This window comes from Dyadobacter sediminis, from assembly GCF_005860765.1.
GTDB classification, from domain to species: Bacteria; Bacteroidota; Bacteroidia; order Cytophagales; family Spirosomataceae; genus Dyadobacter; species Dyadobacter sediminis.
In genome coordinates this window covers 865074-922744 of the sequence record NZ_VCEI01000021.1, presented here as the reverse complement: position 1 = coordinate 922744, position 57671 = coordinate 865074, and the positions used below count along the sequence as shown (strand labels likewise).

The following is a 57671-nucleotide window of genomic DNA, read 5'->3' as shown; positions in this document are numbered from 1 at the left end:
CCAGATGGCAACGCCGATCATCAAGGCATGAATGTTCCCGATTTTACCGGAAAGCCATGCAAAAGCAAACGACCCGGCAATTCCGACAATCTGAATCAGCAAGACCGTTATGATCAGGCTCTGCGAAGGCAGTTTCAATTCTGTGGCTCCGAAAATGGTCGCCACGTACATGACTGTTCTTAATCCCATGGTATAAACAAAGAATGCGCTCAAAAACTTGGACAAGAAAGGCTGATGTTTTACCTGGAAAAATACTTTCTTGAGTTCTTCAAAACCGTTAAATACCGGATTGTCAGCCTTACGATTACCAGCGTTGCCGGAAGGTAAATAACGAAAGGGAATCTGTGCAAAAAGCATCCACCAGAGTCCGACGGTGAAAAAGGAAATTCTTGCAGGGAGCGACTTCTGGGTTATGCCATAGAATTCAGGCGCAAGAACCATGCTCAGATTAAATAAAAGCAGCAAAACACTTCCAAGGTAACCCAATGAAAATCCGCGGGCACTGTAACGGTCAAAATTATCCTCCGTAGCAATTTCCGGAAGGTAGGAATCATAAAATACAATACTTCCGCTCCATCCGACCAGACTAAGTCCAAACAGGAAAACAGACGGAATCAGTGTTTCCTTTGTAAAAAAATACAAAAGCATGCAGCTGACCGCGCCCAGATAGCAGAAAAACTGCATAAACCGCTTCTTCTTACCGGTATAATCTGCAATGCCGGTGCATAAAGGAATCAAAAGTGCCGTTATCAGAAATGCAGCGGAAACGGTATAGGAAAAAAGCACTGAACTTTTGATCTGGGCTCCGAAAAAACTGATGTTAGCCGTTCCGGATGCGCTTAATGCTGTAGCGCTGAAATAAACAGGAAAAATACTGGAGACAATAACAAGTGCATGAACCGAATTGGCCCAGTCGTACATACACCAGGCATTTATTATCAAGGGATCGTTTTTCTTCATCAGTGTAAATTTCCTACAAAATAAGAAAAGCGGCAGATTTAATCCGCCGCTTGCTAAACAATTTGCAGAAACACCGTTTCCTCTATTTTATTACCGGTGCAAAAACCATGATCGTTTCTTGATCTACACCATTGACCGGCATTACACTTTTCAGTCTTAGTCTGCTGTTTGTCAGCTCTTCGACCCCGAACGTTCCCGAAAAACCGGATATCTTGATATCCAGCGTTTTATTGTCATTGATCAGATACCATGTTCCCCCGTTAATCACCTGTTTTGAACCCTGATCAATGGCTTTTGTGACGTTATTCTGCAGAAACTGAATGTCCATTACTTCCTTAATTGCTCTTGTCTGCGTATTCAGCTGGTTAATTGAAATGTCATTTCCGGTAAGATCTGTAACCGTTTGCATTCGCCATGGATAATTGATGAGTATTTTATCCTTTTCTGTAAGATCAGGCGTTTCATTCTTCTCGTTATCTTTACTGCATCCCAGCAAAAACATGGTTAAAAATAGTGGTGTAAAAAGCAGCAATCGTCTCATATCTGTTTAATTTATGTTTCAATGCAATTTTATTCAGTTTACCGGCATCCATGTATTCCGGAAATTCAAGTTCTCAGGAAATCCGGTAAAGCATGTTGCAAAGTAACGAATTTGTCCGGTCAATTCTTATGATCCCATTTATGATGATGCGTGTCAGCACTTTTGCAGCTGTTTTTATAATGTTGATAAAATATCCATATGCATTGTTTGCGCAGGATTGTGAACCCGGATATGTACTAACACCGGTTGGCAGCAACAACACTATTGAGTGGTCAAAATTTCCGGAGTTTTCACTTCCGTTCAAAATCATTTACAACGCTCCAAGGTTTGGCGACACGCAGTCACAACCGCTAAAGCATGGTTTCAGCCATCTTGCCACATTCAGCGGAAATGAACCCGGATCTTTAAATCCTGCGAATCGTGCAATCATATGGTACGGCGTGGCTACTTCCAGCGGGAACCAGCCGTGGGCCGATAATATGCTGCGAAGTCCCTGGGGAAATGATACGGCCGCTTACCGGAATTACTGGGATCAGTATGCCGCAACGGTTCCGGATGCGGATATTGTATGCCTGGATATCGAGCGCATGCAGCGGGAAGACCGGGACATTCTGGCACTGAAAACCAATAACCAGATTCCTCAGCAATACCGTAGCCTTTCCGACGCCGATTTTCTTTTTGCCTACAAAAAAGACATGCGATGGTGGTATTCGGAAGCCATAAAGCGGCTGAAAATGAAGTATCCGAATGTGCAGGTTTCCAGTTACAGCGATGTGCCAGTCCGGAATACCTGGCTGAATATTACTTCCAACAGCTGGCAGGACTGGACCACCAATCTTGCAAGAACGCATTATCTTGCGCAGGATGATGCCGGGAAAATCGGTGGCAGTTTTTACAATGCGTTGGATTTTCTGACACCTTCGCCTTACTATTATTATGGTTATGACCATCCGATCGGCAAAGATTATCTGTCTTATCTTCTGTTTAACATAGAGGCTAACACCGCATGGAGTGACAAGCCTGTGATTCCTTTTGTATGGATGCGTGTACATGACAGTTACGATCCGGATACACCGTTTATTTCGTCATTCATGGCGGAGGCAACAGCGATCTTTCCATTCTTTTCCGGCGCAAAGGGACTTTGGCTCTGGGAAAATCCGTTTTTTCCGGGAACACGTCAGGAAAACTATGCGCCGTACGAACATTTTATTCATGGGCTTTACAGATTGTCTGAGTTCAAGGATATGTTTGAAGGAGACTATGAACTTGTCATTCCGCAATCGGCACGCGATCATATGGAACTGCAGAATCCGATCTGGCGAGGCGTTGTAAAAGAAAACAATATTCTGATTGCAGCACAGAACCCGTATGCGGCCGACAATGACCAAACGGAAATTACGGTATTTTATAAAAACTGGTATAAAACCATCAGCTTAAAAGGAAAGCAGGTTTTTCTCTGCAAATTTGACCTGAACGATACGGTAAATGGAACCGAAGCGTTTTTGTCGGAAGTTAACGTATTTGCCAATCCTGTTCAGTATGAGCTGAATGTCGTGCTTACCGGAATAAACGGCGTTACTGAAGTTGACTTTTCATTGCTGAATAAAAGCGGGCAAACCGTTTTGCAAAAGAGCCTTAAAGCTGTAAACGGACAAACCAAAGACATTATAAATCTGCCGAAACTTTCCTCTGGCATATATTTTGCCCGCTTCACAAGTCATACCAAAACGATTATCAAAAAGGTAATTGTTCATCAATAGTATTTTCTTGTCAAGCTTATGAATCGTCTCAGCCAGCAAACCAGCCCGTATTTACTTCAGCATGCCCATAATCCAGTAGACTGGTTTCCGTGGGGCGAAGAGGCTTTAACTAAAGCCAGAACCGAAAACAAACCGATTCTGGTCAGTATTGGTTATTCTGCCTGTCACTGGTGCCATGTCATGGAACGCGAATGTTTTGAAAAAGAGGCGATCGCGAATGTAATGAACGAATATTTTATCTGCATTAAAGTAGACCGTGAAGAACGGCCGGATGTGGATGCCGTATATATGGACGCCGTGCAGGCAATGGGTGTACGCGGAGGCTGGCCGCTGAATGTTTTTCTGTTGCCGGACACAAAGCCGTTTTATGGTGTAACTTATCTGCCGCCTCAAAACTGGGTGCAGCTTCTGAAAAGCATTCATGACGCTTTTACAAATCATTACGATGAACTGGCCGAATCAGCCGAAGGATTCGTGCACAACATGGTTGTTTCTGACACGAAAAAATATGGATTGACTGCCGGAAACAAAGGTTACAACCTGGCCGGTGCAGATTCGATGTTTGAACATCTTCAGAGAAATTTTGATATGCAAAGAGGCGGAATGGATCGTGCTCCGAAATTTCCGATGCCTTCCATTTATAAATTTTTGCTCCGTTATTACGATATCAGCCAGAATCCGGAAGCACTTGCCCATATAGAACTGTCGCTGAACAGAATTGCACTCGGCGGAATTTACGACCATGTTGGCGGCGGCTGGGCCCGCTATTCGGTTGATGATAAATGGTTTATTCCGCATTTCGAAAAAATGCTATACGATAACGGGCAATTGTTAAGCATTTATGCTGAGGCTTATTCTCTTACAAAAAATCCGCTCTATGCCGACAGAATGACGCAGACAATCCAGTGGCTGGAAAATGAAATGCGCAGTGACGAAGGCGGGTTTTATTCAGCGCTGGATGCTGACAGCGAAGGCATTGAAGGAAAATTTTACATCTGGACACAAGATGAAATGAGCCATATTCTGGGCGGAGATTTTGAATGGTTTTCAAAAATCTATAACATCTCAGCAAACGGCAACTGGGAAGAAGGACATAATCATCTGCACCTTACACAACCTGCAGAAATTGAGGCCAGAGCTTTGGGAATAAACTTGCTGGATTTCGAAGCCCGTTATAAAGGTGCCCTGAACAAGCTTTTTACCGAGCGTGCCAAAAGAGTAAGGCCCGGTCTGGATGATAAAATTCTTGCTTCATGGAATGGCTTGCTGATCAAAGGCTTGTGTGATTGTTACCGCGCTCTGGGCGACGAACACATTCAAAAGCTGGCATTGTCGGCCGGGCAGTTTATCCTGACCAAAATGACAAAAGAGGGTCAATTACTGCATAGTTATAAAAACGGCAATGCAACCATAACCGGTTTTCTGGAAGATTACGCCGCTATTATCGAAGCATATCTGGCATTGTATCAGATTTCCTTTGATGAAACCTGGATTGAACAGGCTCGGCAACTGGCAAATTACACCATAACCAACTTTTACGATCAGGAAGAAGGATTCTTTCATTTTACAGACGCTTCCGGCGAATCGCTGATCGCAAGAAAAAAGGAATTGTTTGACAATGTCGTTCCAGCTTCCAATTCCATAATGGCGCATAACCTTTATGTGCTCGGAAAAATGCTGGATGACAGTGAATACCTGCAAATAGCCGACACGATGCTGTCCAAAATGGAAAAGATCATGATGTCGGACGTGCAATGGGTTACAAACTGGGCAGCACTTTACTGCATGAGAACTACGCCAACAGCTGAAATAGCTATCGTTGGGGCAAATGCCGAGGCCATTCGCAAGGATTTTGACCGTTTTTTCATTCCCAACAAAATAGTAATGGGTACTGCAAAAACTTCCGGTTTGCCCTTGTTGCAAAGCAGAACCGAGATCAATTCACAGACAGCTATTTATGTTTGCTATGATAAAACCTGCCAGCTGCCGGTGACGAATGTGGAAGATGCACTTAGTCAGCTTACCAGTATTTAAAGCAGAGGAAAGTACCGTTCAGAAATGACATGCATATGATGAACCGGATGGCCGATGATGACAAAACCGAGCGCCAGGGGCGAAATCTCGGTTTTGTTGGCTGTTCCGGAATTTAAAAGCATGGTATCATTCATATTTTTGAAGAGCGTAATTGTCGACTTTCTCACATCGTTGAATTCCTCCATCAGATCATCAACCGAACGCAGCACAGCTGTTGTATTTGCTCCCAACACGGCTTCATCGTAACCCGGCAATTCGGTCTTGTCATTTCTGGAAAAACGCAATGCCCTGTAAGCCATGATTCTTTCATTATCAATTACGTGCTGCAAAATATCCTTTGCAGTCCATTTATCTTCAGCATATACCCGGTTTCCGAGAGCGGTCAGTTTCACTTTATCGGAATAAACTTTGTCCGGTGTATATTTTTCAAATGCTTCAAACAAATCAATATCTTCGACCAGATTGATATAGCGGTCAAAAAAAGCAGGCATCGGATTAATTGCGGATCTTTTCATTTACAAATTCGTTTATGCGGGTAAGTTAATAAAATTCAAATTTCCAGTTCAGAAAAATCAGCAGTCAAACGTATCAAAAGGAAGCTATTTCAGGCTCAGTAACAAGATAAATTTATTTACCGGCGGTGACTTCATTTTGTGCCCAAATGTTGATAAATAGTAATTTACAAGTCACTTGGATTATTGAAACTATTTTTATTAAATTTGGAACAAATCCTCATTCCATTGAAAAAAATAGCACCGATATGTTTATTGGCTCTGCTGCTCTACAATACGTTCGGGCTGACGTTTGCCGTGCTTTTTTTTGAAAAAGACTTTAAAGTTGCTTCCCTTACCGATGGAAAAGAAGATTGGAAAGTGATGAAAATGTATCTTCCGTCTTTGCCTTATTCGGATAATGTAGAGATTTCTGATAACATTGAAGGACTTGTACGACAGGATGGAAATTTTTATAATCCGACGCACATTCTGCATGAAAATGATACGCTTTATGTAACGCTCAAATCCAATCAGGCTGCCCGCGACCATTTCTTTGAACTGGCCAATGCCATGGAAATGCTGAGCAATCCGGAGGCCGACTATCCCAATAATCCTTACAGTAAAGCTGTTAAATTGCTCGGTAACCTGCTGAAAAACTATGTTCCAAGCACATTCGAGTTTGATATTCCTAAAACCTGCTTTTCAGAACAGCTGACAAAATTCAACAGTCTGCCGGTGAAAGCAGTATATGCTTCCATAGACATCCGGCTGCCGACACCTCCTCCCGAATTTTGCTGATTTTTCTTTCGCTGTTTCCTTGAAAACGGCATTCAAGCTTAATCAGATCATTTTGTCGGCCATTTACTCCCATTGGTAATTGCTCATTATCAATCCGGTAAGTATACGCGGACTTTACAATTCCATCTTCAATGCAAAAACATTTACTGAATCTGAAGCAGTTTTCGCTGCTGCTATTCCTGCTTATTCTGTCATTAAAGCAATCCGCATTTGCGCAGATGCCTAACGACGCGATTTATATGTCAAAAAATACAGCTTGCCTGGCTGTATCCTACAACAACAGTTCATGGAACAAGTACTGGGAAAACTCTCTTTTACGTGAAAACCTGAATATCGGCACACATACAACACAAAGTACAATGGCCATGCTGGCTATAGGCGTAACCAAAAACCTGAATGCCATTGTTGCGCTTCCGTACGTATGGACGCAGACGAGTGCCGGAAACCTGCGTTGGCAGCGCGGCTTTCAGGATGCTTCCGGCTGGCTGAAATACCGATTTATCAATAAGTCGGGATTTTCGATGCATGCCATTGCAGGCGCTTCCATTCCGGTCGGAAATTACGTTGCCGAATTCATGCCTATGTCCATCGGAATGCAATGCAAAACAGCAACTGCCAGATTGCTCGCAAGTTACAAGCACAGAAGCGGCATTTACCTGACTGCATCCGAAAGCTACATTTTCCGCAGCAATATCAACATCGACAGGGATTCTTATCAGGCCGACAAACATCTTTACAATGTTCATCAGGTTTCTGTTCCAAACGCTTATGATGCAGCTGTACGGCTGGGCTATATGAAACGCGAAATTCAGGCTGAAACATACGTTGAGCACGGCGCATGTGACGGCGGTGACAACATTCGCCGCAATGACATGCCATTTCCAACCAACAACATGAAATCAACTTCGGTGGGGTTTTATGCCAAATACCAGCCTCATAATATAGGACTAAATGCAAGGGTTGCGCATGTGCTGAGTGGCAGCAATGTTGGCCAGAGTACCTCCTATTCCGTTGGCGTACTTTATCAGTTCCGGTATATAAAGGCTGCTAAAAATTAAAAATTGCTAAATACAATGAAAAATAATATCATATCCTTTCTAAGAAATAGTAAATACCTGATTTTTGTACTGATTACAGCATTTACCCTGTCATGCAGCAAGAATGTCAATGAACCCGTGGCATCCATCAACACACCTTCAGGCCTGGATGAAAATGCAGGGAACTGGAAGCCATTCGTTCTTGCATCATCGGGAGAAATCATGGTTGCCGAACCAAAAGCTGCCACTTCCGATGAATACAAAGCTGAAATTTTAAAGCTCAAAGAAACAACAGCCGCCATTACGCCGCAGCAAAGAGAACTTGTAAATTACTGGGGTGCCGGCGCTGTTTACCGCTGGAATGAAATCGGACGTGAACTTGCTGCCCGTTACAATACGCCTCCTGCTTCCGATAAAGACGGAAAATACCCGCTTCCGGATGCCGCAAATCCACTGGCCGATCCGAAATTTCCGTTTGCCAATCCGCCTTATACGGCGCGTGCACTTGCTTATCTGAGCGTAGCACAGTATGATGCACTGATTACGGCCTGGAATTATAAGTTTAAATTCAACCGGAAAGCGCCTGCCAAAATGGACGAAAGTGTCAAAACATTATTGCCTGTTACCGATTTGCCTTCTTATCCTTCCGAGGACGCAGTTGTAGCTGAAGCTTCATTTCTGATCCTGAAAGCCATGTTTCCGGGCGAAGTACCATTTCTGGAAGAGAAACTGGCGCAGCACAAAAACAGCCGCTTGTGGGCGGGAATGAACGTTGAGAGTGATATTGCCGCCGGTGCGGAACTGGGAAAAGCAGTTGGTGCAAAAATTATGGCAAGAGCCAAAACGGACGGCATGAGCACGGCAAACAATCAGTCAAAAACAGCTGAAATGATCGCCAATGCAAAAAACATCGGAACAACCGAACCGTGGGTAAGCCAGGAACTTCCGGCTCGTCCGCCTATGCTCCCGACGTACGGATTTGTAACGCCCTGGAATTTTGATAAAGCGGCAGTTGCAGAAATGCGTCCTTCGCCCCCGCCTGCAATCGGAAGTGCCGAGTATCAGCAAAACATTGACGAACTGCTGCAAATTGCCAAAAAGCAGACAAGAGAACAAGCCCGGATTGCAAATTTCTGGTCGGATGGCGTTGGAAGCTATACTCCTCCGGGTCACTGGCACCGCCGTGCCGCCGATTTGTGTCATAAGAACAGTTACAGTGAAATAAGAACTGCAAGAACGCTTGCTTTGCTAGGAACTACTTTGCAGGATGCAGGAATCTGCTGCTGGGACGCCAAGTATTATTACTATTATCCGCGCCCGAACCAGATGAACAAGAAGATCAAAACTTCTGTAGGATTGCCTAACTTTCCTTCCTATACTTCTGGCCATTCCACTTTTTCCGGTGCTGCTGCGGAATTGTTGTCATACATTTTTCCGGAAGAAAAGGAAAAGCTCAATCAAATGGCGATGGAAGCATCTGTTTCCCGCATTTACGGACTTATTCATTACCGCTTCGACTGTGAGGCAGGTCTGGAAGCCGGCCACAAAATCGGGCAGACGGCTATTCACCGTGCGCAGCTGGATGATGCTTTATAAACAAGAAAGTATCAAATAAAAAACCCATGTTCCTGAATTGGAACATGGGTTTTTTATTTGATACCTGAAATTCAATTCAGCCAGGAACTTGTCCCGCTCCTGAATCAAAAGCAATCTGGTCCTGATTACCCAAGATTGGCAATATCAAACGGCAGTTTACGCATTCGCTTTCCGGTTGCAGCAAACACTGCATTACCCAGAGCCGGTGCAACCGGCGGCAATCCCGGCTCTCCTACTCCGCCCGGAGCAGATCCGCTGTCCACAATATGAATTTCAATGGCTGGCATTTCATTCAGGCGCATGATGTTATACTGATGGTAATTGCTTTGGTCGCATGCACCATTTGTGAATGTAATGCCATCCTTGATGGCAGCTGTCAGTCCCATGACAATGTTTCCTTCCGTCTGCGCTTTTACGTTATCCGGATTTACATAGTAACCACAGTCAATAACAGAAACCACTTTATCAATTTTGACACCCTGACCCTTTTTCGATACCGTTATACAACAGGCTGAAATACTGTTGAATGATTTGAATACAGCCAGTCCTTTCCCCGTTCCTTCCGCCAGTTTCTCATCCCAGCCTGCTTTTTCGGCCAAAGTTTCAAGTACTTTCCTGAAACGCTCGTCGGGAAGTATTTCGAGACGGGCTTTCAGCGGATCTTTTTTGGCAAGATGCGCCAGTTCGTCAATAAAACATTCTTGTCCCCAGCCGAAATTGGAAGCATAAACCGACCGCCACCATACAATCGGAATATCCGTTTTTACATGCGTCCAGCTTACTTTTGAAGCAGCTGCAAAATTGTATTTGGTATTGCCGGTACTGATTTCTTCCCCGATCCAGGAATCCGCTTCATCTTCTTTCAAGCCTTTGAATACCTGGCCAAGAATGGATTCTCCGATTGCATGGTGATGATACCCTGTTATTTTACCATCCTCCACAAAACCCTGCATATGGCTCAGCATACCCGGGCGATATGGCCCTTGCGTAATATCATCTTCACGCGTCCAGATTACCTTTACAGGTTTCTTGATCTCCTTTGAAATATGACAGGCTTCCAGCACAAAATCGTGGTATGCTTTGCGGCCGAAAGCGCCTCCGAGTAAAGTGACATTCACTTTTACCTGCTCCGGTTTTATTTTCATGTAAGCACAAACGTCGCGGATCGTCCAGTCTGGCCCCTGAACGGGCGCCCAGATTTCAACGGAACCATCTTCTTTCACATGCGCAACGGCATTTTCGGGTTCAATGGGTGCATGCGCCAGGAAAGGTGTTTCGTATTGTGCTTCCAGCTTTTCCTTTGCAGCCGCATATTTTACCGTAAAATCTCCTTTTTCTTCATAATTAATGCCTTCTTTTTTCGCAGCTTCATACGTTTCAGCGAAATAGCCGGCCGTATCCACTGTTTTTTCGTAATTTCCGTTATCCCATTTTACAACGAGTGCTTTCTTGCCCTTAACGGCTGCCCACCAGTTTGTTGCGATGACTGCAACGGCTTCGGAAGTACGGTGCGGCATGGTTCTTTCGGTCTTGATGACCTGTAAAACGCCTTTGATTTTCTTTGCTTCCGAATCGTCAATGGAAACGATTTTACCATGGATTGCAGGCGAATGCACAATGCTTGCATAAACCATTCCGGGCACGTCGATATCAATTCCGTAAACTGCTTTTCCGGTAACCCGATCGGGTACATCGAGCCGTTTGTTGTATTTGCCAATAATTTTGAAATCTTTCGGATCTTTCAGTTTCGGATCGGAAGGGATTTCCAGTTTGGAAGCATCATCGGCCAGTTCGCCGTAGGTGAAGCTTTTGCCGCTTGCTTTATGAAATACCGCGCCATCTTCTGCATGACATTCGGTTACGGGCACATTCCATCTTTTGGCTGCAGTGGTTGTCAGCATTTCGCGGGCAGCAGCACCTGCTTTCCGGATCGGAAGCCACAATTCCCTTACCGAACTGCTGCCTCCGGAAACCTGGCTTCCGTATTTTTCTTTTCCGTCACTCTGAATAATCAGTACTTTCTCCAGACTTACTTCCAGTTCCTCCGCCAGCAAGGAAGGAACGGCTTGCGTAGAGCCTTGTCCCATATCCGGACGCGGATTCACAAGCGTGATATTGCCGGCTGTGTCAATGATAATAAACGGATTGATTTCCAGCTTCAGAACAGCCGGCGTAATCTTTTTAAGGGAAGCATCCTTTGTAAAACCTGAAATCCCCAATGCAAGCCCGAACGTAGTCAGTCCGGACGCTTTCAGAAAATCGCGGCGTGATGTCTGTATATTTTTCAATGTCTTTTGTCGCTAAGGTTCAATGATCACTCCTTTAAACTACATTTTCCCGATTCCTGCTTCTGAAACTTTTATTTCAGCCGCCGCCCGGTGAATTGCCTTGCGAATGCGGTCATAAGTGCCGCAGCGGCAAAGGTTTCCGCTCATGGCCGAGTCAATGTCCGCATCCGTCGGGCTTGGATTTGTTTTAAGCAGCGCAACCGCAGACATTATTTGTCCCGACTGGCAGTAACCGCACTGCGGAACCTGCTCTTCGATCCATGCTTTCTGGATTACACTCAGCTTTCCGTCTCCGATTCCTTCGATCGTTGTAATCTTGTCATTTTTACCAACACTTGAAATCGGCGTCTGACAGGAACGGGCCGGCTGACCGTTGACATGCACGGTACAAGCGCCGCACAATGCCATTCCGCAACCGAATTTGGTGCCTTTTAGTCCTGCAAAATCCCGTACTACCCAAAGTAAAGGCATATCGGGCTCTACGTCAACCTTTACTTTTCTTTCCATTAACGGATAAATTATATACTGCCATCGTTAGCGGTTATGAATGATTAGAAACGACTGAATAACAATATGTAACCCTGCAAAAAGTAGATTTTGCATTTTCGGCAGGCGAATACATGTTATTTGTAAACGAATATAAATAAAAAACAGCGCTAATTTTACCTTGTTTCCGAAACCTTATCCTGAAATAAAATAATGATTACAAACGATGCCGTTGTACTTGGATTACTGATGCTGGTGCTTGCCCTGATTTTTTATACCGCATCGCTTCCGGGAAAGGTCTGGAAACGATTTTACACGCTTGTTCCGCCGCTGCTGCTTTGTTACTTTATTCCCGGCCTGCTCAATTCTTTTGGAATCATCAACGGCAGTACTTCGCAGCTTTATCCTGTCGTTTCAAAGTACTTTCTTCCTGCATGCCTTGTTTTATTTACAATTGGAATGGACTGGCGTTCTTTGGGAAAACTCGGCCCGAAAGCATTGACGGCCATGCTCGTCGGAACGGCAGGAATCATGCTCGGCGGTCCGCTGGCATTATGGATTGTCGGATTGATCAGTCCGGCAACTGTCGCCGGTGAAGGTCCGGATGCGGTATGGCGCGGACTGGCCACGATTGCCGGAAGCTGGATCGGCGGAGGCGCGAATCAGACTGCACTGAGGGAAGTTTTCAAGCCGAGCGACCGGTTGTTTTCACAAATGGTGGCCGTAGACGTGCTGATTGCTGAACTATGGATGGCTTTTTTGATCTACGGAGCCGGAATAGCCGCACGTGTAGACACGTGGCTGGGTGCTGACAGCAGACAAATCGAAGAAGTAAAGCATCATCTTGACGTACAAAACAAGGCAAACGAACAAAATCCGGCCGTTCGCGACTATATATTTCTGGCCGCAGCAGGCTTCGGCGCAACCGGACTTGCACATGCCTTATCCGAAATAATCACTCCTTTTCTGAAAGAAAATTATCCTGCACTGGAGAAATACAGCCTTACTTCCTCTTTTTTCTGGGTAATCACCATTGCTACTTTCATCGGGATTGTGCTTTCGGTTACTCCGGTCCGGAAGCTGGAATATGCAGGTGCTTCAAAGCTGGGATCGGTATTTTTATATGTTCTCATTGCAACGATCGGAATGCAGATGGATCTTGGCGCCGTTGCCGGCAACCCGGGTTTGTTCGCAATTGGTTTGCTTTGGATCTGCATTCATGCGTTTATTCTGATCATTGTCTGCCGGTGGCTGAAAATTCCGTTCTTCTTTCTGGCAGTCGGCAGTCAGGCAAATGTGGGCGGCTCCGCTTCGGCTTCCGTTGTCGCGGCAGCTTTTCATCCGTCGCTGGCAACAGTAGGCGTTTTACTTGCTATATTAGGCTATGCAATCGGAACTTACGGCGGCTATCTTACGGCATTGATGATGCAATGGATCAGTGAAGGCTGAGTCAGCAACAACTTTTCAAATGGCTTGAAAAATGCCGGTTTAAATTATAAATGAATGATTCAATGGAAGAAAACAGCAAACTGGATAAGATTATAGAGGCCAGAATGAAACTGAAAGCACGTTTTCAGGAAAAAATGGCCGCAACACCTTCTGTTTCCGATTCCAGACCCATGGGATCCGGAGAAATAAACCGGCATGGAATGCCCAAGCTGCCGGCGGGACAAACCAGAACCGTCAAATGGCCCGTACTCGATCTTGGTTTTAAACCCGACATTTCACATCAGCAATGGAAACTTGTCGTGGATGGCGAAGTGGAATCACCGGTTACGCTGAACTGGGATGATTTTATGAATCTGCCGCAAACCGAGGACATAAGTGATTTTCACTGCGTTACGACCTGGTCAAGAATGGATGTTCCGTGGATTGGCGTTCGGCTGGCGGATATTGCCGCACTCGTAATGCCGAAATCCACCGCAACGCATGTGCTTTGTCACGGTTATGACCAGTATACAACAAACCTTTCGCTGGAAGAAGCTTTGAAAGAAGATGTGCTGCTTGTTCATACCGCCGACCATAAACCGCTAGAAAAGGATCACGGCGGACCCGTACGCATGATTACGCCGCAGCTTTACGCATGGAAAGGAAGTAAATGGATCAAAAGAATTGAATTTTTATCTTCCAACAAACTGGGATTCTGGGAATTGCGGGGTTACTCCAATACGGCATATCCATGGCGGGATGACCGTTACAGTTAAGAAAAGCGGTGTGGATTCCGCAGGTTAAAGATCCAGAACCAGTCCGTCATAAGCCAGACTTACATTGGGCGGAAGTTCGGTATTGATAACGGCATGCAAACCCAGTCTGTGACTCATATGAACAAGATAAGCCTGCGGAATATCCAGTTTTTCAATCAGTTCAAGCGCCTGCGAAAGGGTAAAATGCGAAATGTGCGGCTCTTTCTGCAGGGTATCCAGCACAAGCACTTTTGAACCTTTGATCTTTTCCTGTTCCTTTTCCGAAATATAATTGGCGTCGGTAATGTAAGTAAAATCACCAATCCGGAATCCGAAAACAGGAAGCATATAATGCATGACTTCGATGGGGATGAACTTTACGCCGCTTACTTCAAAAGGTTCGTTACTAATCGGATGAAGTTCAAAATGTGGAACACCGGGATAACGTGTTTCCGAAAAAGCATAAAAAAACTCACTCCGGATCTGATTCAGAACTTCCTGCCTTCCGTACAGCGGAATATCACTTTGCTGACGATGATTGAAAGCACGGATATCGTCCAGCCCGGCGGTATGATCTTTATGCTGATGAGTGAAAACAGCTGCATCAAGTTCGCGTACATTGGCCCGGAGCATTTGCTGACGGAAATCAGGGCCGGTATCAATGACAAACGATTTGCCCTGGGTTTGTACCCAAACGGAGGTCCTTAAACGCTTGTCATGCGGATCGGAAGAACGGCAAACGACACAGTCGCAGGCAATAACGGGTATTCCCTGCGATGTGCCGGTTCCTAAAAATGTAATCCTCATCCGATTTATTCTGTCAAATGCGCCACTACTTCAACCAGACGGTCAAAGTTTAAAGGTTTCATAAGCGCATCGTCAAATCCTGCTTCTTTGAAATCTTCTTCCGAGTAATTTTTTGCATTGCCCGTTATTGCTACGATCGGTGTTTTGGCCTTGTTCTCGTTAGGCAGCTTGCGGATGCTTCTTGCACACTCCATTCCATCCATCACAGGCATATTGATATCCAGCAAAATAATATCAAAATCTTCTTTTTCAAGGAGTTGCAAAACTTGCTCTCCATTTTTTACGGAAGTAATTTCATAGTGTTGAAATTCCAGAATCTTCCTTGCCAGATTTTGAATAACGGAACTGTCTTCGGCAATGAGTACTCGCTTAGTGTAAGACATATGATGGGTCAAGTATTATGTTTATTTATTTGCCTGGTCAATTTAGGTATATTTAGATCAACAACGCAAACAGGCCGGCTGCGAAGTTTCAAAATTATCATAAAAAAGTAAATAAATATCTTATACTTTTTCAAAGCTGCCTTTCAGGTGTAAGTTTGCAATCCGTTTACAAATAAGACTTTGATATGTTCAAAAATAAAGTAATCCGATACAGCACAATCGCAATGTTTATCGCTGTTCTTGCCTATTTTGTAATTGAGAATTTTACAAAATCCGGAAATGACGACCTGATTGCCGCAAACCCGGAACAGTACAATGCCAAAATCCTGGAAGAACGTGCGGCCAAGGATGAACAGTTTAAAACGGCCGATGATTCTCCGATTGCTGACAAGGAAAGTTTTCACGGGCTACATTACTTCAAGCCAAACCTTAAATACCGCATCAAGGCCAATATTTCTCCGTATACCTCGGAAGACAAGGAACTTGTAATCAAGTATACGGACGGTACTACTGAAAAATACGAGAAATACGGTTATGCCAATTTCACGATCGACGGTCGTGCCCAAAAGCTTCTGCTGCTTAAAAATGAAAGCGTCATTTCCGTACTTTTCAGAGATGAAACCACCGGAAAAGAAACATACGGCGGCGGCCGGTACCTCGATTATCCCGTTTCCGAAATCAAAAACAATGTCATTGTGCTGGATTTCAACAAAGCATATAATCCTTATTGCGTGTATCAGCCGACTTATGCATGTCCGGTTCCTCCGGCTGAAAATACGCTTACAGCTGCCATATACGCGGGCGAAGTGACGGAAACTTCCGCACATGAGTAATTGTTTGCAATAAGTGAAGCTGATGGAAAAGTATACAGTATTGCGTCTTGCAAAGTGCTGTTCAGACTTAAATGATTAATTTTGCAATAAAGGCTGCCGGCAGAATGTCGCAGCCTTTCAACTTATTATTTTAAAGTATCCGCATGAAGATCTCTTATAAGTGGCTTAAGGAACTGATTGATATTACAGAAACGCCGGAAGAAACCGGCAGATTACTCACAGGAACCGGGCTTGAAGTTGAAAGCATAGAAGAAATTGAATCCATAAAAGGCGGCTTGCAGGGCGTTGTGATCGGCGAGGTTCTTACTTGCGAAAAGCATCCGGAAGCAGACCGTCTTAGCAATACAACCGTGGACGTTGGCGAAGAAAACCCGCTTTCGATCGTTTGCGGAGCACCGAATGTTGCGGCAGGACAAAAAGTAATCGTGGCAAAAGTGGGTGCGGTGCTGTATCCGACCGGAAGTGAACAGCCGCTGATTCTGAAAAAATCGAAAATCAGAGGTTCGTTATCTGAAGGAATGATCTGCGCAGAAGACGAACTTGGACTTGGTACCTCGCACGATGGAATTCTGGTTCTGGAAACCGCACTTCCGAACGGCACTCCGGCCAGTGAATATTTCGGCATTTCTTCCGATTATCTGATTGAAATCGGGCTTACGCCCAACCGTGCTGACGCCGCTTCGCACTATGGCGTTGCACGCGACCTGAAAGCCGTTTTGAACCGGCCGGTCAGTTTGTCTTCAGTTGACGGATTTTCAGTTCATAACAAAGATCTTCAGGTACAAGTAGAAGTCAGGAACCAGGAAGCATGCCCGCGATATACCGGCCTGACTATATCCGGAATAAAAGTCGGCGATTCGCCGGAATGGCTGAAACAACGGCTGCAAACGATCGGAATCCGCTCGATCAACAACATTGTGGATATTACGAATTATGTATGCCATGAGCTGGGCCAGCCGATGCATGCGTTTGATGCTGAAAAAATAACAGGCAAAAAAGTAATTGTAACGACGGTTCCCGCCGGAACACCATTCGTAACGCTTGACGGAATAGAAAGAAAAATTTCAGCTTCTGACCTGATGATCTGCAATGAAGGCACGAACGGAAATCCGGAACCGATGTGCATTGCCGGCGTATTCGGCGGCCTTACTTCCGGCGTTTCCGGTGAGACAACTTCTATTTTCCTGGAATCCGCCTATTTTTCACCAATCTGGGTCCGGAAAACTGCGCAGCGCTTTTCTTTGAAAACGGATTCTTCATTCCGTTTTGAACGCGGAACGGACCCGAACATGCCATTATACGCGCTGAAACGAGCCGCATTGCTGATTCAGGAAATAGCGGGAGGAACAATCTCCTCGGAAATCACAGACATTTACCCGGAACCCATACAGGACTTCCGCGTTCAGATGAGTTACCAGCATATTGACCGGCTTATTGGAAAATCGCTGGACAAAAGCCTGATCAAAAGCATTCTGAACAGCCTGGATATAGTAATAGAAAATGAGACTGAAACTTCTTTTACTGCCATTGTACCGCCATACCGCGTTGACGTACAGAGAGAAGCGGATGTAATTGAAGAAATCTTGCGCATTTACGGGTTCGGGCAAGTGGAATTATCCGAATCGCTGAGCTCGGATTACATTTCCGATTTTCCGGTTAATGATCCTGAGAAGCTGAAACTACGTGTTTCTGAACTGCTTGCCGCAAACGGGTTCAATGAAATGATCAATAACTCGCTGACCAAACCGGAATATCAGGCATCGCTTGGTGAAGCTCTTGCCGGAAGTCCGGTGAAAATCCTGAATTATCTGAGTGAGGACCTTTCGGTGATGCGTCAGACGCTGCTTTTTTCCGGGCTGGAAGTCATTGCCTATAACAGCAACCGTCGCCAGCGCGACCTGAAATTGTTTGAATTCGGTAAAACCTATCATTTACTGAATGAAAAGTATGTGGAAAAAGAACGTCTTTCTGTTTTTGTTACCGGAAATATCCAGCAGGAAAGCTGGTTTGAAAAATCACGTGAGACCGTTTTTCATGATCTGGCAGCATTTGTAAACCAGGTTCTTGCCGCGATGAAAATCCGGGAAGTTGAGAAGCAGCATGCGGATACCCGCATTTACAAATACGGCCTTACGCTTCTTTTCAACAAAAAACCGGTTGTAACATTCGGATTGCTGCAGACGGCTGTCGCCAAAAAACTGGATGTGAAAGCAGGCGTCTTCTTTGCAGATTTTGACTGGGAATATATGCTGCGGCAGTACGATGCGGCAGTACAGTACAAGGAAGTTTCCAAATTCCCGGAAGTACGAAGGGACTTGTCCGTTGTGGTGAACAAAAAAATAACGTTTGAAGAACTGCGTCAGATCGCATTCAGAACGGAAAAGCAGTTGCTGCGTTCTGTGAATGCATTTGATGTGTATGAAGGAGCCAATCTGGAAGGCAAGAAATCTTATTCCATCAGCTTTATATTACAGGACGAAACGCAGACTCTGACAGATAAAGTGATCGATAAATCCATGCAGCGCCTGATTGCGGCGTATGAAAGGGAATTTGAGGCGGTAATCAGAAAGTAATTGGTTTGAGTTGGTTTGCGGGAATTTTTTTAAGTGAAAAATGGAAAGAATCGATTCACGTATCATTGAGCATAAATTAGCCGACCTTGAGAAAAAGCTTGAGATCCTGATCAATACTAAAGAAAAACTAAGTTGGTCATTATCAGAATTGCAGCGTGAAAATGCAGACCTCAGAGAATCAAATAACAAACTAAAGGAAGAAGCAAAAGAAATAAAGAAAAAATACACTACTTTGGAAAAAGACTTTAATAAGTCTAAAAGTTTCGCTAAAATTGTCACTAGTAAACTGACGCCAACAAGCGGAATTGCTGAACTGAAAGATTCAGTTGATAAATATATACAAGAGATCGATAAGTGCATTGCACTGCTTGAAGATACCTTATGAAAAAAAGCAACATACTTAATCCCGACGTTTCTGTCTTTATAAAGCTCTTGGACAGAGGTTTCAAACTGAGTGTTCCGGCAGATCAGGAGAAATATTACCGGGATGGCTATGAGGTATTCTTACATCGCGTGGAACAACATAAATTAAAAGGAAAAGTATACGGCGACATCGAAGCAATCGCTCTGACTTCCATTGAATGTCTTGTGGCATTGCAGCGGAATCAGGAGCAGCTGAATGATTTGATCATGGCATTCAGAAGCAGGGTTGAAAAGCTCGATGAAACAATAAGCAGCGCTATAGAAAGCTAATCTCAACAGCGAAAACCTTTAATTTAAACGATTCTTATATTCTTCAACCTTTAACGTTCGGCATTTTAACGCAGGTTTAGTCGGTAAAACCAACTATATAACCATTACTTGAAATGTCAAATTCTCAAATTTTCATCGTTCTCCTGTCCGATATAATTGCTATCGGCGTGGGTATTTTCGCAGGCAAATACATCTTTCAGAAATCTTTTGACCAGAAGGAAAAAGAAGCCCAGGAACGTGCTGCCGAAATCATCAGAAATGCTGAAAGTGCCGCTGAAAACATAAAAAAAGACAGGATTCTGGAAGCAAAAGAAAAATACCTTCGCCTGAAATCGGAATTTGAAGAGGATGCCAATAAAAAACGGGGAATTCTACAGTCGAATGAGCAGAAACTGAAGCAGCGCGAGCAAAGCCTTAACCAGACAATTGAACAAAACAAACGCCGCGAGAACGAACTGGAAGCGCTTAAAACCAATCTGAACCAGCAATTGGAAACGGCCGTAAAACGCCGGGAAGAAGCAGAAAAATCCTTGCAGCAGCAAGTTGCACAACTTGAAAAAATAGCGAACCTGACTGCCGAACAAGCGCGTGACCAGCTGATCGATGCACTGAAAGCAGAGGCTGACACAAGAGCCGGCTCTTACGTGAAAAGTGCTATGGAAGAAGCCCGTCTGACTGCGACCAAAGAAGCCAAGAAAATTGTCATTGAAACCATTCAGCGTACTGCCGCTGAACATGCCATTGAAAACTGCGTTTCGGTATTCAATATTGAAAACGACGATATCAAAGGCAAGATCATCGGAAGGGAAGGAAGAAATATACGGGCGCTGGAAGCAGCAACCGGTGTTGAAATCATTGTGGACGACACGCCCGAGGCCATTGTAATTTCAGGTTTTGATCCGGTCCGCAGGGAAATTGCAAGACTTTCGCTGCACCGCCTTGTACAGGACGGCAGGATTCACCCCGCGCGCATTGAGGAAGTAGTTGCCAAAACCCGCAAAAACATCGACGATGAAATTGTGGAAATCGGTGAGCGTACGGTGATCGAGATGGGAATTCACGGATTGCATCCTGAACTTGTTAAAATGATCGGCCGCATGCGTTTTCGTTCTTCTTACGGACAAAACCTGCTGCAGCACTCGCGTGAAGTTGCAAAACTCTGCGCAACAATGGCATCCGAACTGGGTTTGAATACCAAACTGGCCAAAAGAGCCGGTCTGTTGCACGATATCGGTAAAGTGTGGCCGGAAGAATCCGATCTGCCGCACGCAATTCTGGGAATGGAACTTGCCAAGAAGTACAAGGAAAATCCGGAAGTATGCAATGCAATCGGTGCGCACCATGATGAAATTGAAATGACCAGCATCCTTTCTCCGATCATTCAGGTTTGCGATGCGATTTCGGGCTCACGTCCGGGCGCTCGCCGCGAAATGATGGAATCATATATCCAGCGTCTGCGCGATCTTGAAAACATGGCATTATCTTTTGAAGGTGTAGAGAAATGTTATGCAATCCAGGCCGGAAGAGAGCTGCGCGTCATTATTGATGCCGACAATGTTTCGGATGAAAAAGCAGGAATGCTTTCATTTGATATTTCACAAAAGATTGAAAAAGAAATGCAGTATCCCGGACAAATCAAAATTACCGTAATCCGGGAAATGCGTTCAGTTGCGTACGCGCGTTAATCCAGCCCAAAATACATGAATTACTTACAGCTTACCAGTTCTGAACGATTGGGCATTCATACGCTCGGCGAACTAAAAAGAGCAGGTTATCAGTCCCGTTCCATCAAACAGGAACTTCGCGATAACCTGATTGCAAGAATCAGAAACAAGGAAAATATTTTCCCCGGAATCTGGGGGTATGAAGAAACTGTCATTCCTGACGTGGAACGTGCGATTTTGTCCATGCACAACATCAACTTTCTGGGCCTTCGCGGACAAGCGAAAACCCGGATTGCAAGAATGATGATTAACCTGCTGGATGAATACATTCCGTACATCACGGATTCTGAACTGCATGATGATCCCCTTGAGCCGTTATCCAGAAACTCCAGAGATCTTATCGAGGAATATGGTGACAATACACCCGTTTCCTGGCTTCACCGGGATGAACGCTATACGGAAAAACTGGCAACGCCGGACGTTTCCGTTGCGGATCTGATCGGCGATGTGGACCCGATCAAGGCAGCCACTCTAAAACTGCCTTACTCGGATGAAAGGGTTATTCATTTCGGATTGATACCCCGCTCCCACCGCGGCATTTTCGTAATTAACGAACTTCCCGATCTTCAGGCACGCATTCAGGTTGCGTTATTCAACATTCTTCAGGAAGGTGATATCCAGATACGTGGTTTTAAACTAAGACTTCCGCTTGATATCCAATTTGTGTTTACAGCCAATCCGGAAGATTATACCAACCGGGGAAGCATTGTAACACCTTTGAAAGACCGGATTGAAAGCCAGATCGTAACGCACTATCCGAAAACCATTGAGACAGGTAAAAAAATCACGGAACAGGAAGCGGTGGTTAAGACGGAGCAAAAAGGCCTTGTTGTTGTAAATGAACTTGCCAAAACGCTGATCGAGCAAATAGCTTTTGAAGCGCGTGAAAGCGAGTACGTTGATAGTAAAAGCGGGGTTTCTGCACGTCTGACGATTTCTGCCTATGAAAGTCTTTTAAGTACTGCGGAAAGAAGAGCGCTGATCAATGGTGAAACATCCACTTATGTCCGTATTTCTGATCTTTACGGCGTTGTTTCTGCAATTTGCGGAAAAGTAGAGCTTGTTTATGAAGGCGAAGTCGAGGGCCCGGTCATTGTAGCGCAGAACCTGATCGGTAAAGCAATCCGGACACAGTTTCTGAGCTTTTTCCCCGATCCTGAAAAAAGCAAGAAAAGCAAGATCAATCCGTATGCCAAAGTAATCGAATGGTTCGGATCAGGAAATGAAATGGAAATGCCGGGAGATATGGCCGATCGTGAATACATGGCACGTTTGAAGACCATTGACGGACTGGACGATTTCGTCGATATGCTGAGCGCTTATGCAAGCCAGGAAGAAAAACTGTTTATGATGGAATTTGCGCTGCATGGAATGGCCGAGTTCTCACTGATTGGTAAGCAGTCACTGGATCAGGGGATGAAATTTCAGGATCTGGTCAGCAGTATGTTTTCGGGACCGGGTGACGAAGACTACGATTTCGATGAAGACGATGATGATCAGAAGCCGTTTTGAGTGGCTGTTAGCTTTTAGCTGTTAAAATGGTCACTTGTGACACTGTAGTTACTGAAAAAACCGAGGTTTTAATTAGATTACAAGAAACTGCTTATAAATAAAAATGCCCTGATATACAGGGCATTTTTATTTATAAGCAAGATATTACAGCGGAGATCCTTCGTCAGGAATGTTCGGCTCGCTGGTATCAATCAATGAGTCCGGATCGTTGTTAACTTTTCCGCGGACCTTTGCTTCCAGCTCGTCCATCAATTCAGGATTGTCCTTGATCAGCGCTTTGACTGCGTCACGACCCTGTCCCAGACGGTTTCCATCGTAACTGAACCATGAACCGGATTTCTTAACGATTTCAAGCTCAACAGCCAGGTCAATAATCTCACCAACTTTGGATATGCCTTCGCCGTACATGATATCAAATTCCACTACTTTAAACGGCGGCGCTACTTTGTTCTTCACAACTTTAACGCGCGTACGGTTACCGAGAATGGCATCTGCACTTTCCTTGATCTGTCCTACCCGGCGAATGTCCAGACGAACAGAAGCGTAATATTTAAGCGCATTTCCACCGGTAGTTGTTTCAGGGTTACCGAACATCACACCGATCTTTTCACGAAGCTGGTTGATGAAAATACAGCAGCAGCCTGTTTTGTTGATTACACCGGTCAGCTTACGCAATGCCTGAGACATCAGACGTGCCTGCAGACCCATTTTGCTATCACCCATTTCTCCTTCAAGCTCCGCGCGGGGTACCAGTGCAGCCACGGAGTCAATGACGATAATATCCACAGCACCGCTGCTGATCAGGTGCTCTGCAATTTCAAGTGCCTGTTCGCCGCTGTCAGGTTGGGAAATCAGAAGATTGCTTGTGTCAATGCCCAGTTTTTCAGCGTATGACCGGTCAAAAGCATGCTCCGCATCAATAAATGCTGCAAGGCCGCCTTTTTTTTGTGCTTCGGCAATGCAATGCATTGACAAAGTGGTTTTACCGGATGATTCCGGCCCATAAATCTCAACAACACGTCCGCGCGGTACACCGCCTACACCCAAAGCAAGATCCAGCCCTAATGAACCTGTTGATATTACAGGAATGTCAAGCACTTTGGTGTCGCTAAGACGCATTACTGTGCCTTTTCCATAAGCCTTATCCAGTTTTTCGAGCGTAGTCTGTAACGCTTTTAATTTGTTGTCTTTATCTGTGGTTGCTTGTGCCATAAAAGGTGACAGAAATTTAGTTTGTACATGAAAAAGGCGGCTTTTTCGTCACAAAAACCGCCTGCTAATTGGTCTTTTTACATTGTAAATTTAACAAATTACTCTTAGAAAAACAACGTATTTACCCTCTAAAAATATAATTATTTAAGCACTTTTTTCAGGAGAAATATTCCCCGGCAAAAGTTCGTAAATTGTTAATTATCAAACGGTTATTTCGAATTATCAAACGGCTTAGCCGGAGCCATCTTCAACTCATAAAATGAATCCTTTTTACCCAGGTACTGATCCGCTTCCAGCTGCGTCCACTTGTCTTTCAGTACTTCATAAATATTGGCATACGCATCATACGGAATGGGCTGGAAACCCGTTTTTTCGGGCATGATCCGCTGCGTAACAACGTTGACTTTCATTGATCTTACAAACCTTCCTGCGGCGATCAGACAGCATGATGCAAGCAGTGCGAACAGAGCCATGCTGTAAGCTGATTTCCGGACCATATTCCAGGCATTAACGGCTGGAACAGACGCCAGCGGATAAAATAGGTACATGCCCACAATCAGCAGATAGGGCATCAGACCCCGGAACAGAAAATCATTTACTTTGCCGATCCTGTAAATCGGAAAGATCATGATGAATGCGAGTATCAGGAAAAAAGGAATGGCCGGAAGTGCCCTTTGTCTTTCACTTCTGAAATGTTTGAATGCCAGATAAAAGATCAGCAGATTGAGACCGATGTTAATGCTGTATTCAATAACTCTGCTCGGCATACTGTCCGGGAACTGCCAGATAAAACCGGAAATTGGCGCCTCTTCGTGGGAAAGAAAAAATATCAATACAGGCAGACAAGCCAGAAACGGAAGTATAACCGAGTTGATGACCAATTTCCAGTCCAGCCTGAACCCGGCCAGAAGCCATTTGCGAATGATCAGCAGTCCCGCCAGCAATCCGCTCGTAAATGCAGGAAAAACCGCCCACCAGAATGTTAATGCAACGGGAAAAACGATATTTTCAAGCGGAAGTCTGTTTTTTAGAATATAAACGAACATTCCGCCGATGATCAAAGTCGGAATAACCTGATTCGGAACCCAGAGAAGATTTTCAAAATTGGACCAGGATTCTATTCCGAAATCACCGAACTCGTACAACTCACCGGTCAGTTTGTAAAAAACGGTTTTGACTACATGCGGCGTATCGCCGATGGCCATTGCTAGCAGTACAAAAAGCATTTTCTTGTTAAGAACCATGTAAACCCACGAAATCCCGAGAAAGAAACCAACGAAAGTCCAGAGGAAAATGAATGTCTCGCTGATGCTTCCGGTAAGTTTGGAAAAAATGGCGGGGACAACGTAATAGCCGTAGTAATAGGAAATTACCGGGCCGTCCAGCGGAATGCGGATCGGCCAGTTGTATTTAAAAAGCTCGTAAAATTTGGTATTATGGCACCAGTAATCGAAAGTCTGATAGGAAAGCCCGCTAACGCCCGACATGAAAGTGACAATCAGTGCCACAATCGTCAGCAGAAGCAGATCTTTTGAATTCAGCACCGTTTCTGAAACCGGGCTGCTTTGCATTAAAATGCTGGCAAACAGATACAAAAGCAGAACAATACCGGCAACAGCAATGCCTACATTTGTCCAGAAGTAAAAGAAAATCAGATTGGGTAAAAGTAAATAGCCAAGGCTCAGGCCGCGAAGTGATCGTATATTCATTCAGATTAACTAGCAGGAACGTTGAGAAACTCAAACCCAAAGGTACGACTAAAACGACATGCATGTTGTGCTTTACATGAACAGGAACATTGTTTTCAATTATTTTATCGTTGAAATTGCATTATTTCCGTTGTTATTACTAAAATTCATTCCGTACTGAATCTGTGCTTAAAAAATTATTTTTTGTCCTGCTTGCCATTTTGCTGCTTGCCGCATTCTATTACAAAGACCTGGTCAGTTACGGCTGGATGCAGGCCAGCGGCCAGATCGGAATACTGATGAATGTAGAAGATGTGGAAGATGTAATGAAAAACCCTGCATTTCCGGATTCCCTGAAGGCCCGCATCCGGCTCATTCAGGAGATTAAGCAATTTGGCATTGATTCACTGGGTCTTGAACCTTCCAAAAACTATACAACATTTTACAATCAGCATGGAAAACCGCTGATCTGGCTGATAACGGCTTCGCCCCGCTACAAAATTGAACCTTACAAATGGCACTTTCCGGTAGTGGGTACTTTTCCTTACAAAGGTTTTTTTGATTCTACCCGCGCCGTAGCAGAAGAACAGCAACTGATTCAGCAAGGCCTGGACACGGATATTGGCGAAGTATCTGCGTGGTCTACACTGGGTTATCTCAAAGATCCCATTCTTTCCAGCATGCTGAAAAGGAAAGATGGCAGCATGGCCAACCTGATCCTGCACGAACTGACGCATGGAACACTTTTTGTCAAAAGTGATCTGGAACTGAATGAGAATCTTGCCAGTTTTATCGGAGATCAGGGCGCTATACGGTTTTTAAAATACAAGTACGGCCAGGATTCACCGGAACTGAATCAGTACGAGTACTCTAAAAAATACAATGACGCTTACGCCGGTCACATGCTCCGGGGAATAGCAAAACTGGACAGCCTTTATAAAACCTTTCAAAACCTTTCGCCGGAACCTGTAAAAGACACACTAAAAAAAAGAATGATCATGAATATACTTAGTAACGCCGACACACTTCTTTCCGGCAAGCGTACGTTTAAAAACAAAAATTCTCTTCCGGACAGCAAATTGCCCAATAACGCCTATTTTATAAGTTATCAGACTTATAAATCGAAACAGGATATTTTTCGCAAGGAGTTTGAGAGCAAGTTTGGTGGAGACCTGAAAAAATATCTGGCCTATTTGAAAGTAAAATATCCCTCTATGTAATTAAAAGATCCGCATGAACAGATCACACTTGATATTAGCCATTATAACATTATCCATTTATCTTTCCTTTAAACAATACGAACAGAACCGCGTCATTCCGAATTACAGCTTTTGTACCGGTGAAAAGGTTGAATACAGAGTCCATTATGGTTTTATCAATGCGGCCGAGGCCAAGGTTGAGATTGCCAAATCTGTTTCGGTTGTTAACAACAGGCCCTGCTTCAAGGTGAATGCAACGGGCCGCACAGTCGGCGCATTTGACCTGATTTCACGGGTGCGGGACACGTGGCGCTCCTACATAGATACTTCCGCCATTTTACCGCATATGTTTGAACGTCAGATCCAGGAAAACAAATACCGGAAAGATGAAAAAGTAATATTCAACCATAACAAGGATCAGGCGATTTCCAGCGAAAAGAATGAAACCAAAACCTTCAATGTGCCCAATAACATCCATGACATTATAAGCGGCTACTTTTTTCTGCGCACAATCAATTTTGAAAAAGTTTCCGAAGGCGAAGTCATAGAAGTACCCACTTTTTTTGACGGGGAGATTTACAAGCTCAGAGTCAGATATTCCGGTAAAGATGTAATTAAAACCAAATTCGGAAAAACGCGCGTGCTACGGCTCCATCCGATCATTCCGCGTAACAAGCTTTTTAAAGGAGAATCGCCGATGCGTCTCTGGATTTCAGATGACTCCAACAAGATTCCGCTGAAAGCCGAAGTGGAACTGGTGATCGGATCGCTGGAAATGGATATAAAATCATATAAGGGTTTGCGTAAGGAAATTACCTGGTTTTAAGCATCAGATTTCTCCGCCATTCCTGTATTTGTCTGAAAGGAAAAACCAGCTGGTTTTTCCTGATCATCATATAGGAATTTTCAATACTTCCAAAACTGTTGTAAAAGCTTGCTATGGAACTTACTTCCGGACTTTCAAAATCAAAAATCATCGGTTTGCTGGCATGAACTTTAAAATAGCAATCCAGCAGAAAAGTCCTGGCGTTTCCTGATCTGCCGATTTTATCAGCTGCGTTGAAAAGGTAGATGATTCTGTTGCAGTTCCTGACCAGCAGAATGCCGGCATGAATCCGGCCTTCTTTTACCGCATACCAGATTTCGGCTTTCTCATGCAAGTTCAGTCTTTCAAAAAGCAACTGTAACCTGGCGTAGGCATCCGGATTTACTCCTCCAAAAATTCTGGAAGCATGATTTTCCTTGAATAAATGAATGAGCGGATTTATATCCGTACTCTGTTCCAATGTCCAGTTATACCGCCTGCTACGTTCCACATTCCGTTGCCGGTCTTTGGAATAGTGGTTGTATATTTTGGAATAATCATGGCCAAGCCGGAGATAGTATGTGCTCTGTTCCTGAAATTTCAATTCATTGAACCGAAAACTGCCTATGTTCACCAGTCTGTAATTGTCCGGATTGAAAGAATAAGCGGATATGTAGGAAAAGTGTGAGGACAAAGAGGTTAAAAATGCTTCCACCTGCGGGGAGGTCAGACTGTTCACAGTAAATAAACCGAGATACTGGCAAAACAAGGGTTGATAAACAATCATTTTACCGGCTTTCGTCCTTACCGGCAAAGGCATTACAACCTGATAATCCTCTTCAGACGGCCAGACCAAGGCTTTCCATTCGATGCAGACTGAATCAAGGTAAAAACTGTATGCATAAACAACACTTTGCTGAGAACGCTGGATATGGTTGTTCCAAAGCAAATCAGAAATTTGAGAACGATTAACAAGAATGGGTGTCATTGGCTGAATCAAAGGTTTGATGAAACAATTCATTTTCCCTTTTAGACTCAGTTTTCTACTTGAAGTAACTGCGAAGTTTTTGAAGTGTTTCCTCCACGTCGGGTGTTTCATCCATTAACAGGTTGACACTCTGTATGGAATGGATTACGGTACTGTGATCCCGGCCCCCGAAATGATACCCGATTGATTTCAAAGGAAGGTCTGTGTATTCTTTGGCAAGGTACATGGCAAGCTGTCGGGGATACACAACTTCTTTCTTGCGGCTTTTGCTTTTCAGATCCGCAATCGTAATCTGGAAAAAGTCGGCAATGATTTCCTGAATGGTATCAATCGTCACTTCCTTGTCTTCATTCATTACGATGTTCCGCAATGTATTTTTGGCAAGTTCTACGTCAATTTCCCTTCTGGTCAGCGAAGCCTGCGCCATTAGCGAGACAATAACGCCTTCCAGTTCCCTTACGTTGGAATTGACGCTGTGCGCAATGTATTCGATTACATCATAATCGATGGAAATGCCTTCGGACTGGATTTTTTTCTGAATAATGGCAATACGCGTTTCAAAATCCGGCGTCTGGAGATCTGCCGTAAGCCCCCATTTGAAACGGGACAACAACCGGTCCTGCAAACCCTGCAGTTCACGAGGCGGCCGGTCACTGGTCATAATGATCTGCTTGCCGAGTTGGTGCAAATGGTTGAAGATATGGAAGAAAGTATCCTGCGTTTTTTCTTTTCCCGAAAGAAACTGCACATCATCAATGGCCAGGACATCCACTTTCATGTAAAAGTCGGTAAAGTCCTGAAGCGTATTGTTCCGGATGGAATTGATAAACTGGTTTGTAAATTTTTCCGAAGAAACGTACAGCACGAGTTTATTGTCAAAATGGTTCATGATGTAATTCCCGATGGCCTGCACCAGATGCGTTTTGCCAAGCCCTACCCCGCCGTACATCATCAGCGGGTTGAACGAAGTAAGTCCGGGGCGCTGTGCCACGGCAAATCCGGCCGACCTTGCCAACCGGTTGCAATCGCCTTCTATAAAATTATCGAACGAATAGTTGGGATTGAGATAAGTATCCAGGTTCATCGAATCCTGATCCTTGTCTTTGTCCTTGTTATTTGTGCCAAGGCGCGGGTCCGTTGCGAAATTATCCGGTTTGGTGAAGTTCGGCGATTTCTGTGTGGACACATTCATCGTGAGCGGCTGATGCTTTTCGTTGCCTTTGTCCACAATAATGGAATATTCCAGCAAGCCGTCGCGGCCGATGGCATAGTCCAGCGCTTTTCTCAACAGATTGACATAGTTATCTTCCAGCCATTCGTAAAAGAACTGGCTGGGAACCTGAATAGTGAGCACTTTACCATAAAGTTTCAATGGCCGTATAGGTTCAAACCACGTTTTAAAACTTTGCTCGGGAATGTGCTGCTGAATTACACGCAGGCAGGCATCCCAGATCTGGTCAACTTCTCTATTTTTGGTAACTCTTTCCAATGTGTACTTGCCGAATTCAGAATGTCAAAATGTAAAAGGACGGCAAAGATATAAAAATACCTGATCTCTGCAGATTAAACCAGAATTCAATTTAGTATCAAAGGCTGCGATCTGCAAGCATATAAATAAAAACAATGAAACTAAATGCTGCAATCGGCATAAGATGCTGTCAGGAAGCGGCTGCAATGATAAAATGTAACACCAAATTTGTAGCTTTGTTCAGACAGGAACTGATCATTATCCATGCTGTTTCATGAAAATACAAGCCGGTTTATCGGAACAAAACGGCATTTCCCCGAAAGCGATATGGGAAATACAGGCCAGAAAAGAACTGAAAGGAAATACGGGCAAACTGGACGCATGGAAAATCGGACCCGATCTTCATCTTGAGCCTTATGCAACAAACGAAGACTGCACGGATGAACGGATAAATGAAATTCAGCTTTGCCAGAAACATACGCCCGGCTGGCTTAACATGCCCTGGTTACACGTTAACGAACCGCAATCGGTAAAATATTCAGTTGAAAATGCGTTGAAACAGGGCGCCGACGCAATTCTGCTAAAAATCGATCAGCCGGATTTACTGCAATCAGATCCCTTGCGGCACCTTCTTTCAAATTCCGAAAACACCGTTTTTTTACAAACGCCGGAATACCCGGAATTTTTGCTTCGTGAAATATATAAATCTACATCGTTAAACTGCAAGGGCGGCATCGCCTTTGATCCGGTTGCAAACTGGATGCGAACCGGAACACACTTTTCCGGCTCTGTTCAATCCATAGCATCCCTATTGAAAAATGCCGGCAGCAAAGAGGATTTCCGCCCTGTAATGATTGAAAGTCATGTTTTTCATTACAGCGGCGCAACGCCGGTGCAGGAACTTGCTTTTCTGATTGCTTCTACGGTTACTTATTTGGACTACTTAACAGATGCCGGGATTCCGGCACAGAAAGTGTTTGAAAATCTCTATTTTTCAGTCCCGGCAGGAATGCAATTCCTTACCGAAATTGCCAAATTCCGTGCATTAAGGTATCTTTTTTCAAAAATTGGCCGTGCCTATCATGTTCCGGATCGGCAAGGCAAAGCGTTTGTTCATGCAACGACTTCTTCTTTTTATTACGCTGAAAAATCACCGCACAATAATGTTGTCAGAGCTACTTCAGAGGCCATGAGTGCGGTTGCAGGCGGCTGTAATGCACTTACGGTTTTGCCTTTTAATCATCATTCCGGGCAATTTCATGAACTCCCCGACCGTATTGCACGCAACGTTTCCAATATTCTGGCGCATGAAAGTTTGCTGAATCAGGTTGCAGACCCCGCGTCGGGTTCGTATATGCTGGAAACAATGACGCTCAAACTGGCGGATGCGGCATGGGAATTGTTCCTTGAAACCGAAGAAAAAGGCGGGCTTGAAAGCTGCTTTGAAAAAGGGTTTATACAAAATGAACTGGATAAGTCTTTAAAGATGTGCGCAGAAGCTTTTAGTTCGGATAAAATCCTGGTCGGCGTTAACAAATTTGAAGAACAGGAATCTGACAACAGTTTCCGGAATGAGGAAAAAGCATTTTTTAAGGAAGACAAAAACGGTCTGCGGCTCTTAAAAGATATAAATCTGTCACAATTGATCCGGTCATGAAGCCCGATTTCAAAAATATGCCTGCGAAAAGCCAAACGGATGTTTTCCGGCAAACGGACATGCAGGAAAATAACAGGCTTACCGCAGAAGAAATCAGACTTAAAACGGTATATACAAAAAATGATGTCAGCGGGATCAGTCATTTGCATGACGGAGCCGGAACACCGCCATTCCTCCGCGGGCCGTACGCAAGCATGTACCTCGAACGCCCCTGGACCATACGGCAATATGCAGGATTTTCTACTGCCGAGGACTCCAATGCCTTTTACAAAAAAAACCTTGCCGCCGGACAGAAAGGACTTTCCGTTGCTTTTGACCTCGCTACGCACCGCGGCTACGACTCGGACCATCCGCGCGTAACCGGCGATGTCGGCAAAGCGGGCGTGGCCATTGATTCCGTGGAAGATATGAAGATACTGTTTGATCAGATTCCGCTGAACGAAATGTCTGTTTCCATGACCATGAACGGAGCCGTTATTCCGGTTATGGCGTTTTTTATTGTAGCCGCCGAAGAGCAGGGCGTAAAACCGGAAATGTTGTCGGGCACGATCCAGAACGACATTTTAAAAGAATTTATGGTGCGTAACACGTATATCTATCCACCTGCGGCATCCATGCGCATTGTCGGGGACGTTTTTGCGTATACCTCGCAGTTTATGCCCAAATTTAATTCCATCAGCATCAGCGGTTACCACATGCACGAAGCTGGCGCACCGGCACATATTGAACTGGCCTATACGCTTGCAGACGGGCTGGAATACATCCGTACCGGAATTCAGGCCGGCATTGTAATGGATGATTTTGCGCCGCGACTTTCTTTTTTCTGGGGAATCGGCATGAACCTTTTTATGGAAATTGCAAAAATGCGTGCGGGAAGGTTTTTATGGTCAAAAATTGCAAGTCAGTTTAAGCCGGAAAATGAAAAATCGCTGATGCTCCGAACGCATTGCCAGACAAGCGGTTACAGCCTTACTGAACAGGACCCATCTAACAACATCACGCGGACTACGGTTGAAGCCATGGCCGCCGTTATGGGCCATACGCAGTCACTTCATACCAATTCCATGGACGAAGCCATTGCACTTCCTACCGACCGTTCCGCAAGAATTGCCCGAAATACGCAGTTGATTATTCAGCATGAAACAGATCTTTGCCATGCAGTGGACCCGTGGGGCGGTTCTTATTATGTAGAGTATCTGACCAATCAGCTGATTGAAAAAGCGTGGCAATTGATCGGAGAAATTGAACAGCTCGGCGGCATGACCAAAGCAATTGAAACAGGTTTGCCAAAGATGCGCATAGAAGAAGCCGCAACCAGAAAACAGGCGCGGATTGACGCAGGAAAAGACATCATTGTCGGTATGAATAAATTTAAAACGGAAGAAAAGGAACATTTTGACATCCTTCAGATTGATAACATTGCTGTACGCCAGGTACAAACGGCGCGATTAAATTCAATTAAAAAAGAAAGAAACGATTCAGAAGTAAAAGCTGCGCTGGAAGCGATTACTGCGGCATGCAGGGAAAAAGGCGGAAAAGACATGAGCAGCAATTTGCTTGCGCTTGCCGTTCAGGCGGCCAGGAAAAGAGCAACTTTGGGAGAAATTTCGGATGCAATGGAAAAGGAATTCGGAAGATACAAATCAGCCATACGGGCAGTTTCAGGAATATATCAGCAGGAATCTTCGGATCAGGAAGAATTCCGGAAAGCACTTGCCCTATCGGACGAATTTGCAGAAGCGGAAGGACGCCGGCCAAGAATTCTGATTGCCAAAATGGGCCAGGACGGACACGACCGCGGCGCAAAAGTCATTGCAACCAGTTTTGCAGACCTTGGCTTTGACGTGGACATTGGCCCACTTTTCCAGACCCCGCAGGAAGTGGCACGGCAGGCCGCTGAAAATGATGTGCATGTAGTTGGCGCTTCAAGCCTTGCAGCTGGCCATGTAACCTTAGTTCCTGAGCTGATTGAGGAACTGAAAAAAATCGGGCGGGAAGATATTATGGTGATTGTGGGCGGCGTGATTCCAGCACAGGATTATCCATTGCTTTATGATGCAGGCGTAAAAGGCATTTTCGGATCGGGAACAAATATTCCGGTTGCCGCACAGATGATCCTGAAAGAGTTGATGAGTTGAGGGTTTAGCTGTTAGCCATTAGCTGTTGGCTGCTTTTACATAAGATAATCAGGAAGCCATTCCATGGCTTTTCTGTTTTTATTGATCCTGCCGTTTCTACAAACAGGATGCTATTCCATAGCTTTTTGTTTTACTCCGGAGAGCCTACAAACAGGATACTATTGCATAGCATTTTGTTTCGCTCCGGAGGAGCACCCTGTTTGTAGAAAAAAGGTGCGTGATAAGTTAATCACGCCGGCTCCGGAGGAGCCTCCAAACATGATACGATTCTATGGCATTTCAATTCGCTCCGAAGAAGCATCCTTTTGCTTAAAGCCAATCGCCAGCAGCTAATGGCCAGCTGCGCCAGAAGGAATCATGCGGTCCTTGTATTTTCTTCTGAACTTGCTTTGTTTAAGATCTTCTTCATACCAGACAATATTTTTGCCCATCGTTCCTCTGAAACGCTTGAAAAAATTTTCCTTATCGGACAATTTGACAAAATTTTCCTGTTTACAGTTTTCGGTATTTGTTTTCGGCTCGTAAAGATTCAGGACACTGAGCGTATCAACAATAACCGGCAGCAATCCGACCGGAAGTTCGTACCGTTTGATAAATCTTTGCATGTAAGTGGTTTGTACCGGGTCCGTAGCCAGCGCAATCTTTGAAAAGCCGAGTCCTTTTGCCATTCGGTAAGAGTAATAAACATTTTCGGTACTGTGCTGCGCCTTTTCTTCGGTAAAAATCCTTTCTCTCGGAACGCCAAGTGCATGTGCGTATTCAGCCATTACCTTGCTTTCAATATACGGCGTTGCCACTGCTGCGCCGGAAAAAATGATGTTTTTGGTATACCCTTTTGTATAAAGATAATGCGCCCAGTGAATCCGCATCTGAAGAATCATATCCCATTTATCGCCGTTATAAGGAAACCCCGGAATGATTACCGCATCATAAGGCTGGTTTTTCAAACCATTTTTATAGGCTCTTTCCGAAGCATTGTTCAGCATACCGCCGCATCCGCCGGAAAACAGGATAATCATAGCCGATAAGATCAGGAAGGCAATTCGCACGATTTTTCTGGATATCAGTTAAAAATTAAGCTGTGAAATGTATGCTTTGAAGCTTACATTTCACAGCTTAAACAAATGTAACAGCAGCGAAATTAATATTATTATTCAGACCTAAAGTTTTCTGTCGAGAAATGCAGCAAGCGATTTACCCGCTTTTGCGTACGATTCGGCAATGCGCACACCGGTGTCGTAGTCAAAACCGCCAAACTGCCCGCCGGGCACATTCCTTAAATGGAATTCTGCAACTTTCACCGATTTGTCAGCCGATTCCACCAGGTCAATTTCAAAATCAACATGTGCGTTTTTACGCATAACGCCTACGTTGAATCCCGGCTCTACCGATTTGGTACGGACGATTAATGTATAAGTGGCGTCCGGTCTGGACTGCACGGCTTTTAAGCCGGCATCTTCCATTCCTTTGTTGAACAACTCTTCAAATTTTGGCTCAAACCTGTTTTTGCGGTCATCGACCCACGCTTTTTTCCAGTTATCCCCTCTTCCTGCTTCTTTTTCGTTGTACTCGGCCGATTTCTTGTCAACGTACTCTTTTTCAGTGGCGAATTTACCTACGCTGAAATCCGAATAATCGTATTCAATATTGACCGTTTTTTGTCCAGCAAGTACGCTTACGTCTCCGGATTTCAGTTCTACTCTCTGGGCAAAAGAGCAATTTACGCCCGTTACAACCATCGTAATCATGGATGCATAAAGAAACTTTTTCATGGCTTATATTTTATTTTTATAATGACTAAGGCTTCAAATATAGATCAATTTTTCAGGCTTGCGTTTCTCCTGTCTGTAAATCCGGAGGCTTAATTCTTGAGCGGTAACAAACTGCAGCAAAGGTGTTACGCGAAGCTTTGAACGGAATAACGAATGCAGCATTTCCTGGAAAACCGGCGTTTGCAGCTGCAATGGCAAGAGGATCGTAACCTCATCATTCCCGTACTCGTTTCTGGAAACAACAACCTGATAAAGTTCTATTTCCTTGACCATATCCAGCACATCGAAAATTGCCGGCGGATAAATAGTAGTCCCTTTGAACTTGATCATCTGCTGCTTGCGACCGACTACTGGTCCGAGCCGCGGACTCTGGCGCCCGCATGCACACGGCGCATAATAAACCGGACAAAGATCGCCGGTTTTGTAACGCAGCAGCGGCATTCCTTCAACGCCCAGAGTTGTTATGACTACTTCTCCGGTTTCTCCTTCTTTTACAGCATGGCCATTGTCGTCCACGACTTCCAGTACAAGCAAATCCGGGTTCAGATGCCCGCCTCTGCCTTCGGCACATTCCGTAAATGCAGCGCCCATTTCGGTGGAAGCATACGTGGAATAAAGCTTGACGTTCCATTGTGAAGTAATCCGTTTTCCAAGTTCGTTAAAGCTAAAATCGGCATTGCGGATCGGCTCGCCGATGCAAATAATGGATCGGATGCTTGAAGATAGGTAATCGATGCGGTTGGCTTCGGCATAATCCAGCAGCCGTGGAATAAAGGAAGGAATGGCAATCAGAACGGTCGGTGAAAACCGCTGGATAGATTCCCATTGCAAAAACGGTGCGCCCGGCCCCACGCGGATCATTCCCGCGCCTATTTTTCTGGCTCCCATCCAATACGCAAGTCCCGCCATGAAGCGCCGGTCAATGGTCGTCGTCAGCTGATAAATATCTTCACTGCTTCCGCCCGCACAACGAAAAGATTCCGCTTCATTTACCGCCAGCCGCTCAATATCAGCATCTGTCAGATAAAATGCGACCGGATCGCTTAAAGTGCCGGAAGTTGTTACAAAATCTGCAATCCTGTTTTTTGGAACACAAAGGAAATCGTCGTTGTAACGCGCAAGATCATCTTTGGTTGTGAATGGCAGCTGAACAAGATCCGCAGGCGAGTTAATTGATTTATAACTGACTTCATATTCCGCCATTATTTTTTGATAATAAGGAGAATGAGCCGAAACATATTCCATCAGCTGCTGTAATTTCAGATGCTGCGTTTCAGCTGAAAACTCAAACTTCATGGCGGTTAGAATGTGTTACAATGATGTAGAAAACTGTAAAAACAGGCTATTTTTTCCCGCAATCTTCAATGCGGTCTTTTATGGCTTTTACTTCATTTAGTGAAGCGACTTCATGTTCTAAAGATTGTTGGTAATAAGCAATGGCCTTTGTGTTGTTCCCGTTTTTCCTGAAATAATCGCCCAGAAACAAATAAGTCAGAAAACTTTCCGGATTGTTGTTGATGAATTTTTTTTCTTCCGCAGGCGAAAGTTCAAACGGCATGCCGAGCATCACATAGCGGCTGATTTTCTGTTTTGTTTTCCTGAAATCTTCAAATTTTCTGTAATCGGCTGTTGCCAGAAATGAATCCTTAGGAATGGTTAAAGAATCCACCGTAGCAAACGTTCTTTTTCCAGAAAAAACATCGTTTAAATTGTAGCAGATAAATTCACCCAGCTGGAATGGCGGCGTGGAAATCCATATTTCTTTTTTTTCCGGCTTGAACAAAATTCCGTGATGGGCGATAAGCTGGTTCAAAGAACTGGAATTTCCGTAACCCAGGAATTTGTCATTCAAGCCTTTCTTATCTCTTAAGATACTGGCAGCATCTTTTATATCAACAGGATAAGTCCGTTCAAGCAACTGGTTCATTCTGTCAAACCTTGACTTTGAATCGGTATCGCGAATGTTATGGATATTGACCGAATCTCGGATAAACGAACTGCCCTGATAATGATTGGCGCAGACCAGATAATCTTTTCCGGATTGATAAACGTCCATTTTCTGCGGCGATTTTTCAATTATAACAGCTTTGTCGTCAGCCGCCGAGCCAATCAGCAGTGATTCGGAAACGAAGGTTTCCCTTCTTTCTGCAATCTCCTGCGCTTCCTGGATTGTACCGGCATACTGCAAAATTTCTCTCGCCAGCAATGAAATCGGTTCTTTAGCCGTATATGGAATGTCGGATTTGGAAGCATTGAGCGTTACGGTGATTCCTTTTTCATTCATGCCGGACACAACGCCCGTCAAACCGGCCCACGCGTAAGATGCGAATTTGTAACCTTTGTCCGGATTCATAAAAACAATCAGCTTATCTTCTGCAAATTCATCGCCCATATAAAAATCGAAGTTACGCGCAATGAGCAGTGTGGAATCTTCTGAAAACCTGTGATTAACCGCAAATGACGTGCAGCCGACCATATTCAGGTCGGTAAGCGCGTGACCGATGTCGTGCGCCGCATGATAATTCAGAATGCGGTAATATTTCGGGGCGATGTAATTGAACTTGTCGGAAAAAGACTGGGAAATGCCGTAGATTTCCTGTTGATTTTCTTCCGGGATATACTTGTAAATATCGCGGTTAAACCAGCCGACAAAACCTTTCAGAACCTGCAGAAACAACGCATTCGGAATCATTTCCTTGATCTGGCCAACGAAATGAACTTCCTGTTTTTCCATCAGTTCTTTGGAAAGAATCCCGTAAATAAGTCCTCTTTCATACGGCGATCCTTCCAGGTACATTTCCCAGATTCCGTATTTGTTCTTTTTCAGCCAGCAGTTTTCAACCACATAATGGTCCGGGCCTGCTTTAATGCGTTTATAACTTTCCGTAGTTTTGTTGCTGTCAATCCTGGGCGAAGGAACAATGATGCGCCAGATGAACAGGCCGAAAAAGATTCCGGTGATCAGCAACAGGATGGAAACCGTTTTGAGAATGTTTTTTGCTAATTTATTTTTGGGCCACATACATGAAAAGCACGCGTATCCGGTGCCGGTTCTGAAATGCTGATTGCTGATATTTAACCAAAATTAATAATAAATGGGAATCTGTTACATAAAAGCGCTTTCTGAAAATACGGCTCTGGGATTGTGGAAAATGACTGAACCATGGCAGGAATTGAAAGAACAGTTACAGCTTACTCCCGCTGATGAAAAACTGCTGTTTGAAAAAAAAACCGACGTTCGCCGGCAGGAATGGCTTGCATGCCGTATATTAATCAAAAATATAACGTCCGTCGATCCGGAAATAACGTACGATCACAATCGAAAACCGCATATGGTTGGCAGTAAGCAGCACATTTCCATGTCGCATTCGGGCGAATATGCCTGTGTTTATGTGAGTGAAACCAAAAAAACGGGAATTGATATACAAAAACTCAAACCTTCTATTTCCAAAGGTGCCGACTACTTTCTGCATGAAGCAGAAATGAATTGGGTTGATGTTGAAAATAATTTGTTGCTGCATATCATCTGGTCTGCAAAGGAATCTGCGTTCAAATTTGCCGGAAATCCGGACCTTGATCTGAAAAAACATATCATTACAAACCGGTTTGACGGCAACCAAAAAGGCGAAATTGAGGTTTCTGTTTTAAAACCCGAATTAAATACAGTCCGTATCGCTTACGACACGTTCGGCGATTACGTTCTTTCCTGGACAATCTGAATTTTTTGCCGGCCAAAAACAATGCTATAATTTCCTGACCAATGAATAAATACCTAGCTGCATTCCTGTTCCTGTTTTCATTAAAAGTTTCTGCACAAGTTCCCGCTTTATCTTCCGGCGAAATATTCCTGAACCTTAAAAAACTGAATGTGCTGGGTTCGGTGCTTTACATCGCTGCGCATCCGGACGATGAAAATACGCTGATGCTTTCCTATTTATCAAAAGATCAACTGGTCAGAACGGGTTACTTGTCGCTTACGCGCGGTGACGGCGGACAGAATCTGATCGGGTCCGAACAGGGATATAATATTGGTGTGATCCGGACACAGGAATTACTCGGCGCACGCCGGATTGACGGTGCACAGCAGTTTTTTTCAAGAGCATATGATTTCGGTTTTTCCAAAACACGTGACGAAACGCTGAATTTCTGGGATCAGGACAAAGTACTGGGCGACGTAGTGTGGATGATACGGAAATTTCAGCCGGATGTCATTATTACACGCTTTCCGCCAGATCCGCGCGCAGGCCACGGCCATCATCAGACTTCTGCTTATCTTGCCGAAAAAGGTTTCAGCCTTGCCGCCGATCCAAATGCATATCCTGATCAGTTGAAATTTGTAAAAACCTGGCAGCCAAAACGTTTGGTATGGAATACATATACGCCCGGATTTACAAACAAAAAACCTGAAGAGGAAAAAAAGCCTTTTATATCCATTGAAATCGGCGGGTACAATCCGGTTCTTGGCAAATCTTACACTGAAATTGCCGCATTAAGCCGTAGCCAGCATAAAAGTCAGGGGTTCGGAAGTTCAGCTGCACGCGGAGAAAGAATTGATTATTTTCTGCACAAAGCGGGTGATCCGGCAAAAACAAGCTTGTTTGACGGCGTTGACATTTCCTGGAAAAGAATTAAAAACAGCACCAAAGTACAGGCGCTGATCAATGAATCCATTAAAAGTTTCTCGGTCAATAATCCCTCTGCTTCTATTAATAATCTTCTGAAAATCAATGCAGAACTGAACCGGCTTGATTCTGCTGACATGTATGTAAAGGCAAAGAAGGAAGAAGTCAAAGACCTGATCCTGCAATGTGCCGGACTTTGGTTCGAGACCAACCCAAATGATTTTTCGGGCGTTGCCGGCGATTCAGTAAATATCCGGATTTCAGTTATCAAGCGTACCGATTTTCCGGTCAAACTTGCGTCAGTCGCATGGACGGGCGCAAACAAAGACAGTCTTGTCAATATTTCTTTGGAAAACAATGATTTTAATGCCATTTCAAAAAAAGTCCTGCTTCCTGAAAACCTGAAAATTACACAGCCGTACTGGCTTGAAAAACCCATCAGCCGCGGCTTGTTCCAGATTGACAAACAGCAGGATATCGGTTTTCCTGAAAACAGGCCCGAAACGTTCACACGTTATAATTTTGAAATCGGAGGTCAGACTTTTACGGTTGCAAGGCCATGGATTTACAAATTCACTGATCCTGCGGAAGGGGAAATTTATCAGCCGTTTGAAATCAGGCCGCCGGTTACGACAACCATTACAGAACCGGTTTTTATTTTTCCGTCTGCCGAATCCAAAACGGTTACGGTTCTGGTTCAGGCGCAGCGCAACGGTATGGAAGGAATTGTGAAACCGGAACTTCCCGAAGGCTGGAAATCCGAACCGGCATCACAAAAATTCAGCATTGCCGATAAATATCACGACCAGTATTTTTCATTCCGTATTACGCCGCCTGCCATTAATCAGGAAGTTGTTTTCCGGGCAACGGCAACTGTAAACGGGAAAATTTATGACAAATCCCTGAAAACAATTGCATACCGGCACATTCCGACCCAGACTATTTTTCCTTCTTCGGAGGCCAAACTGGCGCGCATTGATGTAAAAACAACAGTTAAAAATATCGGCTACATCGCCGGCGCCGGTGACGAAGTCCCGACTGCGCTGCGCCAGATGAATTGTCAGGTTACGATGCTGAATGATGCCGCACTTGCGGGCGATCTGAGTGGTTATGAGGCGATTGTTGTGGGCGTAAGAGCTTACAACACGGAAAACCGGCTTTCCAATTATCAGGAAAAACTGATGGAATATGTCAAAAATGGCGGAACAATGCTTGTACAGTACACCATTCCGAATGACCAGAAAGTAAAACAGATCGGGCCATTTCCGATTACGATGGGACGCGACAGAGTGGCCGAAGAAGATGCTGAAATCCGGTTTTTAATGCCGGAACATCCTTTGATGAATTATCCGAACAAAATTACGCAGCAGGATTTTCAGGGCTGGATTCAGGAACGCGGCTTGTATTTTGCACAGGATTGGGATAAAACCCATTATCAGACATTGTTTTCCAGCAATGATCAGGATGAAACGCCGAAAGAAGGAAGTGTACTTTATGCATCCTATGGAAAAGGGCATTTTATTTACACGGGTTTGTCCTTTTTCCGCGAACTTCCGGCCGGTGTTACGGGCGCTTACCGGCTTTTTGCCAATATGATTTCTATTGGCAAAAAGTAGTAATGGCTCGCTTTACTTAACATTTTTTCTGCGGTTGCGCTGGAAGTCTTCCAGTACAAACCCGCCAAGTCCCTGAAGGTTGCTGTAATAAGCACGTCCATTGTTGACTTGTGTGAAATTCTGTACAAACTGTTTCAGGTACGGATCTGTCGCAATCATGAACGTAGTAACCGGAATATCCAGCCTGCGGCATTGCGCTGCAAGCGTAAGCGTTTTGCTGATGATTTTGCGGTCCAGACCGAAACTGTTTTTGTAATATTTGATTCCTTCTTTCAGGCAAGTCGGCTTTCCATCCGTAATCATGAAAATCTGCTTGTTACGCGTCTTTTTACGGCGGAGAATATCCATGGCCAGTTCCAGACCGGCGACCGTATTGGTGTGATACGGCCCTACTTCCAGATATGGAAGATCTTTCAGCTGGATTTGCCAGGCATCATTACCAAATACGATAATGTCAAGTGAATCTTTCGGGTATTTTGTACGGATCAGTTCCGCCAGAGCAAGCGCCACTTTTTTGGCCGGCGTAATGCGATCCTCGCCGTATAAAATCATGGAATGGCTGATATCGATCATTACGACGGTTGCCGTCGTGGTTTTCTGCTCCCGTTCCACTACTTCCAGGTCATTTTCCATCAGCATAAAATCACCGATTCCATGATTTACCTGCGCATTTTTGATGGATTCTGTCATGGAAATCTGGTCCAGCGTATCTCCGAACTGGAACTGGCGTATGTCGCTGCTCAGTTCGTCGCCCGTACCCATGTGCGGCGTATGGTGGTTTCCACCCGATTTGGATCTTTTCAGTTTACCGAAAATTTCATCCAGCGCACTTTTGCGAATGCTTTTTTCCGATTTCGGTGTCATGACAATGCGGCTTTCACCATCCTGCTTTTCTTCGGTGATGTATCCTTTTTTCTTCAGATCATCAAAAAAGTCACCGATGCCATAAGAATCATTGGTCAGAGTATATTGTCTGTCCAGCTCGCTCAGCCACGACATCGCCTCGCTGACGTCACCGGAAGTCATTAGTAGCAACTGCTGAAAAATATCAAACAGCTGATTAAACTTGCTGTTGGCGCCTTGCTCGGGCGGTGTATATTTCAAAAAACGATGTCCGCGCATATCAATTGAATTCAAAAAGGTTATTAAAAAATACGGCTACTCTCAAATTTAATCGAAAGTAGCCGCATTTTAGTATGTTTGACTGAATTATGCCTCTTCCGTGCAGAACTCTTCAAAAGCCATTTGCAAATGTTGAGCGATCATTTCTGCCGAACGGCCTTCAATATGATGACGTTCTACAAAATGGATCAGTTCACCGTCCTTGAACAGCGCAACGGCTGGTGACGACGGAGGATAAGGCAAAGTATATTCGCGCATTTTTGCAGTTGCTTCCACATCTGCACCGGCAAATACAGTTGCCAGATGATCCGGCTTGATTTCACTGCGCGACAATGCCGCTCTTACGCCCGGACGGGCTGCACCTGCTGCACAGCCACATACTGAATTGATTACAACCAAAGCAGTTCCTTTTGTATTCTGCATGAAGTTATCCACTTCCTCGGCACTTGTCAAATCCTGAAAACCGGCATTCACCAATTCGGCTTTCATCGGAGCCACTAATTGCGGTGGGTACATATTTTTAACGTTTAAAGTTTATAATTAAATTTTTTATAAGATCAGAGGCATTTTCGCCTACATAAATCCAAGTTCAAGCTTGGCTTCCTCGGACATCATTTCCGTGCTGTATGGCGGATCAAAAGTCAGTTCCAGGCTTACGTCGTTTACGCCTTCCACTTCCCTGATTTTCTGTTCCACTTCTCCGGGCAATGTTCCGGCCGACGGACACGAAGGCGATGTCAGCGTCATGGAAACATACACATTGTTTACCGGAAATATTTTCAGATCATATATCAGTCCAAGCTCGTAAACGTCTACGGGAATTTCCGGATCATAAACGGTTTTGATCGCCTTAACTACTTCTTCCTTTAATTCTGATTCCGACATTTTACTAAATTTTAATGCGATGGAGAAAAAACTTTAATCTTAACTTTCCGAATTAACTGTTCTTCCCTGATAGGCAAAACCATAGGCTTTCATTTGTTTCAGCATGGACAGCAATCCGTTGGATCTCGTCTGCGCAAGATGCTGGTGCAAACCTATTTTTTCCATAAAATACAGATTCGCACTGGCAATTTCTTCCGGCGTATGCCCTGACAAAACTTTCACCAGCATACTTACCAGACCGCGAACGATAATGGCATCGCTGTCCGCTTCAAACTTCAAAAGATCGCCATCCATATAAGCATTCAGCCAAACTTTTGACTGACAGCCTTTTATTATATTTTCCTCAGTCTTGTACTGTTCCTGAAGCGGTGGAAACTGCTTGCCGAGATCGATGATGTACTCGTATTTGCTTTCCCAATCATCAAACAATTCAAAATCTGAAATTAGTTCGTCCTGTGTCTCGTTTATAGTCATTGTCTGAAAAATATTTTATGCCGTTGCCGAACGCGTTTCCACCCATGTAATAATGGATTCGGCCATATTTAATCCTGAAACTGCTATATCTGCAGCCGGGTTTCCGTCGTAACTCATGGAAAGATGCAAAGTATCATAAGCGGCAACAAAAGTGTAAAGCAGCTTTTTATCCATTGTGCTTAACCGTTCCTTGTACCAGTCCACATCCTTTCTGCCTCTTCTTTTTTTACCGAACAAACCGTCCAGCGCAACAAGCACGCCGGTATAGGCCGCATGTCCGGCCAGTTTTACATAGTTGGTATCTTTATAGAAACCATCTTCTTTCTTTCCTTTTTCGCTTAAAATTTCCTTTGCATTGTTCAAATAGCGCCGGGCTTCTTCTACTGTGTTGCTCATTAATGTGTATATAGTTGTTTAGTTGAAATTCAGTTTTTTACCCGAGCATTTTCTTCACTTTATGCAAGCCCTGAATCAAACGGTCAATTTCAGCTGTCGTATTATAAACAGCAAACGAGGCCCGAGTGGTTCCTGTAATATTGAATCGTCGCATCAAAGGCTGCGTGCAGTGATGTCCCGTCCGGACGGCGATTCCCTGCTGATCGAGCAGCACGCCGGTATCCTGATGATGAATGCCATCAATCACAAACGAAAGCACACTTACTTTCTCTTTTGCCTTTCCGATAATTTTCAACCCTTCTATTTCCATTACGGCTTGTGTCGCATATTCCAGCAGGCTGTTTTCGTATGCGGCAATATTCGGTTTTCCCAGAGTGTCCACATAATCCAGTGCATATTTGGCTGCAATGACATCTGCAATATTGGGCGTTCCGGCTTCAAACTTGTATGGAAGTTCGTTATAAGTGGTTTTTTCAAAAGTAACTTCCTTGATCATTTCTCCGCCGCCACGGTACGGAGGCATGGCATTCAGCAATTCTTTTTTGCCAAACAAAATACCCATACCTGTCGGGCCGTAGATTTTGTGCAGCGAAAGCGAATAAAAATCACAATCCAGATCCTGAACATCAATCGAAAGATGCGAACTGGCCTGCGCGCCGTCAAGTAGCACCTTGGCACCCACTTCATGCGCTTTGCGGATAATTTCCTTTACGGGATTAATCGTTCCCAGGGAATTGGAAACATGCACAACAGACACAAATTTGGTCCGTTCTGTCAGAAGCGCCTCGTATTCGTCCATCAGCAACTCTCCGTCGTCATTGATCGGGATTACTTTCAGAATGCATCCTTTTTCCTCACAGAGCATTTGCCACGGAACGATATTGGAATGATGCTCCATGGCGGAAATAATCACTTCGTCGCCTTCTTTCAGAAACTTGCGCCCGTAAGTCTGCGCCACAAGATTGATCCCGTCGGTAGTTCCGTAAGTAAAAATAATTTCTTCAAAAGAAGGTGCATTCAGAAATTGCTGCAGGCGCTTTCTGGAATCCTCGAATGCGGCAGTTGCTTTTTCGGCCAGCTGATGAATCCCGCGGTGAATATTGGCATTGTAGTGTTCGTAATATCCTGAAATGGCATCCAGAACTACTTTTGGCTTCTGAGTAGTGGCTGCGTTATCAAAATACACGAGCTGTTTACCGTTTACAATTTCCTCCAGAATCGGAAAGTCATTCCGGATTGCGGTTATATCAAGATTATTGCTCATTTGAATTCTGTTTTAGAAAAAAACCCAACCCGGAAAAATCAAAGGTTGGGTTACAATAAAAACCTTCCGGCACGCATTCGCCGGCATATATTATTTTGACGCCAGTTTTTCTGCAATTACACCTTCCAGATATTCCCGGATTGAGTCAATTCTGATTTGAGAAATCACATCCGCGCAAAAGGCAAACATTAAAAGCGCCATGGCTTCCGACTGGGAAATTCCGCGTGAACGCATGTAAAACAATGCTTCTTCGTCGATCTGGCCGGTTGTGGTTCCGTGTGAACATTTTACATCGTCCGCAAATATTTCAAGCTGCGGTTTCGTGTTCATGGTTGCGTCTGTGGAGAGCACGATATTTTTACAGGACTGAAAAGCATTGGTTTTCTGTGCATCCGGACGAACAAAAATCTTTCCGTTAAAAACGCCTTTCGACCGGTCTCTCAGAATTCCTTTATACAATTCATTGCTTTCAGAGTTAGGCTTTCTGTGATCTGCAACCGTATGGTTATCCACATGCTGCGTTCCGTCCGGGAAGTACAAACCGTACATATGCGCTTCGCAGCGTTCTCCGTCCAGAATGATGTTCAGGTTATTGCGGGTAAAACGGCCGTTCAGTGTAACCGTTCCGGAATAAAACTGCGAACGGTCCAGCATTTTCACCTTCGTAGTTCCGATATGATAAGCGTTTTCACTTTCATTCTGAACCTTGTAATATTCAACGCCTGCATCTTCACTGACAAAAATTTCCGTCACCGTATTCGTAAATGAACGTTCGTTTCCAAGTGTTCTGTAAGCTTCCGCTACTTTCACATGTGCATTTCGGCCTACTGCAATAATGTTCCGCGGCTGGCTTCCGACATTCTGAATTCTTGCATCACTGATGAAGCGAAGAATAACCGGATGCTCCACAGTCTGGTTATCAGGAATATGGATAAATACGCCGTCGTGTGCAAAAGCGGTATTCAATGCCGTAAATGCATCCTTTTCGTCTTCTACCAGCTCATTGAAATAAGTATTGACAAGAACAGGATCCTTTTTGTAAGCTTCCTGTAAAGAATCGATAATGATCTGACTGGCGGCAGATACCAGTACGGAAAGATCCGCGTTGTAATGCCCGTTTATGAAATACAGGATATTGGCTTCCTGCGAAGGAATTCTGAGGTCTTCCAGATCGGCCGTCGTAATGGAACTGCCCGCATTGAAGTTGTACAAAACGCTGGTCAGGTCTTTTACATTGCTGTATTTCCATTCTTCGTTTCTGGTGGTCGGGAAACCCAACTGATCGAACTCGGCCAGAGCAGCGCGCTTTTTCTGATGAAATGCGGAAGAAGCTTCGCCGTTCATTACCGATTCACGGGCGTAAAAGTCGGTAACCAGCCTTGTCTTTAAATCTATTGTTTCGTTACTCATTGAGGTAATAATATTTAGTATCAGGAAACCTGTTCACAAAAACCGGTAACATGATTTCTTAACCAACAGCTTCCACTTCGGCCTTGATCCAGTCGTAACCTTTTTCTTCCAGCTCAAACGCCAGTTCCTTTGTTCCCGATTTTACAATTCTTCCTTTGTAAAGAACATGTACATAATCCGGCACAATGTAATCCAGCAGACGCTGATAGTGCGTTACAACGATGGCGGAGCGGTCCGGAGAACGAAGTGAATTCACGCCTTCCGCCACAATCCGAAGCGCATCAATGTCCAGTCCGGAATCGGTTTCATCCAGAATGGCGAGCTTCGGTTCCAGAACCGCCATCTGGAAAATTTCATTTCTTTTTTTCTCTCCGCCTGAAAAACCTTCGTTCAGCGCACGTTTGAGAAGCGAATCGTTCATGCTCACCAGCTTAGCCTTTTCACGGACCATTTTCAGGAACTGTGCAGCATCCAGCGGGCTTTCCCCTTTATATTTACGGATTTCGTTTACGGCCGTTTTCAGAAAATTGATTGTTGTAACACCCGGAATTTCCACAGGATACTGGAATGCAAGAAAAATTCCTTCTGCGGCCCTTTCTTCAGGAGCCATATCCAGAATTTCTTTTCCGTCAAAAACCACCGTTCCTCCTGTTACCTCATATTCCTCTCTTCCCGCAAGAACCGAAGCCAATGTGCTTTTTCCTGAACCGTTGGGGCCCATAATGGCGTGCACTTCACCCGGCTTGATTTCCAGGTTGATGCCTTTTAATATTTCCTTACCTTCTATAGAGGCACGTAATTCATTAATAGAGAGCATAATTAATTTATACTTAAGATATAGTTCGTGGTAATTTACCGCAAAAGTAACACGCTTTGAGCGTAAAAGAAAATGAGCCGTTAAGCCCGGAGCCTATTGCCATCTATATCTTACAACCGATTTGCAGTGCTTGTTGTTCCCGGTTAAAGCATATTTATATAAGTGATTTATACGGGGTTGTACATGCAACCGGACGCTTTCTGCTTATTAAAATATAAAGCATTTACTTTGTAGCCAGGCGACTTACTCCATCTCATTATGCTTACCGATAAATCAACAAACCCAACCATACATGTTTCGTCCGAAACCGGCACTTTGAAAAGGCTTCTAATTCACAGTCCCGACGGCGGCCTCGGGAAAGTAGTGCCCAGCAAGGCTCAGGACTGGCTTTTTGAGGACATTGTGCATCTGGATACCATGCGCAGGAAAGAATACGATTACTATGTCAAAATCCTCCTTTCATTTCTTGATCCCGGAAAAATCAAGGGCAAACTCGCGCAGATTGATCAGGATGCATCGCGTTCCTTTTACATTCCGGGGTCCGAAAATTACTTTAATTCCGACTATGTCATTGATATACAGAAATTACTGGCCGAAATCCTGGAAAATGAAAGTGTAAGGACCAAATTAACGGCTGCAATCTGCGGCATTGAACGGTGTTCGTACCGCGTGCAGGAAGAACTGAACGGATACGATGCGGACGAACTTGCAAAAATATTTATTTCAGGCGCCTATTCCGGTGAAAAAATGCTTTTTGCGCCATTGCCAAACCTGATTTTCATGCGGGATATCGGCATTGTGATCAACAATCATCTTCTGCTCAACAAACCGGCCAAAAATGCGCGTACGCGCGAATCCATTTTGGCTCAGTTTGTCTTTTTTTACCATCCGATGTTTGCGCATATCAGGGAAAATATCATTGAAATTCCTGAAAACGAACACCATTTTCTGTTGCCGGATGAGGAAAAGGCAAGCGATTATCACCGCTGTACGCTGGAAGGCGGAGATGTCATGATGGTTTCACCCGATCATTTGCTCATCGGATGCAGCGAACGGACTTCGGTTTATGCTGCACAGCAAGTCATGAAACTGTTGTTTCAAAAAGATGTTGTAAAAAAAATCACGATCGTGAAAATTCCTAAAAAAAGGGATTACATGCATATCGATACGATTTTTACACAAGTTAAAAAGAATGTCTGGGTGCTGCTGGGTTCGCTTGCAAGGCTTGGCGACGAGGCAAGAAAGAAAGACGTGCTGCATTTTTTCGGTCCGGAAAACACGAACAAGGAACTGCGGATTCTTCAGTTTGTAAAAGGTCAGGAACAAACGCCGATTGAAATAGAAAACCTGGAAGATCTGCTTTCCAGTATCAGTACGGAAGACCTGGGCTCAACGGAAAAAGTGCGTTTTATTTATTCCGGCAACAATGAATTTCCTTACGGCGAACGCGAACAATGGACGGATTCCTGCAACCTGCTTGCCCTGAAAGACGGCGTTGTCATTGGCTACGACCGGAATGATAAAACACTGGAAGCATTCCGCAAAGAAGGGTTCCGGATCATCAGTGCGGAAAATCTTCTGAACGAATTTGAAAATGACCGCTTGTCGCCCGATTCACTGACCGACACTTTTATTACGCTTGCTTCTGCCGAACTTTCCCGGGCAAGAGGCGGCTCGCATTGCATGAGCATGCCGGTTCTGCGGGAATTATAATATTGCAATCGCAATAATTCAGTTGTAAATTGCCATATAACTTTAACTCCTTGCCATGCGCGTAATCACTTCATCTGTCCAGAACCAGCCTCAGTCAACTTCCCGAATGATGATGATCAGGCCGGCGCAGTTTGGCTTTAATCCGGAGACTGCCGACAGCAACGGGTTTCAGCACAAACCATCGGAAAATACTACTTCCAATACGGCTGATGATGAATTTGAACTGATGATCAAACAGCTCCGGATTGCCGGTATCGAGCTTCACGTTTTTGACGACAAGGATGATGCTTACCGTCCGGATGCCGTTTTTTCCAACAACTGGGTTTCTTTTCATCAAAGCGGGAAAGTAGTCCTTTATCCGATGATGGCGGAAAACCGCCGGACGGAACGCAGAATGGACATTATTGATAAACTGGGCAATGATTTCAAGATGGAAGAAATCATTGATCTGACTCATTTTGAAGCGGAAGGAAAATATCTGGAAGGAACCGGAAGTATGGTGCTGGACCGGCGTTATAAAATTGCATATGCCTGTATTTCACCACGCACGCATCCGGAAGTCCTCAGCGCCTTCGCAGAAGCAATGGGTTACGAAATTGTTTCCTTTTCTGCATCCGATGAAAATGACCTGCCGGTTTACCATACCAATGTACTGATGTGCATCGGCGATATTTTTGCGGTCATTTGCCTCGAAGCTATTAAAGATCCGGACGAAAGGCAGCTTGTACGGGCTGCGCTGGAAGAGACCAAAAAATTCATCATTGAAATTTCACTGGAACAAGTCCGTCACTTTGCAGGCAATATGCTGTTTGTAAAAAACAATCGATCCGACAAATTTCTGGTTATGTCCACGCAGGCTTATCATTCTCTTACCAAAAAACAGAAAGAAATACTGAGCGAATATGGTCGGCTGCTGCATACCGATTTATCCTATATTGAAGAAAACGGAGGCGGTTCTGCGCGGTGCATGCTGACAGAAATTCACCTTCCTTTGAAATAGCATTTGCATTCGCCTATCAAACAAAAATGCTCCGGGCAGGATATGCCGGAGCATTTTTGTTTTACAAGTAGCTTGTTAATCTTTTAGATCCGCCTTGGCTCTTGCAATTTTTTCTTTGGTTTCCGCTTTGAAAGCATCCCATTTTTCAGCAGTTTCTGCCTGTGTATTTTCCAGAGAAGCCTTTAGTTCAGCTTTTTCTTCGTTCATTTCTTTTTTGCGTTCCTGCCATTTTGCTTTTTCCTTGTCAGTCGCTTTTTCCATCTTGGCATCGGCATCTTCTATTTTTTTGTCGAGCTTGCTGATTGCTTCGTTAATGTCGGCTTTCAGGGATTCCTTGTCTTCTTTTACTTTTGCTTCAAAATCGTTGCCCGCGTCTTTGATGTCCGCATTTGCTTCGGAAACGTTTTCGTCCATGTCATTTTTGGCTTCTTCCACGGTTTCCTCGGCGGAATCTTTGGTCTTTTCCGAGCAACTGTTCAGTGTCAGCATTCCGGATGCAAGTATTGCAGCCACCATTAGGTTGATTCTTTTCATAGCAGGTAATAGTTATTGTTATTTGGTATAGATGATTTGTTGTTTCCGGTACAAAAATCTTACCAGACCATTATACGTCACGACACTTTTCATTTGTAGAAAATTATGCTCAAAGAATTAAAAATGTTTTTGACATGCATTTATGAAACCAAACTGGCAAACCAACTCGTTATGGATTTTTCCTGTTCCCTTTTTCCTTGATTTTCTGATTTGAAATTATTGATTCCTGTTTTTTATTATGATGCTTAAATTTTACGTTCCTGCCCTTTTTACAGTCTGTTTAAATGTTTTTTGTCCCGAATCAGCAGCTGCGCAAAGTAGTGATACGCTGCAAACGCAAAACCTGAACGAGGTGACGGTCAATGCATTTGAAACTAAGACAAACCTTTTGTCCACAACGGCAACGGTCGGACTGATCTCGTCCAGATCGCTGGAAAGATTTTCACCCGTTACATGGGCCAATGCGGTGAATGCCATTCCGGGTGTAAGAATGGAAGAACGTTCGCCGGGCAGTTACCGCTTTTCCGTTCGCGGAAGCCTGATCCGCTCGCCTTTCGGGGTCAGGAATGTCAAGTTTTACTGGAACGGCATTCCTTTTACGGATGCAAGCGGCAATACGCCTCTGAATTCACTGGATTACAACGCGGTACAGCGGATGGAAATCATCAAAGGTCCGGGAAGCAGCCTGTACGGAGCGGGAACTGGCGGAGTCGTACTCATGCAAAGCCATCCGGACAATGAAGCCATGAACCGTTTTGAACAAAGCGTCAGTTTCGGCAAGTATGGTTTCCAGAATCGTAATTCCACGATGCAGATCGGCGATATTTCCATTCAGTACGGGCATAGCGAACAGGACGGATACCGCAATCACAGCGCGATGGCGCGCGATGCAATACGGCTTACTTCTTCTTCCCGAATCGGGGAAAAAGGAACTTTGTCCTTGCTCGGCATGTATTCCGACCTTTATTACCAAACGCCCGGCGGCATTACGCTGGCCCAATATCAGACTAATCCAAAGCTGGCCAGACAGCCTACTGCAACGCTTCCGGGTAGCGAAGCCCAGCAAGCCGCCATTTATACCAAACTTGCCTTGCTCGGCGGAAATTACACGTTACAGCTTTCCGACAACTGGACGCAGTCCACTGCACTTTATCTGACTTATACCGACTTTGCCAATCCTTTTATTTCCAATTATGAAAAAAGAGATGAGCAAGGTGTGGGCGGCAGAAATTTCTGGCAGAACCGTTCGCAGATCGGAAATGTGAAAACCAACTGGACAACCGGATTTGAATGGCAGTTCAGCAAATCGGCGCAACGCAATTACGACAATATCGGAGGCACTCCGGACAAACAACAGACCGTTGAAGATATCCGCACAGCAAACCTTTCCGTATTCAGTCAGCTCGAAGCTGTTCTTTTTTCAGACCTCACAGTTAGCGCAGGTTTGAGCTATAACACATCAAGATACAAATACGAACGCTTTTTTGCACTGCCGTATAACAAGGATCAGCGCACGTTTGACGGCATATTCATTCCGCGCTTTGCAGCCAACAAAATCATTGCAAAAAACTGGGCGGTTACCGCTTCGTACAGCGGCGGTTTTTCACCTCCGACCTTGCAGGAAGTTCGTCCTTCGGCCGGCGGGTTCCGCAAAGACCTGGAAGCGGAAAGAGGGATCAACACAGAAGTCGGCATCCGGAAAACAGGAAAATTCATCACCGGAGAAATCAGCCTTTATCATTTCGGGCTTAAAGAAACCATTGTCAGAAGAACCAACGAAGGCGGAGCCGAGTATTTTATCAATGCAGGAAAAACCAGGCAGAAAGGAATGGAATGGACACTGGCTTATGATATTCTTTCGGGCTATCAGAATCCTTTGTCGCTGCGGCTTTGGAATACTGGAACTTACACGCGTTATACTTTCGAAAACTTTCAGCAGGCAGAAGTGGACCTCAGCGGAAAACTCATTCCGGGCATTCCAAGATTTTCACAAAGTACCGGTCTGGATGCGTTGTTCAAATTCGGGATTTCAGCATTTGTTACGTATCAAAGCGGAAGTTCATTTTACCTGAACGATGCCAATACGGTTAAAAATACGCCTTACAACCAATGGATTGCACGCGTAAGCTGGAAAAAAAGCTGGGGACAACACCTTTACAGCGAATTGTCCGCCTCGGCCGAAAAAGTGCATGCCGGCATTTACAGCCTTGGCTACGACCTGAATGCGTTCGGAAACCGTTATTACAATGCGGCTCCAAAAGATAACATCTGGGCAGGTGTGAAGATCGGCTGGGAATGGCAGAAAAATTCAAGATAAATGCATTTATACATTCATATACCGTTTTGCAGACAGGCTTGTCATTATTGTGATTTTCATTTCAGTACCAATACTTCGGGAAAGCAGGCGATGACTGAAGCGATTGTTTCCGAAATGGAATTGCAGAAGCATTATTTAGCTGACCCGTATGTGGAAACGATTTATTTTGGCGGAGGTACGCCGTCTTTGCTGACGGAACCACAGCTGAACAGCATACTGAATGCCGTTTATAAAAACTTTACCGTTGCTCCTGATGCGGAAATCACGCTGGAAGCAAACCCGGACGATCTGGATCAGGAAAAAACAGAACAGCTTAAAAGAGCCGGCATAAATCGATTGAGCATCGGCATACAGTCTTTTCATGAGCCGCATCTGCAATTTCTGAATCGCGTACATTCGGCTTCCGAGGCTGGAGAATGTGTCCGGATTGCGCAGGATTCAGGGATTACGAATATTTCCATTGACCTGATTTATGCCATTCCAGCTTCGGATCACAGTATTTTACTGGAAGACATCCGGAAAGCTTCCGACCTGGATGTTACGCACATTTCGGCGTACTGCCTGACGATTGAACCGCAGACGATTTTTGGAAACTGGCTTAAAAAGAACAAGATAAAACCGATTGATGAAGAATTTGCGGCGAGGCAGTTTGAGATACTTGTAAGTTCACTGGCAGAAAATGGCTACGAACAATACGAAATTTCCAACTTTGCACGCATTCAGCAATACAGCCGGCATAACAGTTCTTACTGGAAGCAGCGTCCGTATCTCGGCATTGGCCCGAGTGCGCATTCCTATAACGGAAGCAGCAGGCAGTACAATATTTCAAACAATGCAAAATATCTGCAGGCCATTCAGAATGAAACCATTCCGGCTACAACAGAAATTCTGACCTCCGCTGACCAGACAAACGAATACATCCTGACCGGGCTTCGTACCAAATGGGGCGTGAAACTGGAAAAGCTGGAATCACTTTCGCAAGGCATTTTTACAGCTCGAAACGGCAAAAGACTGGAAAACATGCTGACCAAAGGCTGGATAAAAAAGAACGACGGCTTTATCCTCTTAACAGAACCGGGAAAACTGTTCGCCGACCGTATTGCCAGCGATCTGTTTATCGATTAGATTTTAAGCAGGACAATAAAAGCAGAAAGGCATCAGTTAATGATGCCTTTCTGCTTTTAAGGATGTCCGGAATAATCAGGAAACCAGTTCTGCATTTAGTGAAATTTCAGCATTAAGCAGCTGGGAAATCGGGCATTCTTTTTCCGCCTTGGCAGCAATTTCCGCAAACTGTTCCTGAGAAATTCCCGGAATCTGTGCTTTCAGGTCGATATGGCTTTTGGTAACCTGCCCTTTTGCAGGATCAAGGCTTACGGTTGCGGTTGCATTCAGTTCATCTGCAGTAAATCCCGCAGCATTCAGTTCGAAGCTGAGCTTCATGGCAAAACAGCCTGCGTGTGCAGCTGCAACCAGTTCTTCCGGATTTGTTCCTTTACCTTCCGCAAAACGCGTATTGAAGGAATATTGCGTATTTTCCAGTACAGTACTCTGCGTGCTGATTGTTCCGGTACCTTCTTTTCCTGTTCCTTTCCAGACGGCGGTTGCTTTACGATTAATCATGATGTTTGATTTAAAATTGTTACTGTTATAAATGGGAAAAGTAGCATCTATCCTTTAACAACGCAAATTTAATTATCCAGCGAAATGCATTATTTATTTAACTGTATTTGCGGGCAAGGTATTTTACATCCAGCGTTGTCGCAATTATTTTAGTTAATGAAAGTTAATACTCTGTCCGGAATTAAACTTTATTATTGTATTTCGATCTAAAACCAAAATTTAAACAATTATTTATTTAATTAGTACATCTTATGAACAGAAAGCTCATTCCCCTTTTATTGATTTTCCTGGCGCTGTTTCAAGGTTGCCGCGGTCCCGAGGGACCTCAGGGCCCGCAAGGAGAAAGTATAGATGTCGTAGGCACGACTTTTGATCTGGTCAATGTGAATTTCACTGTTGCAAACCAACATCAGTACGGTCTGACGTTTGCAGATGCAAAAGTCAATGTTCTTGAATCGGATGCAGTGCTCGTTTACATTAACTGGGGAGAAACGGATGTAAATGGTGAAAAACTGGTAGCGTACCGTCCTTTGCCGCAAACAGCATTTTTAACCAATGGAATTCTTACATACAACTTTGATCGCACCAGCAAGGATTTTTCCATATTTCTTGACGGAACGGTTAATCTGGCTGCTGTCTCGGCGGATTACACCGCAAACCAGAGTTTCCGGGTTGTGATTGTTCCGGCGGATTTTGCAGCCCGTACAAACGGGGCAGTTAATTACAATGATTACAATTCAGTTGCCAAGTATTTTAATATCAAAGAATCCGAAGTAGTTAAGATAAAAGCCAAATAACCGTTTGAAAAACCATAAAGATCGGTTGTTCATTAAGTTAACAATTAACCATCCGGCAAGCTAACTTGCCGGATCACATAAAAAAATGAAGACGATTACAGCCTTGCTCCTATTGTTCCTGACCGCCGGCCAGCTTGTTTGTGCCCAGAATTTCAGCCAAGAAATTGACAAACACCGCCAGAAGTACAAACAGGAATTTCTGCATTCCGCCAACTCGCCTTTGAAAAAAGCAGACCTTGCCTTTCTTGATTTTTTTGAACCCGATTCCACTTACCGCGTTACGGCCCGTTTTGAAAAAAGCAAAAGCACTGCTTTTGAAATGCCGACTTACAGCGGCGTAAACAAAACTTATGTAAAATACGGCGAGCTGAAATTCAGGCTGAACGGCAGAAGACAGACATTGAGTGTTTACAGAAGCCTGAGCCTGCAGTCGCTGGCAAAATACAAGGACTACCTTTTTATTCCGTTTAAAGATAAAACAAACGGCATGGAAACTTACGGCGGCGGCCGTTATCTGGATTTGAAAACAACGGATCTGAAGGATAATGTCTACACGCTTGACTTCAACAAGGCTTATAATCCATATTGTGCTTACAGTGACGGCTTTAACTGCCCGATCCCGCCAAGTGAAAATCATTTGTCCATTGAAATACTGGCAGGCGAAAAGAAATTCGGTAAAGAACACGAGCAGGCCAAGTTACAGGAAACGGACTCAAAACCTAAAAACCGCCTGAATTAACTTTCTTGAAATGACAAAGAAAAAGCCTGACGTAAAATATCAGGCTTTTTCTTTTTGACTTAAATGAGCCATTAGGCTTTCAACTGTTCCTTCTGCTTTAAAATGCGTTCAAAAACCTTGATGTCGTGTTCTGAATTGAAGATTGTGAACGGCAGATGTATAAACTGACCTTTGGAAATAACCAGAACGTAAGCATCCTTGTCTTTATAACTTTCCAGAATCTGTTCCCATTTGATAACGCTTCCTTCTTTCATGTTCAACTTCATCAGAATCTGACGATTGTCAATTTCGTATTGAAATTTTTCGAACATAGGCTTGTACTGCGCCAGCTGTGTGATGCCTGTAAACTGGATCAGCCAGAACAATACATAAAGTATGGAACCGATAATCGCAGTGATATAAATCCAGAGGTTCGGATAAACACCGGTGAGGTTCAGAACGGCATTGATCAGGATCAATGCAAGCGGAATAAGGCCCCATTTCAGCTGCGTTTTGAAAAAATAACGCATGGCCAGCGTAACGTATTTCTTGGTTGCTAAGGCATACTTCTTCGTTCGAACCGCGGCCGGGTTCGTAGGCATTTGATAGACGGGCTGGTGTTTATTTACCGAAACTTTGGCCATAACTTGATTTAAATTAGCAATTTCCTGTTCTGTTCCGCAACTTTATAGATAAAACATGGATTGCGAAAAAGAAGTGCAAAGTTAGGAAAA

At 44.4% G+C, this 57671-nt stretch carries 50 protein-coding genes and 1 pseudogene (1 of these 51 only partly in view); 25 read left to right on the top strand and 26 right to left on the bottom strand.

The window, feature by feature from the left end; genetic code table 11:
* Both FEM55_RS11125 and FEM55_RS11120 read right to left on the bottom strand, forming a co-directional pair.
* On the bottom strand, positions 1-960 hold the 5' portion of the coding sequence (locus FEM55_RS11125; protein ID WP_138281392.1) for an MFS transporter. Its footprint begins 354 nt before the window's first position; the window shows 960 of its 1314 coding nt (coding positions 1-960); it begins with the start codon at positions 958-960; its stop codon lies beyond the left edge, outside the window.
* Between the two features lie 82 nt (positions 961-1042).
* Complete coding sequence (locus tag FEM55_RS11120) at positions 1043-1501, bottom strand: hypothetical protein (RefSeq protein ID WP_138281391.1); 459 nt, start codon at positions 1499-1501, stop codon at positions 1043-1045.
* A gap of 128 nt (positions 1502-1629) precedes the next feature.
* On the opposite strand from FEM55_RS11120, the gene FEM55_RS11115 reads away from it, so the two are divergent.
* Positions 1630-3261: a T9SS type A sorting domain-containing protein gene (locus FEM55_RS11115; RefSeq protein WP_138281390.1), complete on the top strand. Its 1632-nt coding sequence runs from the start codon at positions 1630-1632 to the stop codon at positions 3259-3261.
* Positions 3262-3279: 18 nt separating this feature from the next.
* The gene (locus FEM55_RS11110; RefSeq protein WP_138281389.1) at positions 3280-5295 is read left to right on the top strand and encodes a thioredoxin domain-containing protein; all 2016 of its coding nucleotides are present in this window, start codon (positions 3280-3282) and stop codon (positions 5293-5295) included.
* Here the strand turns inward: FEM55_RS11110 and FEM55_RS11105 are convergent.
* Positions 5292-5810, bottom strand: coding sequence for a DinB family protein (locus tag FEM55_RS11105; RefSeq protein ID WP_138281388.1), 519 nt, complete (start codon positions 5808-5810; stop codon positions 5292-5294). The genes FEM55_RS11110 and FEM55_RS11105 overlap by 4 nt on opposite strands.
* Before the next feature lie 225 nt (positions 5811-6035).
* Here FEM55_RS11105 and FEM55_RS11100 point away from each other — a divergent pair, with 225 nt between their 5' ends.
* The 3 genes from FEM55_RS11100 to FEM55_RS11090 all read left to right on the top strand — a co-directional run bounded on the left by FEM55_RS11100 (position 6036) and on the right by FEM55_RS11090 (position 9220).
* Positions 6036-6587, top strand: coding sequence for a hypothetical protein (locus FEM55_RS11100; RefSeq protein ID WP_138281387.1), 552 nt, complete (start codon positions 6036-6038; stop codon positions 6585-6587).
* A gap of 131 nt (positions 6588-6718) precedes the next feature.
* The gene (locus tag FEM55_RS11095; RefSeq protein WP_374756476.1) at positions 6719-7645 is read left to right on the top strand and encodes a hypothetical protein; all 927 of its coding nucleotides are present in this window, start codon (positions 6719-6721) and stop codon (positions 7643-7645) included.
* 15 nt (positions 7646-7660) lie between these two features.
* Complete coding sequence (locus FEM55_RS11090; protein WP_138281386.1) at positions 7661-9220, top strand: phosphatase PAP2 family protein; 1560 nt, start codon at positions 7661-7663, stop codon at positions 9218-9220.
* Positions 9221-9345: 125 nt separating this feature from the next.
* Here FEM55_RS11090 and FEM55_RS11085 read toward each other — a convergent pair whose 3' ends face one another.
* Both FEM55_RS11085 and FEM55_RS11080 read right to left on the bottom strand, forming a co-directional pair.
* On the bottom strand, positions 9346-11508 hold the full coding sequence (locus FEM55_RS11085; RefSeq protein WP_138281385.1) for a molybdopterin cofactor-binding domain-containing protein: 2163 nt from the start codon (positions 11506-11508) through the stop codon (positions 9346-9348).
* A 39-nt stretch (positions 11509-11547) separates the two neighbouring features.
* Positions 11548-12040 (bottom strand): annotated as a pseudogene (locus tag FEM55_RS11080) ((2Fe-2S)-binding protein).
* 167 nt (positions 12041-12207) lie between these two features.
* Between FEM55_RS11080 and FEM55_RS11075 the strand changes: the two are divergent.
* Together FEM55_RS11075 and FEM55_RS11070 are read left to right on the top strand one after the other, a co-directional pair.
* Positions 12208-13443 (top strand): DUF819 family protein, encoded by a 1236-nt coding sequence (locus tag FEM55_RS11075; protein ID WP_138281383.1) that lies wholly within the window; start codon positions 12208-12210, stop codon positions 13441-13443.
* 62 nt (positions 13444-13505) lie between these two features.
* A complete protein-coding gene (locus FEM55_RS11070; protein ID WP_138281382.1) occupies positions 13506-14198 on the top strand; it encodes a molybdopterin-dependent oxidoreductase in 693 nt (230 codons plus the stop codon).
* A gap of 24 nt (positions 14199-14222) precedes the next feature.
* On the opposite strand, the gene FEM55_RS11065 is transcribed toward FEM55_RS11070, so the two are convergent.
* Together FEM55_RS11065 and FEM55_RS11060 are read right to left on the bottom strand one after the other, a co-directional pair.
* Positions 14223-14984, bottom strand: coding sequence for an MBL fold metallo-hydrolase (locus tag FEM55_RS11065; RefSeq protein ID WP_138281381.1), 762 nt, complete (start codon positions 14982-14984; stop codon positions 14223-14225).
* Between the two features lie 5 nt (positions 14985-14989).
* A complete protein-coding gene (locus tag FEM55_RS11060; RefSeq protein WP_138281380.1) occupies positions 14990-15367 on the bottom strand; it encodes a response regulator in 378 nt (125 codons plus the stop codon).
* A 185-nt stretch (positions 15368-15552) separates the two neighbouring features.
* Here FEM55_RS11060 and FEM55_RS11055 point away from each other — a divergent pair, with 185 nt between their 5' ends.
* From FEM55_RS11055 to FEM55_RS11030, 6 genes are all read left to right on the top strand, one after another.
* Positions 15553-16200, top strand: a complete 648-nt coding sequence (locus FEM55_RS11055) for a DUF1684 domain-containing protein (protein ID WP_138281379.1) — start codon at positions 15553-15555, stop codon at positions 16198-16200.
* Between the two features lie 143 nt (positions 16201-16343).
* Positions 16344-18773 carry a phenylalanine--tRNA ligase subunit beta gene (gene pheT / locus FEM55_RS11050; protein ID WP_138281378.1) on the top strand — a complete coding sequence of 810 codons (2430 nt, stop codon included), beginning with the start codon at positions 16344-16346 and terminating at the stop codon, positions 18771-18773.
* A gap of 40 nt (positions 18774-18813) precedes the next feature.
* On the top strand, positions 18814-19158 hold the full coding sequence (locus FEM55_RS11045) for a hypothetical protein (RefSeq protein WP_138281377.1): 345 nt from the start codon (positions 18814-18816) through the stop codon (positions 19156-19158).
* A complete protein-coding gene (locus FEM55_RS11040; RefSeq protein ID WP_138281376.1) occupies positions 19155-19466 on the top strand; it encodes a cell division protein ZapA in 312 nt (103 codons plus the stop codon). The genes FEM55_RS11045 and FEM55_RS11040 overlap by 4 nt, the downstream gene beginning before the upstream one ends.
* A 113-nt stretch (positions 19467-19579) precedes the next feature.
* Complete coding sequence (rny, locus tag FEM55_RS11035; RefSeq protein WP_138281375.1) at positions 19580-21151, top strand: ribonuclease Y; 1572 nt, start codon at positions 19580-19582, stop codon at positions 21149-21151.
* Between the two features lie 15 nt (positions 21152-21166).
* Entirely contained in the window at positions 21167-22702 is a 1536-nt protein-coding gene (locus FEM55_RS11030) for a P-loop NTPase family protein (protein WP_138281374.1), read from the top strand.
* A gap of 144 nt (positions 22703-22846) precedes the next feature.
* Here the strand turns inward: FEM55_RS11030 and recA are convergent, their stop codons facing one another.
* A complete protein-coding gene (gene recA / locus FEM55_RS11025; protein WP_138281373.1) occupies positions 22847-23914 on the bottom strand; it encodes a recombinase RecA in 1068 nt (355 codons plus the stop codon).
* 209 nt (positions 23915-24123) lie between these two features.
* Complete coding sequence (locus FEM55_RS11020; protein WP_138281372.1) at positions 24124-25623, bottom strand: hypothetical protein; 1500 nt, start codon at positions 25621-25623, stop codon at positions 24124-24126.
* A gap of 164 nt (positions 25624-25787) precedes the next feature.
* Here FEM55_RS11020 and FEM55_RS11015 point away from each other — a divergent pair, with 164 nt between their 5' ends.
* Positions 25788-26822: an aminopeptidase gene (locus FEM55_RS11015; RefSeq protein ID WP_138281371.1), complete on the top strand. Its 1035-nt coding sequence runs from the start codon at positions 25788-25790 to the stop codon at positions 26820-26822.
* A gap of 13 nt (positions 26823-26835) precedes the next feature.
* A complete protein-coding gene (locus FEM55_RS11010) occupies positions 26836-27627 on the top strand; it encodes a DUF3108 domain-containing protein (RefSeq protein ID WP_138281370.1) in 792 nt (263 codons plus the stop codon).
* Here the strand turns inward: FEM55_RS11010 and FEM55_RS11005 are convergent.
* Complete coding sequence (locus FEM55_RS11005; protein ID WP_171036531.1) at positions 27614-28594, bottom strand: GNAT family N-acetyltransferase; 981 nt, start codon at positions 28592-28594, stop codon at positions 27614-27616. The two genes, FEM55_RS11010 and FEM55_RS11005, sit on opposite strands and share 14 nt — an antisense overlap.
* A gap of 55 nt (positions 28595-28649) precedes the next feature.
* Entirely contained in the window at positions 28650-30083 is a 1434-nt protein-coding gene (gene dnaA / locus FEM55_RS11000) for a chromosomal replication initiator protein DnaA (RefSeq protein WP_138281368.1), read from the bottom strand.
* Positions 30084-30336: 253 nt separating this feature from the next.
* On the opposite strand from dnaA, the gene FEM55_RS10995 reads away from it, so the two are divergent.
* Positions 30337-31719, top strand: coding sequence for a methylmalonyl-CoA mutase family protein (locus tag FEM55_RS10995; protein ID WP_138281367.1), 1383 nt, complete (start codon positions 30337-30339; stop codon positions 31717-31719).
* Positions 31716-33857 (top strand): methylmalonyl-CoA mutase, encoded by a 2142-nt coding sequence (gene scpA / locus FEM55_RS10990; protein WP_138281366.1) that lies wholly within the window; start codon positions 31716-31718, stop codon positions 33855-33857. The genes FEM55_RS10995 and scpA overlap by 4 nt, the downstream gene beginning before the upstream one ends.
* 329 nt (positions 33858-34186) lie before the next feature.
* On the opposite strand, the gene FEM55_RS10985 is transcribed toward scpA, so the two are convergent.
* The 4 genes from FEM55_RS10985 to FEM55_RS10970 all read right to left on the bottom strand — a co-directional run bounded on the left by FEM55_RS10985 (position 34187) and on the right by FEM55_RS10970 (position 38651).
* Entirely contained in the window at positions 34187-34906 is a 720-nt protein-coding gene (locus FEM55_RS10985; protein WP_229209198.1) for a YdcF family protein, read from the bottom strand.
* A 111-nt stretch (positions 34907-35017) separates the two neighbouring features.
* Positions 35018-35629 carry a hypothetical protein gene (locus FEM55_RS10980; protein ID WP_138281365.1) on the bottom strand — a complete coding sequence of 204 codons (612 nt, stop codon included), beginning with the start codon at positions 35627-35629 and terminating at the stop codon, positions 35018-35020.
* 33 nt (positions 35630-35662) lie between these two features.
* A complete protein-coding gene (flxY, locus tag FEM55_RS10975) occupies positions 35663-36925 on the bottom strand; it encodes a flexirubin biosynthesis putative acyl-CoA ligase FlxY (RefSeq protein ID WP_138281364.1) in 1263 nt (420 codons plus the stop codon).
* Between the two features lie 46 nt (positions 36926-36971).
* Positions 36972-38651 carry a C45 family autoproteolytic acyltransferase/hydrolase gene (locus tag FEM55_RS10970; protein WP_138281363.1) on the bottom strand — a complete coding sequence of 560 codons (1680 nt, stop codon included), beginning with the start codon at positions 38649-38651 and terminating at the stop codon, positions 36972-36974.
* A 73-nt stretch (positions 38652-38724) separates the two neighbouring features.
* Between FEM55_RS10970 and FEM55_RS10965 the strand changes: the two genes are divergently transcribed.
* Entirely contained in the window at positions 38725-39348 is a 624-nt protein-coding gene (locus FEM55_RS10965; RefSeq protein ID WP_138281362.1) for a 4'-phosphopantetheinyl transferase family protein, read from the top strand.
* Positions 39349-39389: 41 nt separating this feature from the next.
* On the top strand, positions 39390-41867 hold the full coding sequence (locus FEM55_RS10960; protein ID WP_138281361.1) for a PIG-L family deacetylase: 2478 nt from the start codon (positions 39390-39392) through the stop codon (positions 41865-41867).
* Between the two features lie 12 nt (positions 41868-41879).
* On the opposite strand, the gene FEM55_RS10955 is transcribed toward FEM55_RS10960, so the two are convergent.
* The 8 genes from FEM55_RS10955 to sufC all read right to left on the bottom strand — a co-directional run bounded on the left by FEM55_RS10955 (position 41880) and on the right by sufC (position 48235).
* The gene (locus FEM55_RS10955) at positions 41880-42989 is read right to left on the bottom strand and encodes a vWA domain-containing protein (RefSeq protein WP_138281677.1); all 1110 of its coding nucleotides are present in this window, start codon (positions 42987-42989) and stop codon (positions 41880-41882) included.
* Between the two features lie 87 nt (positions 42990-43076).
* Entirely contained in the window at positions 43077-43505 is a 429-nt protein-coding gene (locus FEM55_RS10950) for a BrxA/BrxB family bacilliredoxin (protein WP_138281360.1), read from the bottom strand.
* A 57-nt stretch (positions 43506-43562) separates the two neighbouring features.
* A complete protein-coding gene (locus FEM55_RS10945; protein WP_138281359.1) occupies positions 43563-43874 on the bottom strand; it encodes an SUF system Fe-S cluster assembly protein in 312 nt (103 codons plus the stop codon).
* Between the two features lie 39 nt (positions 43875-43913).
* The gene (locus FEM55_RS10940) at positions 43914-44348 is read right to left on the bottom strand and encodes a SufE family protein (RefSeq protein WP_138281358.1); all 435 of its coding nucleotides are present in this window, start codon (positions 44346-44348) and stop codon (positions 43914-43916) included.
* Positions 44349-44363: 15 nt separating this feature from the next.
* Positions 44364-44744 (bottom strand): DUF5618 family protein, encoded by a 381-nt coding sequence (locus tag FEM55_RS10935; RefSeq protein ID WP_138281357.1) that lies wholly within the window; start codon positions 44742-44744, stop codon positions 44364-44366.
* A 37-nt stretch (positions 44745-44781) separates the two neighbouring features.
* Entirely contained in the window at positions 44782-46008 is a 1227-nt protein-coding gene (locus FEM55_RS10930) for a cysteine desulfurase (protein ID WP_138281356.1), read from the bottom strand.
* 90 nt (positions 46009-46098) lie between these two features.
* Positions 46099-47418, bottom strand: a complete 1320-nt coding sequence (gene sufD / locus FEM55_RS10925; RefSeq protein WP_138281355.1) for a Fe-S cluster assembly protein SufD — start codon at positions 47416-47418, stop codon at positions 46099-46101.
* Positions 47419-47476: 58 nt separating this feature from the next.
* Positions 47477-48235, bottom strand: coding sequence for a Fe-S cluster assembly ATPase SufC (gene sufC / locus FEM55_RS10920; protein ID WP_138281354.1), 759 nt, complete (start codon positions 48233-48235; stop codon positions 47477-47479).
* 258 nt (positions 48236-48493) lie between these two features.
* Between sufC and FEM55_RS10915 the strand changes: the two genes are divergently transcribed.
* Both FEM55_RS10915 and ctlX read left to right on the top strand, forming a co-directional pair.
* On the top strand, positions 48494-49948 hold the full coding sequence (locus FEM55_RS10915) for an arginine deiminase family protein (protein ID WP_138281353.1): 1455 nt from the start codon (positions 48494-48496) through the stop codon (positions 49946-49948).
* Positions 49949-50003: 55 nt separating this feature from the next.
* Positions 50004-50948: a citrulline utilization hydrolase CtlX gene (gene ctlX, locus FEM55_RS10910; protein WP_138281352.1), complete on the top strand. Its 945-nt coding sequence runs from the start codon at positions 50004-50006 to the stop codon at positions 50946-50948.
* A gap of 75 nt (positions 50949-51023) precedes the next feature.
* Here the strand turns inward: ctlX and FEM55_RS10905 are convergent, their stop codons facing one another.
* On the bottom strand, positions 51024-51482 hold the full coding sequence (locus tag FEM55_RS10905; protein ID WP_138281351.1) for a hypothetical protein: 459 nt from the start codon (positions 51480-51482) through the stop codon (positions 51024-51026).
* A gap of 238 nt (positions 51483-51720) precedes the next feature.
* On the opposite strand from FEM55_RS10905, the gene FEM55_RS10900 reads away from it, so the two are divergent.
* Both FEM55_RS10900 and hemW read left to right on the top strand, forming a co-directional pair.
* On the top strand, positions 51721-53799 hold the full coding sequence (locus FEM55_RS10900) for a TonB-dependent receptor (protein ID WP_229209197.1): 2079 nt from the start codon (positions 51721-51723) through the stop codon (positions 53797-53799).
* Positions 53800-54924: a radical SAM family heme chaperone HemW gene (hemW, locus tag FEM55_RS10895; RefSeq protein WP_138281350.1), complete on the top strand. Its 1125-nt coding sequence runs from the start codon at positions 53800-53802 to the stop codon at positions 54922-54924.
* 75 nt (positions 54925-54999) lie between these two features.
* Here hemW and FEM55_RS10890 read toward each other — a convergent pair whose 3' ends face one another.
* The gene (locus tag FEM55_RS10890) at positions 55000-55422 is read right to left on the bottom strand and encodes an OsmC family protein (protein WP_138281349.1); all 423 of its coding nucleotides are present in this window, start codon (positions 55420-55422) and stop codon (positions 55000-55002) included.
* A gap of 251 nt (positions 55423-55673) precedes the next feature.
* On the opposite strand from FEM55_RS10890, the gene FEM55_RS10885 reads away from it, so the two are divergent.
* Together FEM55_RS10885 and FEM55_RS10880 are read left to right on the top strand one after the other, a co-directional pair.
* A complete protein-coding gene (locus FEM55_RS10885; RefSeq protein WP_138281348.1) occupies positions 55674-56219 on the top strand; it encodes a hypothetical protein in 546 nt (181 codons plus the stop codon).
* A gap of 85 nt (positions 56220-56304) precedes the next feature.
* Positions 56305-56958 carry a DUF1684 domain-containing protein gene (locus tag FEM55_RS10880; RefSeq protein WP_138281347.1) on the top strand — a complete coding sequence of 218 codons (654 nt, stop codon included), beginning with the start codon at positions 56305-56307 and terminating at the stop codon, positions 56956-56958.
* Positions 56959-57029: 71 nt separating this feature from the next.
* Here FEM55_RS10880 and FEM55_RS10875 read toward each other — a convergent pair whose 3' ends face one another.
* Positions 57030-57539, bottom strand: a complete 510-nt coding sequence (locus tag FEM55_RS10875) for a YcxB family protein (protein WP_229209196.1) — start codon at positions 57537-57539, stop codon at positions 57030-57032.
* Positions 57540-57671 lie beyond the last annotated feature (132 nt).

Bases quoted from the DNA above. Each gene is read 5' to 3' on its own strand.
- FEM55_RS11120 (WP_138281391.1), bottom strand. From the start codon at position 1,501: ATGAGACGATTGCTGCTTTTTACACCACTATTTTTAACCATGTTTTTG.
- FEM55_RS11115 (WP_138281390.1), top strand. From the start codon at position 1,630: ATGATCCCATTTATGATGATGCGTGTCAGCACTTTTGCAGCTGTTTTT.
- FEM55_RS11110 (WP_138281389.1), top strand. From the start codon at position 3,280: ATGAATCGTCTCAGCCAGCAAACCAGCCCGTATTTACTTCAGCATGCC.
- FEM55_RS11105 (WP_138281388.1), bottom strand. From the start codon at position 5,810: ATGAAAAGATCCGCAATTAATCCGATGCCTGCTTTTTTTGACCGCTAT.
- FEM55_RS11095 (WP_374756476.1), top strand. From the start codon at position 6,719: ATGCAAAAACATTTACTGAATCTGAAGCAGTTTTCGCTGCTGCTATTC.
- FEM55_RS11090 (WP_138281386.1), top strand. From the start codon at position 7,661: ATGAAAAATAATATCATATCCTTTCTAAGAAATAGTAAATACCTGATT.
- FEM55_RS11075 (WP_138281383.1), top strand. From the start codon at position 12,208: ATGATTACAAACGATGCCGTTGTACTTGGATTACTGATGCTGGTGCTT.
- FEM55_RS11070 (WP_138281382.1), top strand. From the start codon at position 13,506: ATGGAAGAAAACAGCAAACTGGATAAGATTATAGAGGCCAGAATGAAA.
- FEM55_RS11065 (WP_138281381.1), bottom strand. From the start codon at position 14,984: ATGAGGATTACATTTTTAGGAACCGGCACATCGCAGGGAATACCCGTT.
- FEM55_RS11060 (WP_138281380.1), bottom strand. From the start codon at position 15,367: ATGTCTTACACTAAGCGAGTACTCATTGCCGAAGACAGTTCCGTTATT.
- FEM55_RS11055 (WP_138281379.1), top strand. From the start codon at position 15,553: ATGTTCAAAAATAAAGTAATCCGATACAGCACAATCGCAATGTTTATC.
- pheT (WP_138281378.1), top strand. From the start codon at position 16,344: ATGAAGATCTCTTATAAGTGGCTTAAGGAACTGATTGATATTACAGAA.
- FEM55_RS11045 (WP_138281377.1), top strand. From the start codon at position 18,814: ATGGAAAGAATCGATTCACGTATCATTGAGCATAAATTAGCCGACCTT.
- FEM55_RS11040 (WP_138281376.1), top strand. From the start codon at position 19,155: ATGAAAAAAAGCAACATACTTAATCCCGACGTTTCTGTCTTTATAAAG.
- rny (WP_138281375.1), top strand. From the start codon at position 19,580: ATGTCAAATTCTCAAATTTTCATCGTTCTCCTGTCCGATATAATTGCT.
- FEM55_RS11030 (WP_138281374.1), top strand. From the start codon at position 21,167: ATGAATTACTTACAGCTTACCAGTTCTGAACGATTGGGCATTCATACG.
- recA (WP_138281373.1), bottom strand. From the start codon at position 23,914: ATGGCACAAGCAACCACAGATAAAGACAACAAATTAAAAGCGTTACAG.
- FEM55_RS11020 (WP_138281372.1), bottom strand. From the start codon at position 25,623: ATGAATATACGATCACTTCGCGGCCTGAGCCTTGGCTATTTACTTTTA.
- FEM55_RS11010 (WP_138281370.1), top strand. From the start codon at position 26,836: ATGAACAGATCACACTTGATATTAGCCATTATAACATTATCCATTTAT.
- FEM55_RS11005 (WP_171036531.1), bottom strand. From the start codon at position 28,594: ATGACACCCATTCTTGTTAATCGTTCTCAAATTTCTGATTTGCTTTGG.
- FEM55_RS10995 (WP_138281367.1), top strand. From the start codon at position 30,337: ATGAAAATACAAGCCGGTTTATCGGAACAAAACGGCATTTCCCCGAAA.
- scpA (WP_138281366.1), top strand. From the start codon at position 31,716: ATGAAGCCCGATTTCAAAAATATGCCTGCGAAAAGCCAAACGGATGTT.
- FEM55_RS10980 (WP_138281365.1), bottom strand. From the start codon at position 35,629: ATGAAAAAGTTTCTTTATGCATCCATGATTACGATGGTTGTAACGGGC.
- flxY (WP_138281364.1), bottom strand. From the start codon at position 36,925: ATGAAGTTTGAGTTTTCAGCTGAAACGCAGCATCTGAAATTACAGCAG.
- FEM55_RS10970 (WP_138281363.1), bottom strand. From the start codon at position 38,651: ATGTGGCCCAAAAATAAATTAGCAAAAAACATTCTCAAAACGGTTTCC.
- FEM55_RS10965 (WP_138281362.1), top strand. From the start codon at position 38,725: ATGGGAATCTGTTACATAAAAGCGCTTTCTGAAAATACGGCTCTGGGA.
- FEM55_RS10960 (WP_138281361.1), top strand. From the start codon at position 39,390: ATGAATAAATACCTAGCTGCATTCCTGTTCCTGTTTTCATTAAAAGTT.
- FEM55_RS10955 (WP_138281677.1), bottom strand. From the start codon at position 42,989: ATGCGCGGACATCGTTTTTTGAAATATACACCGCCCGAGCAAGGCGCC.
- FEM55_RS10950 (WP_138281360.1), bottom strand. From the start codon at position 43,505: ATGTACCCACCGCAATTAGTGGCTCCGATGAAAGCCGAATTGGTGAAT.
- FEM55_RS10945 (WP_138281359.1), bottom strand. From the start codon at position 43,874: ATGTCGGAATCAGAATTAAAGGAAGAAGTAGTTAAGGCGATCAAAACC.
- FEM55_RS10940 (WP_138281358.1), bottom strand. From the start codon at position 44,348: ATGACTATAAACGAGACACAGGACGAACTAATTTCAGATTTTGAATTG.
- FEM55_RS10935 (WP_138281357.1), bottom strand. From the start codon at position 44,744: ATGAGCAACACAGTAGAAGAAGCCCGGCGCTATTTGAACAATGCAAAG.
- FEM55_RS10930 (WP_138281356.1), bottom strand. From the start codon at position 46,008: ATGAGCAATAATCTTGATATAACCGCAATCCGGAATGACTTTCCGATT.
- sufD (WP_138281355.1), bottom strand. From the start codon at position 47,418: ATGAGTAACGAAACAATAGATTTAAAGACAAGGCTGGTTACCGACTTT.
- sufC (WP_138281354.1), bottom strand. From the start codon at position 48,235: ATGCTCTCTATTAATGAATTACGTGCCTCTATAGAAGGTAAGGAAATA.
- FEM55_RS10915 (WP_138281353.1), top strand. From the start codon at position 48,494: ATGCTTACCGATAAATCAACAAACCCAACCATACATGTTTCGTCCGAA.
- ctlX (WP_138281352.1), top strand. From the start codon at position 50,004: ATGCGCGTAATCACTTCATCTGTCCAGAACCAGCCTCAGTCAACTTCC.
- FEM55_RS10905 (WP_138281351.1), bottom strand. From the start codon at position 51,482: ATGAAAAGAATCAACCTAATGGTGGCTGCAATACTTGCATCCGGAATG.
- FEM55_RS10900 (WP_229209197.1), top strand. From the start codon at position 51,721: ATGATGCTTAAATTTTACGTTCCTGCCCTTTTTACAGTCTGTTTAAAT.
- hemW (WP_138281350.1), top strand. From the start codon at position 53,800: ATGCATTTATACATTCATATACCGTTTTGCAGACAGGCTTGTCATTAT.
- FEM55_RS10890 (WP_138281349.1), bottom strand. From the start codon at position 55,422: ATGATTAATCGTAAAGCAACCGCCGTCTGGAAAGGAACAGGAAAAGAA.
- FEM55_RS10885 (WP_138281348.1), top strand. From the start codon at position 55,674: ATGAACAGAAAGCTCATTCCCCTTTTATTGATTTTCCTGGCGCTGTTT.
- FEM55_RS10880 (WP_138281347.1), top strand. From the start codon at position 56,305: ATGAAGACGATTACAGCCTTGCTCCTATTGTTCCTGACCGCCGGCCAG.
- FEM55_RS10875 (WP_229209196.1), bottom strand. From the start codon at position 57,539: ATGCCTACGAACCCGGCCGCGGTTCGAACGAAGAAGTATGCCTTAGCA.